General features: G+C 72.6%; 50 protein-coding genes (2 of these 50 running past the window's edge). 25 read left to right on the forward strand and 25 right to left on the reverse strand.

All coding sequences use genetic code 11. The features are described 5' to 3' along the window. Together ACFWWU_RS26090 and ACFWWU_RS26095 are read left to right on the forward strand one after the other, a co-directional pair. On the forward strand, positions 1–500 hold the 3' portion of the coding sequence (locus ACFWWU_RS26090) for a cytochrome P450 (RefSeq protein ID WP_384148276.1). 664 nt of this gene lie to the left of the window's left edge; only the last 500 of its 1,164 coding nucleotides appear in the window; its start codon lies off the left edge, out of view; the stop codon is at positions 498–500. 96 nt (positions 501–596) lie between these two features. Further along, a complete protein-coding gene (locus tag ACFWWU_RS26095; protein WP_384148278.1) occupies positions 597–1,082 on the forward strand; it encodes a hypothetical protein in 486 nt (161 codons plus the stop codon). 31 nt (positions 1,083–1,113) lie between these two features. Here ACFWWU_RS26095 and treY read toward each other — a convergent pair whose 3' ends face one another. After that, on the reverse strand, positions 1,114–3,459 hold the full coding sequence (gene treY / locus ACFWWU_RS26100; RefSeq protein ID WP_384148280.1) for a malto-oligosyltrehalose synthase: 2,346 nt from the start codon (positions 3,457–3,459) through the stop codon (positions 1,114–1,116). Between the two features lie 90 nt (positions 3,460–3,549). Here treY and ACFWWU_RS26105 point away from each other — a divergent pair, with 90 nt between their 5' ends. Continuing rightward, the gene (locus ACFWWU_RS26105) at positions 3,550–4,767 is read left to right on the forward strand and encodes an MFS transporter (RefSeq protein ID WP_384148398.1); all 1,218 of its coding nucleotides are present in this window, start codon (positions 3,550–3,552) and stop codon (positions 4,765–4,767) included. Here the strand turns inward: ACFWWU_RS26105 and glgX are convergent. After that, positions 4,736–6,856: a glycogen debranching protein GlgX gene (gene glgX / locus ACFWWU_RS26110; RefSeq protein ID WP_384148282.1), complete on the reverse strand. Its 2,121-nt coding sequence runs from the start codon at positions 6,854–6,856 to the stop codon at positions 4,736–4,738. The two genes, ACFWWU_RS26105 and glgX, sit on opposite strands and share 32 nt — an antisense overlap. Positions 6,857–6,993: 137 nt before the next feature. Between glgX and ACFWWU_RS26115 the strand changes: the two genes are divergently transcribed. From ACFWWU_RS26115 to ACFWWU_RS26130, 4 genes are all read left to right on the forward strand, one after another. Then, positions 6,994–7,872: a Tat pathway signal sequence domain protein gene (locus ACFWWU_RS26115; protein WP_384148284.1), complete on the forward strand. Its 879-nt coding sequence runs from the start codon at positions 6,994–6,996 to the stop codon at positions 7,870–7,872. Between the two features lie 59 nt (positions 7,873–7,931). Beyond that, positions 7,932–9,263 (forward strand): copper amine oxidase, encoded by a 1,332-nt coding sequence (locus ACFWWU_RS26120; RefSeq protein ID WP_384148286.1) that lies wholly within the window; start codon positions 7,932–7,934, stop codon positions 9,261–9,263. Between the two features lie 110 nt (positions 9,264–9,373). Then, on the forward strand, positions 9,374–10,675 hold the full coding sequence (locus tag ACFWWU_RS26125) for an SAV2148 family HEPN domain-containing protein (RefSeq protein ID WP_384148288.1): 1,302 nt from the start codon (positions 9,374–9,376) through the stop codon (positions 10,673–10,675). Between the two features lie 77 nt (positions 10,676–10,752). After that, positions 10,753–11,478, forward strand: a complete 726-nt coding sequence (locus ACFWWU_RS26130) for a 3'-5' exonuclease (RefSeq protein ID WP_384148290.1) — start codon at positions 10,753–10,755, stop codon at positions 11,476–11,478. A gap of 40 nt (positions 11,479–11,518) precedes the next feature. Here the strand turns inward: ACFWWU_RS26130 and ACFWWU_RS26135 are convergent, their stop codons facing one another. Both ACFWWU_RS26135 and ACFWWU_RS26140 read right to left on the reverse strand, forming a co-directional pair. Continuing rightward, positions 11,519–12,349, reverse strand: coding sequence for an alpha/beta fold hydrolase (locus tag ACFWWU_RS26135; RefSeq protein ID WP_384148292.1), 831 nt, complete (start codon positions 12,347–12,349; stop codon positions 11,519–11,521). 56 nt (positions 12,350–12,405) lie between these two features. Next, the gene (locus ACFWWU_RS26140) at positions 12,406–13,263 is read right to left on the reverse strand and encodes a phosphotransferase enzyme family protein (RefSeq protein ID WP_384148294.1); all 858 of its coding nucleotides are present in this window, start codon (positions 13,261–13,263) and stop codon (positions 12,406–12,408) included. A gap of 171 nt (positions 13,264–13,434) precedes the next feature. Here ACFWWU_RS26140 and ACFWWU_RS26145 point away from each other — a divergent pair, with 171 nt between their 5' ends. From ACFWWU_RS26145 to ACFWWU_RS26165, 5 genes are all read left to right on the forward strand, one after another. Then, positions 13,435–14,379 (forward strand): carbohydrate ABC transporter permease, encoded by a 945-nt coding sequence (locus tag ACFWWU_RS26145; protein WP_384148296.1) that lies wholly within the window; start codon positions 13,435–13,437, stop codon positions 14,377–14,379. Continuing rightward, positions 14,376–15,215, forward strand: a complete 840-nt coding sequence (locus ACFWWU_RS26150) for a carbohydrate ABC transporter permease (RefSeq protein WP_384148298.1) — start codon at positions 14,376–14,378, stop codon at positions 15,213–15,215. Before ACFWWU_RS26145 ends, ACFWWU_RS26150 begins: the two co-directional genes overlap by 4 nt. After that, a complete protein-coding gene (locus ACFWWU_RS26155) occupies positions 15,215–16,510 on the forward strand; it encodes an ABC transporter substrate-binding protein (RefSeq protein WP_384148300.1) in 1,296 nt (431 codons plus the stop codon). Before ACFWWU_RS26150 ends, ACFWWU_RS26155 begins: the two co-directional genes overlap by 1 nt. A 140-nt stretch (positions 16,511–16,650) precedes the next feature. Further along, complete coding sequence (locus ACFWWU_RS26160) at positions 16,651–17,205, forward strand: DUF1697 domain-containing protein (protein ID WP_384148302.1); 555 nt, start codon at positions 16,651–16,653, stop codon at positions 17,203–17,205. Positions 17,206–17,279: 74 nt separating this feature from the next. Next, complete coding sequence (locus ACFWWU_RS26165) at positions 17,280–17,912, forward strand: DsbA family protein (protein WP_384148304.1); 633 nt, start codon at positions 17,280–17,282, stop codon at positions 17,910–17,912. Positions 17,913–17,948: 36 nt separating this feature from the next. On the opposite strand, the gene ACFWWU_RS26170 is transcribed toward ACFWWU_RS26165, so the two are convergent. The 14 genes from ACFWWU_RS26170 to ACFWWU_RS26235 all read right to left on the reverse strand — a co-directional run bounded on the left by ACFWWU_RS26170 (position 17,949) and on the right by ACFWWU_RS26235 (position 31,753). Then, positions 17,949–18,707: a sirohydrochlorin chelatase gene (locus ACFWWU_RS26170; protein WP_384148306.1), complete on the reverse strand. Its 759-nt coding sequence runs from the start codon at positions 18,705–18,707 to the stop codon at positions 17,949–17,951. A gap of 8 nt (positions 18,708–18,715) precedes the next feature. Beyond that, entirely contained in the window at positions 18,716–19,618 is a 903-nt protein-coding gene (locus ACFWWU_RS26175) for an ABC transporter permease (protein WP_384148308.1), read from the reverse strand. Beyond that, complete coding sequence (locus ACFWWU_RS26180) at positions 19,605–20,399, reverse strand: ABC transporter ATP-binding protein (protein WP_384148310.1); 795 nt, start codon at positions 20,397–20,399, stop codon at positions 19,605–19,607. The genes ACFWWU_RS26175 and ACFWWU_RS26180 overlap by 14 nt, the downstream gene beginning before the upstream one ends. A gap of 58 nt (positions 20,400–20,457) precedes the next feature. Continuing rightward, positions 20,458–21,567, reverse strand: a complete 1,110-nt coding sequence (locus tag ACFWWU_RS26185; RefSeq protein ID WP_384148312.1) for an aliphatic sulfonate ABC transporter substrate-binding protein — start codon at positions 21,565–21,567, stop codon at positions 20,458–20,460. Between the two features lie 204 nt (positions 21,568–21,771). Beyond that, complete coding sequence (locus ACFWWU_RS26190; protein WP_384148314.1) at positions 21,772–23,139, reverse strand: sulfate adenylyltransferase subunit 1; 1,368 nt, start codon at positions 23,137–23,139, stop codon at positions 21,772–21,774. A gap of 2 nt (positions 23,140–23,141) precedes the next feature. Next, positions 23,142–24,077 (reverse strand): sulfate adenylyltransferase subunit CysD, encoded by a 936-nt coding sequence (cysD, locus tag ACFWWU_RS26195; RefSeq protein WP_384148316.1) that lies wholly within the window; start codon positions 24,075–24,077, stop codon positions 23,142–23,144. After that, positions 24,074–24,652, reverse strand: coding sequence for an adenylyl-sulfate kinase (gene cysC / locus ACFWWU_RS26200; protein WP_024757674.1), 579 nt, complete (start codon positions 24,650–24,652; stop codon positions 24,074–24,076). The genes cysD and cysC overlap by 4 nt, the downstream gene beginning before the upstream one ends. Further along, positions 24,652–25,368, reverse strand: a complete 717-nt coding sequence (locus ACFWWU_RS26205) for a phosphoadenylyl-sulfate reductase (protein ID WP_384148319.1) — start codon at positions 25,366–25,368, stop codon at positions 24,652–24,654. Before ACFWWU_RS26205 ends, cysC begins: the two co-directional genes overlap by 1 nt. Further along, positions 25,365–25,544 (reverse strand): hypothetical protein, encoded by a 180-nt coding sequence (locus ACFWWU_RS26210; RefSeq protein WP_384148321.1) that lies wholly within the window; start codon positions 25,542–25,544, stop codon positions 25,365–25,367. Before ACFWWU_RS26210 ends, ACFWWU_RS26205 begins: the two co-directional genes overlap by 4 nt. Further along, positions 25,541–27,238 (reverse strand): nitrite/sulfite reductase, encoded by a 1,698-nt coding sequence (locus tag ACFWWU_RS26215; RefSeq protein WP_384148323.1) that lies wholly within the window; start codon positions 27,236–27,238, stop codon positions 25,541–25,543. Before ACFWWU_RS26215 ends, ACFWWU_RS26210 begins: the two co-directional genes overlap by 4 nt. 126 nt (positions 27,239–27,364) lie before the next feature. Then, the gene (locus tag ACFWWU_RS26220; RefSeq protein ID WP_384148400.1) at positions 27,365–27,448 is read right to left on the reverse strand and encodes a putative leader peptide; all 84 of its coding nucleotides are present in this window, start codon (positions 27,446–27,448) and stop codon (positions 27,365–27,367) included. Positions 27,449–27,591: 143 nt separating this feature from the next. Further along, on the reverse strand, positions 27,592–28,161 hold the full coding sequence (locus ACFWWU_RS26225) for a GNAT family N-acetyltransferase (RefSeq protein ID WP_384148325.1): 570 nt from the start codon (positions 28,159–28,161) through the stop codon (positions 27,592–27,594). 223 nt (positions 28,162–28,384) lie between these two features. Continuing rightward, entirely contained in the window at positions 28,385–29,686 is a 1,302-nt protein-coding gene (locus tag ACFWWU_RS26230) for a GAF domain-containing protein (protein WP_384148327.1), read from the reverse strand. Between the two features lie 378 nt (positions 29,687–30,064). Then, positions 30,065–31,753: an acyl-CoA dehydrogenase family protein gene (locus tag ACFWWU_RS26235; RefSeq protein WP_384148329.1), complete on the reverse strand. Its 1,689-nt coding sequence runs from the start codon at positions 31,751–31,753 to the stop codon at positions 30,065–30,067. 17 nt (positions 31,754–31,770) lie between these two features. Between ACFWWU_RS26235 and ACFWWU_RS26240 the strand changes: the two genes are divergently transcribed. Further along, positions 31,771–32,895: a YihY/virulence factor BrkB family protein gene (locus ACFWWU_RS26240; protein WP_384148331.1), complete on the forward strand. Its 1,125-nt coding sequence runs from the start codon at positions 31,771–31,773 to the stop codon at positions 32,893–32,895. 32 nt (positions 32,896–32,927) lie between these two features. Further along, complete coding sequence (locus ACFWWU_RS26245; protein ID WP_384148333.1) at positions 32,928–33,674, forward strand: helix-turn-helix domain-containing protein; 747 nt, start codon at positions 32,928–32,930, stop codon at positions 33,672–33,674. Here ACFWWU_RS26245 and ACFWWU_RS26250 read toward each other — a convergent pair. Beyond that, positions 33,602–34,024 carry a VOC family protein gene (locus ACFWWU_RS26250; protein WP_384148335.1) on the reverse strand — a complete coding sequence of 141 codons (423 nt, stop codon included), beginning with the start codon at positions 34,022–34,024 and terminating at the stop codon, positions 33,602–33,604. The genes ACFWWU_RS26245 and ACFWWU_RS26250 overlap by 73 nt on opposite strands. A gap of 320 nt (positions 34,025–34,344) precedes the next feature. Between ACFWWU_RS26250 and rsgA the strand changes: the two genes are divergently transcribed. Next, complete coding sequence (rsgA, locus tag ACFWWU_RS26255) at positions 34,345–35,454, forward strand: ribosome small subunit-dependent GTPase A (protein WP_384148337.1); 1,110 nt, start codon at positions 34,345–34,347, stop codon at positions 35,452–35,454. A gap of 105 nt (positions 35,455–35,559) precedes the next feature. Continuing rightward, positions 35,560–36,903: a DNA-3-methyladenine glycosylase 2 family protein gene (locus ACFWWU_RS26260; RefSeq protein ID WP_384148339.1), complete on the forward strand. Its 1,344-nt coding sequence runs from the start codon at positions 35,560–35,562 to the stop codon at positions 36,901–36,903. A 20-nt stretch (positions 36,904–36,923) separates the two neighbouring features. Here ACFWWU_RS26260 and ACFWWU_RS26265 read toward each other — a convergent pair whose 3' ends face one another. Beyond that, complete coding sequence (locus tag ACFWWU_RS26265; RefSeq protein ID WP_384148341.1) at positions 36,924–37,406, reverse strand: DUF456 domain-containing protein; 483 nt, start codon at positions 37,404–37,406, stop codon at positions 36,924–36,926. A gap of 79 nt (positions 37,407–37,485) precedes the next feature. Continuing rightward, positions 37,486–38,469 (reverse strand): helix-turn-helix domain-containing protein, encoded by a 984-nt coding sequence (locus tag ACFWWU_RS26270; RefSeq protein WP_384148343.1) that lies wholly within the window; start codon positions 38,467–38,469, stop codon positions 37,486–37,488. Between the two features lie 232 nt (positions 38,470–38,701). Between ACFWWU_RS26270 and ACFWWU_RS26275 the strand changes: the two genes are divergently transcribed. From ACFWWU_RS26275 to ACFWWU_RS26290, 4 genes are all read left to right on the forward strand, one after another. Continuing rightward, complete coding sequence (locus ACFWWU_RS26275) at positions 38,702–42,463, forward strand: S8 family serine peptidase (protein ID WP_384148346.1); 3,762 nt, start codon at positions 38,702–38,704, stop codon at positions 42,461–42,463. A 122-nt stretch (positions 42,464–42,585) separates the two neighbouring features. Next, entirely contained in the window at positions 42,586–44,073 is a 1,488-nt protein-coding gene (locus tag ACFWWU_RS26280) for a protein phosphatase 2C domain-containing protein (protein ID WP_384148348.1), read from the forward strand. Between the two features lie 27 nt (positions 44,074–44,100). Beyond that, positions 44,101–45,843, forward strand: coding sequence for a pyruvate dehydrogenase (locus ACFWWU_RS26285; protein WP_384148350.1), 1,743 nt, complete (start codon positions 44,101–44,103; stop codon positions 45,841–45,843). Positions 45,844–45,926: 83 nt separating this feature from the next. Further along, positions 45,927–46,331, forward strand: a complete 405-nt coding sequence (locus ACFWWU_RS26290) for an ATP-binding protein (protein WP_384148402.1) — start codon at positions 45,927–45,929, stop codon at positions 46,329–46,331. A 34-nt stretch (positions 46,332–46,365) separates the two neighbouring features. Here ACFWWU_RS26290 and ACFWWU_RS26295 read toward each other — a convergent pair whose 3' ends face one another. Beyond that, positions 46,366–47,481, reverse strand: coding sequence for a DUF2637 domain-containing protein (locus tag ACFWWU_RS26295; protein ID WP_384148352.1), 1,116 nt, complete (start codon positions 47,479–47,481; stop codon positions 46,366–46,368). Positions 47,482–47,685: 204 nt separating this feature from the next. Continuing rightward, positions 47,686–48,561, reverse strand: a complete 876-nt coding sequence (locus ACFWWU_RS26300; protein WP_384148354.1) for a (2Fe-2S)-binding protein — start codon at positions 48,559–48,561, stop codon at positions 47,686–47,688. Between the two features lie 204 nt (positions 48,562–48,765). Between ACFWWU_RS26300 and ACFWWU_RS26305 the strand changes: the two genes are divergently transcribed. Next, positions 48,766–49,542, forward strand: a complete 777-nt coding sequence (locus tag ACFWWU_RS26305; RefSeq protein WP_384148355.1) for a GntR family transcriptional regulator — start codon at positions 48,766–48,768, stop codon at positions 49,540–49,542. An 86-nt stretch (positions 49,543–49,628) separates the two neighbouring features. Further along, positions 49,629–51,293: a hypothetical protein gene (locus tag ACFWWU_RS26310; protein WP_384148357.1), complete on the forward strand. Its 1,665-nt coding sequence runs from the start codon at positions 49,629–49,631 to the stop codon at positions 51,291–51,293. A 210-nt stretch (positions 51,294–51,503) separates the two neighbouring features. Here the strand turns inward: ACFWWU_RS26310 and ACFWWU_RS26315 are convergent, their stop codons facing one another. After that, positions 51,504–52,292, reverse strand: coding sequence for a hypothetical protein (locus tag ACFWWU_RS26315; RefSeq protein WP_384148359.1), 789 nt, complete (start codon positions 52,290–52,292; stop codon positions 51,504–51,506). Between the two features lie 311 nt (positions 52,293–52,603). Beyond that, on the reverse strand, positions 52,604–54,301 hold the full coding sequence (locus ACFWWU_RS26320) for a PucR family transcriptional regulator (protein WP_384148361.1): 1,698 nt from the start codon (positions 54,299–54,301) through the stop codon (positions 52,604–52,606). Positions 54,302–54,604: 303 nt separating this feature from the next. Between ACFWWU_RS26320 and ACFWWU_RS26325 the strand changes: the two genes are divergently transcribed. The 3 genes in view from ACFWWU_RS26325 to ACFWWU_RS26335 are tightly spaced (at most 2 nt apart) and all read left to right on the forward strand, a layout consistent with a single transcriptional unit that may run on beyond the window. Next, positions 54,605–55,495, forward strand: coding sequence for a xanthine dehydrogenase family protein subunit M (locus ACFWWU_RS26325; RefSeq protein ID WP_150264953.1), 891 nt, complete (start codon positions 54,605–54,607; stop codon positions 55,493–55,495). A gap of 2 nt (positions 55,496–55,497) precedes the next feature. Beyond that, positions 55,498–56,106: a (2Fe-2S)-binding protein gene (locus ACFWWU_RS26330; protein WP_384148363.1), complete on the forward strand. Its 609-nt coding sequence runs from the start codon at positions 55,498–55,500 to the stop codon at positions 56,104–56,106. Positions 56,107–56,108: 2 nt separating this feature from the next. After that, positions 56,109–56,346 carry the 5' end (the start) of a xanthine dehydrogenase family protein molybdopterin-binding subunit gene (locus ACFWWU_RS26335; protein ID WP_384148364.1) on the forward strand. Its footprint extends 2,162 nt past the window's final position, so the window shows 238 of its 2,400 coding nt (coding positions 1–238); it begins with the start codon at positions 56,109–56,111; its stop codon lies off the right edge, out of view.

Here is a 56,346-nt window from a genome sequence, read left to right on the forward strand (position 1 = left end):
CCGGCGAATGCGGCGGCCAGATCGCCGTACGGGAGAAGGCCCTCGCCTCCTTCCTCGGCAACGTCCTCGCCGACCCCGACCAGGTCGCCGCCCTCCGCGACGCCCCCACCGGGCTCACCGCCCGGGCCTGGGCCGAGTCGCTGCGCCGTGACCCGCCCGTGCAGATCGCCGTGCGCCGTACCCGCGCCGAGGTCCGGGTCAGCGGCGGCCTCATCCCGGCGGGCGCGTCCGTCGCCCTGCTCGTCGGCTCCGCCGGCCGGGACCCGGAGCGCTTCCGCGAGCCCGAGCGCTTCGACCCGTTCCGCGACGACCCGGGCCAGCTCACGTACGGCAGCGGCTTCTGCCCCGCCGTCCTGCTCGCCCGCCTGGAGGCCGAATACGCGCTGCGCGCACTCTTCACGGCGATGCCCCGGCTGCGCCTCGCCGACGGCTTCCGCCCCGCCGCCACCGGCCTCATCACCCGGGCCCCGCGCAGCCTGATCGTCCGCCCGGGCGGCTGATCCGGGGCAGGAACGGGGGGCCCGCCACCGCTGCTAGGGTGACGTGCGCTCGTCAAGGAGCGCCTCTTTCTTGCCACTTTCAACGGGGATTGAAACATGAAGATGCGTCATGTCCGCGCAATCGCTGTCGCCGCCGTCGCGGTCGTCGCCCTGACCGGTGCCCGCGGCTCGGGCGGAGGCGGCTGCGACAACAACAGCAGCAGCGGCAGCTCCGGATCCAGCAACCACAACGACAGCTCCTCCGGCAGCACCTCCGGCGGCTCCCTGCCCGGCGGCTCCAGCAGCGCCGACAAGGCGATCCGCGACGTGACCATCGACGAGTGCGCGTACGACCAGGCCACCAAGAAGCTCGTCGCCCGGATCACCGTGAAGAACGACGGCTCGATGGACTACGACTACAACGTCACCATGAAGTTCAAGGGCGCCGCGGGCGGCAGCGTCACCCCGGCGACCGCGATCAAGACCGGTATCGCGGTCGCGGCGGGCGCCTCCGAGAGCGCCGAGGTGACCACCCCGTACTTCGGAACCGGCGACGGCTCCGAGTACACCGAGTGCGAGGTCACGCGAGTCTCCCGCTTCTGATCGGCCGGGCGCTCCCGGGGCCCGGGAGCGCTCAGTCGTCCAGCCGGGCGAGCAGCGCCACAGGCCGGTCCGCGAAGAGCTCCGCGAGCTTGAGCTCCGTCGCCGGGCCGCCGGTGAACTCCCTTACTCCGTCCAGGACATCGGTCCAGTGGCCGTCCGGAAGCACCAGCTCGGTGTCCTGCCAGCCGCCCGCCTCCCAGAGACGCAGCGAGAGCCGGGTCACGGCGGTGATCACCTCACCGGAGCGGGCGAAGGCCAGGCAGTGCGCGGCGGCCGGGCCTTCGGCCGTCAGCGGGAGGTACGTACCCGTGGCGCCGAAGGCCTCCGGGCGCTCCCGCCGCAGCCGCAGCGCCGCCCGGACCAGGGCCGTCCTGTCGTCGTCCGGGCCGATCGCGAACGGGGCCCGGTTGTCCGGGTCGACGAGCGCCCGGTACTCCCGCTCCGTGTTCTGGTACAGCTCCGGCACCCCCGGCATCGTCAGCTGGACGAGCGCCGCGCCGAGCGCGTGGGCCCGGATGTGCGGCTCGAGCGCGAAGGCCGCCTCCGAAGCCGACCGCAGCGGGATCCGGCCGGGCCCCGCCGCCGTGAACTCGGTCACCGCCCGCTCGTACGCCGTGTCCGGCTCGGTCCAGCTGGTCCGAAGGCCCGCCTCCCGTACGGACTTGAGGACCGCGGGCCCGAGCCGGTCCGCGTCCGGCGCGCCGAAGCCGAAGGCCGTCTGCCAGGCCGTCCACGCGAGGTGCGGATCGGGCGCGGGCACCCCCGCGACCTCGGTCAGGAGCGCCGCCCACACCTCCGGGCACTGGGCGAGCACCGCGATCGCGGCCCGCACGTCCGCGCTGCGCTTGGTGTCGTGCGTGGACAGCACGGTCCCGGTGGCCGGCCAGTCCCGGGCGATCCGCAGGCAGTACGCGTGGAACTCGTCGGCCGACACCGCCGGACGCCCCGCGTCGCCGCCCACCTCGTTCGCCGAGAGCAGCGGCGTGTACCGGTAGAAGGCCGTGTCTTCCACGGACTTGGCCCGCAGCGCCGACGAGGTCTGCGAGAACCGGGCCCGGAACGCCCGGTGTTCCGGACCGTCCCCCCGCGAGCCGAGCGCCAACTCCCGTACGAGATCGACGGCCGAGGCCTCCTCCGGCACGGCGAACGCGGCCTCCGCGCCCCGCGCCGCCGCCGGGGTCAGCACCTCCTCGCCGCCCGTCCGGTAGGCGCGGTACACCGGCACCCGGACGAGCAGCTCCCGGATCGCGGTCCGCAGGGCCCAGGGCGCGTGGTCCCGCAGGGCCGGGTCGGCCGCGCAGATCCGCTCCGCGAGCCGGGTCAGCGCGGCCGTCTCGGCGGCGAGGTCGTGCGTCACCACCTCATAGGCCGCGCGCCGCGCGGTCGCCTCCCAGTGGCCGCCCCGGTCCCCGGCGCACCGGGTGAACTCCCGGTACACATCGGCCAGTTCGTCGGACCCCACCGGATCCGTGAGGACCCCCTCGATCTGCCGCAGCGCGTCATAGCCGGTGGTGCCCGCGACGGGCCAGGCGGCGGGCAGGGTCTCCGCTCCCGTGAGGATCTTCTCCACCACCGTCCAGCAGCGCCCGCCGGTCGCCGCCGCCAGGTCCTCCAAGTACCCCTGCGGGTCCGCGAGCCCGTCCGGATGGTCGATGCGCAACCCCTCGACCACCCCGTCCGCCACCAGTTCCACGATCTTCGCGTGGGTCGCCGCGAACACCCCGGGGTCCTCCACCCGCACCCCGATGAGTTCCGAAATGGTGAAGAAGCGGCGGTAGTTGAGCTCGGTGCGGGCCAGCCTCCACCAGGCGAGCCGGTACCACTGGGCGTCGAGCAGCTCGTCGAGCGGCAGCCCCTCCGTACCGGCCCGCAGCGGGAACTCCTGGCCGTCGAGGTGCAGCGCCCCGCCCGAGACCCGCAGCCGGTCCCGTACCTCGGGAAGCCGCGCGGGCAGCACCGGCAGCAGCAGCCGGCCGTCCCCGGCGCGCCAGTCGACGTCGAACCAGCGGGCGTACGGCGAGTCCGGTCCCTCGCGGAGCACCGACCGCAGCGCGTGGTTGTGCCGGGGGGAGGCCGCCATGTGATTGGGGACCAGGTCCACGACCAGGCCGAGACCGTGGGCCCGTGCGGTCGCCGCCAGGGCCCGCAGCCCCTCCTCGCCCCCCAGCTCGGCCCGTACGGACCGGTGGTCGGTGACGTCGTAGCCGTGGGCAGAGCCGGGCACCGCCTCCAGGACGGGGGAGAGGTGGAGGTGCGAGACCCCGAGCCCGGCGAGGTACGGCACGGCCCGCTCGGCGGCGGCGAACGGGAAATCCGGCTGGAGCTGGAGCCGGTAGGTGGCGGTGGGGAGGGCGGAAAGGGTCGGGAGGGAGGTCATGCGAACGTACGTACCCCGCGAGAGGGCTTCTGTGTCATCGCCCCATGCACCCGTTCGTGTGCATCGCGTTACGTTCGCGTGATGCTCCGGATGTATCGCGACACGTTCTCACTGCTCGGGCCGGTCCTGCCGGTCGTCTCCTTCCTCGGCCGGCTGCCCACCGCCATGTGTCAGCTCGGCAGCCTGCTCCTGGTCGCCGAGGCCAGCGGTTCGCTCGCCACGGCCGGCCTCGCGGGCGGCGCGCTCGCGGCCGGGCAGACCGTCGCCGGACCGGTCATCGGCCGCCTCGCCGACCGGCACGGCCAGCGCGGCGTCGTCCTCGCCGCCTCCTTCGCCAACGCGGTCGCCGTCACCGCCCTCGTCCTCGCCGCCCTCGCCCACACGGCCACCGGCTGGCTGATGCTGCTCGGCGCGCTCGCCGGTGCCACCGTCCCCCAGATCGGGCCGCTCGCCCGGACCCGCTCGGTGGCCCTCGCCCGCCGCTCCGGCGCGGACGACCGGCTCGTCGGAGCGGTGCTCTCCTTCGAGGGCACCCTCGACGAGGTGTCCTTCGTCCTCGGCCCGGCCTTCGTCGGCCTCGCCGCCGCCCTCGCCCACCCCGCCGCCGCGCTCCTCGTGGCCGCGCTCCTGCTCGCCGTCTGCGGCTCCGCCTTCGCCCTGCACCCCACAGCCCGTACGACCATGGGTAAAGCCACCCGTTCGGACGCGGCCGAGCGGGGGCGGCTGCCCCGGTCCGCGTACGCGCTGCGCGGCACGATGGTCCTCCAGGGCGCGATGTTCGGGGCCTCCCAGGCCGGGATCACCGCGCTCACCGAGGAGCTCGGCGCGCCCGCCCAGGCGGGGCTCGTCTACGCGGCGATGGGCGTGATGAGCGCCGCCGTCGGCCTCTCCCTCGCCGCCGTGCCCGCCCGCGTCGGGCTCACCACCCGCTGGCGCGCCGCCACGGCGGGGCTCGTCGTCCTCTCCGTGCCGCTGCTCTTCGTCGGCTCCCTCGGCGCGCTGTACGCGGTCGTGGTCGTCCTCGGCGCCGCCTACGCCCCGCACCTGATCACGGTCTTCGGGCTCACCGAACGGACCGTGCCGGCCGCCCGGCTCGCCGAGTCCATGGCCTTCCTCACCAGCGGGATCGTCGGCGGCCAGGCCCTCGCCCTCGCCGTCTCGGGGCGCCTCGCCGAGGGCCACGGCGCCCCCGCCGCCTTCGCGGTGGCGGTGGGGGCGGCCGTGGCCTGCGCGCTGCTGTCCTGGACGGTGCGGGTGTCGACTCCCGTACGGGAGTTCAGGCCGGCCGTCGGAGCACGGTCAGACTGAGCGGCGCGAGCGTCACCCGCTCGCCCCCCGCCAGCTCCGGCCCCTCCTGCGGCGGCATGCCCTCGGGGTCGGAGGTGTCCACGACCATGCGCCAGTACCGGCCGTGGCTGTCCGGCACCACGAACTCCAGCTCCTTCGCCGAGGCGTTGAACATCAGCAGGAAGGAGTCGTCCGCGATCCGCTCGCCCTGCGTCCCCGGCTCCGAGATGGCGTTGCCGTTGAGGAAGACCGTCAACGCCTGGGCGTGCGCGGCCTGCCAGTCCCTGGACGTCATCTCCTCGCCCTCGGGGGTGAACCAGGCGATGTCGGTGAGCTCGTCGTGGGTGCCCTCCACCGGCCGCCCGTGGAAGAAGCGCCGCCGACGGAAGACCGGATGCTCCCGCCGCAGCCGCACCATCGACCGGGTGAAGCGCAGGAGCGTGGCCTCCGCCTCGCTGTTCGCCTTCGGCCACCGCACCCAGGACACCTCGTTGTCCTGGCAGTACGCGTTGTTGTTGCCGCCCTGCGTCCGACCGAACTCGTCGCCGTGGCTCAGCATCGGCACGCCCTGCGAAAGCATCAGCGTGGCGAGGAAGTTGCGCATCTGGCGGGCGCGCAGCTCGGTGACCCCGACGTCCTCCGTGTCGCCCTCCTCGCCGCAGTTCCACGAGCGGTTGTAGTTCTCGCCGTCCCGATTGCCCTCGCCGTTGGCCTCGTTGCGCTTCTCGTTGTACGAGACGAGGTCGCGCAGGGTGAAACCGTCGTGGCAGGTCACGAAGTTGACCGAGGCGAGCGGGCGGCGCCCGTCGTCCTGGTAGAGGTCGGACGAGCCCGTCAGCCGGGAGGCGAACTCGGCGAGCGTACGGGGCTCGCCCCGCCACAGGTCCCGCACACAGTCCCGGTACTTGCCGTTCCACTCGGTCCACAGCGGCGGGAAGTTGCCCACCTGGTATCCGCCCTCGCCCACGTCCCAGGGCTCGGCGATCAGCTTCACCTGGCTCACCACCGGGTCCTGCTGCACGAGGTCGAAGAACGAGGACAGCCGGTCCACCTCGTGGAACTGCCGGGCCAGGGTGGCCGCCAGGTCGAAGCGGAAACCGTCCACGTGCATCTCGGTCACCCAGTACCGCAGGCTGTCCATGATCATCTGGAGGACGTGCGGGGAGCGCATGAGCAGCGAGTTCCCGGTGCCCGTCGTGTCCGTGTAGTACCGGGGGTCGTTCGAGAGCCGGTAGTACGAGGGGTTGTCCAGGCCCCGGAAGGACAGCGTCGGGCCCAGGTGGTTGCCCTCGGCGGTGTGGTTGTAGACCACGTCGAGGATGACCTCGATGCCCGCCTGGTGCAGCGCCCGGACCGCCGACTTGAACTCCAGGACCTGCTGGCCCCGGTCGCCCCAGGACGCGTAGGCGTTGTGCGGGGCGAAGAAGCCGATCGTGTTGTAGCCCCAGTAGTTCGACAGACCCGCGTCCACCAGCCGGTGGTCGTTCACGAACTGGTGAACGGGCATCAGTTCCAGCGCGGTGACGCCGAGTTTCTTCAGATGACCGATCACCGCCGGGTGCGCGAGCCCCGCGTACGTACCGCGCAGCTCCTCCGGGAGGTCCGGGTGGAGCATCGTCAGGCCCTTCACATGGGCCTCGTAGATCACGGTGTGGTGGTACTCGGTGCGCGGGCGCCGGTCGTCGCCCCAGTCGAAGTACGGATTGACCACGACCGAGGTCATCGTGTCCGGGGCGGAGTCGAGGTCGTTGCGCGCGTCCGGCCGCCCGAACGGGTAGCCGTACACCGCCTCGCCCCACTTGACCTGCCCGGACACCGCCCGCGCGTAGGGATCGAGGAGCAGCTTGGCGGCGTTGCAGCGGAGCCCGCGCTCGGGGGCGTACGGGCCGTGGACCCGGAAGCCGTACCGCTGACCGGGCATCACGCCCGGCAGGTAGGCGTGCCGGACGAAGGCGTCCGTCTCGCGCAGCTCCACCGCCGTCTCCGAGCCGTCGTCGTGGAGCAGACACAGCTCGATCCTGTGGGCGGCCTCCGAGAAGACCGCGAAGTTGGTTCCCGCTCCGTCATAGGTGGCGCCCAGGGGATACGCCTGTCCCGGCCAGACTTGCATGGATACGACTCTTCCTCTTCTGTCCGGGTCTAGGGGTGTTCTTCGGCCAGATCCTGCCCGAAAGAGGGGCAACCTCCTAGGACTTCGCTCCGTCCTACCGGGTGACCGCACATCAAGAGGGGGAAAGAGGGGGAAGTGTGTACGAAATAGCGCGCCGCCACCTGGGGAAGGTGGTGGCCGGAGCGGCCATGGCGGTGACGGGAACCGCCGTCGCGGTCGCGATCAGCCTCCCGGGGGTCTCAGCGGCGGAGGAAGGTGCGCCCAGGCCGGTGGGTGGTGCCACGCTCGGCGGTACGGCCGGTGTGGGTGGAGGAAGTGGGGACGCGGACGGCGCCGGCGCGGCGGAGTCCGGCGCCGGGGCGCAGGCGCAGGGCCAGGGGCAGGGTGCCGCGGCGGCGCCGCCGCCGGCGACCGTGGCCCCGGCCGCGGCCGAGGGGGAGAAGGGCATCGGCTCCGACCCGCTCACCGACGACGAGCTCGCGAGGGCCGAGACGCTGGCGCTGACCCCGCCGGCCGCCGCCGCCCAGGAGAACGTCGAGGGCGGACGGGGCCCGCAGCACCTGGGCACCCTGCTCGCCGACCCGCTGCCCGGGGACGGCACGCGCCGCGCGGAGGTCCGGTTCTACGACTACGCGAAGGACGAGCTCGTCACCCGCACCGTCAACCTCGGCACGGGCAAGGTCGAGAGGTCCGCGGCGCAGCGCGGGGTGCAGCCCTCCGCCCACCCCGAGGAGCTGCGCGAGGCCCTGGAGCTGATCCTCGCGAGCCCGCTCGGCAAGGGCGTCAAGGAGGACTACGAGGACGCCACGGGCAAGCAGCTCACCTCCACCGAGCAGCTGTGGTTCAACGGCGACGTCTACCGCCCCTACCGCGAGGCGAACGTGCCCGCGCAGCTCGCCGACTGCGGCGAGCACCGGTGCGTCCGCCTCGTCACCAAGGTCCTCAACGGGGCCTGGATCAACACCCGGAACCTCATCGTCGACCTCTCCGCGAGGACCGTCACGCGCGTCGGCTGACCATCGCCGCGCCCGGTTCCCGCGTTCCCAGACATCTCCGTACGAGGGAGTACGTTCCCATGTCCACCCAGCGCACCACGCGCACCCGCCGGAGGGGCGCCGTCCTGACCGCGGCCGTCCTGCTCGGCACCGCCACGGCCGCCGCGGGACCCGCGACCGCCGCGCCCCGCCCGCCGTCCCCGCCGCTGCCGACGGCCGCACCGCGCCCGCCGGTCCAGCCCGTCTGCTCGGCCGCGTACCGCATCACGCAGAAGCTCGAAGGCGGCGCCGTCTGGAGCATGTGCTGGCGTTACCACAACGACGCCGGACTCACCCTCGACCGCGTCACCTACCAGCCGCCCGGCGGCGCGCCCATCAAGGTCCTCACCAGCGCCCGGCTCGCCCAGATCCACGTGCCGTACGACGACGGCGCCGCCGAGTACGACGACCTCACCGGCGCCGGCTTCGGCGGGGGGCTGCAGAACCTCAAGCCCGCCGAGTGCCCCGGCGGCACCATCTCCACCGTCAAGGTGCCCGAGGTCGGCCAGGTCAAGGGCCTGTGCACCACGACCAGGGCGCGCGGCCACGCGTACCGCATGGCCGCCGACGGCGCCGGCGGCCAGGTGTACCAGGTGCAGGGCAAGGACCTGCTCGTCTACACCGTGAACAAGGTCGGCTGGTACGAGTACATCTCCGAGTGGCGCTTCTCCGCCGACGGCACCATCGGCGCCAACGTCGGGGCCACCGGAAGCCTTTCGCCGGTCGACTACAACGCCACCGACGGCCGCGGCTGGCCCATAGGCAAGGGCGCCCGCGCCTACGCCACCAGCCACGCCCACAACGTCTTCTGGAAGCTCGACTTCGGCCTCGACGGCTCCACCAAGGACCGGATCGAGCAGTTCGACTCCACCGTCACCGCGCCGCCCGCCAACGGCGGCGGACCGACCGTGAAGACGAAGCGCACCGTCGTCACCAAGGAGCTCGCCGGCGACGCGAAGAACATGCGCTGGTGGCGGGTGGTCAGCGGCACCGGCAAGAACGCCGACGGCCACGCCCGCTCGTACGAGATCGTGCCCGGCCACACCGACACCCACGCCGGCCGCGGCTTCACCAAGCACGACGTGTACTTCACCCAGTCCCGGGCCTGCGAGCAGTTCGCGAGCAACAACATCGGGAACTGCGGGACCAACGCCGGGGACAGCGTGGACAAATGGGTCAACGGTGAGACTCTGACCAAACCGTCCGTGTGGGTCAACATCGGGTTCCACCACGTCGCCCGGGACGAGGACCAGCAGCCGATGCCGGTCCACTGGCAGGGCTTCCAGCTCGCGCCCAGGGACGTAACCGCTATGAATCCGCTCACTCCGTCCGATCTTGCCTCCCAGAACGGGCAGCCCGATCTGGGGAGTTGAGCAAGCAGCCTGGCGATCCTGCTGCACCGCCTCCCGCTCGCGGAGTACCCTTCCTTGATCGTTGTCGGATGGGTCGAAACGGGCTTCCAGGAGCAGAAGGCGGTGCGCGGGTGAGCTCGGGAGGTCTGGAGCTGCCCCCAGGTGACGCGGGTCACGAGGGGGGCCCGGCCGACCCCGCCGAGGTGCCGCCCGGGACGACCGTCCCCGGCGCGGTGGTCCCGCCGGGCACGGTCGTCCCGCCCGGGACGGTCTCCGTCGCCCGGCCGGTGGAGATCGGGGCGGAACTCGACTGGGGCGCCGAGGCCTGGGGCGAGGTGCGCACCCGCGCGCAGCGCGCCGGACGCGCCTACATCTGGCTGAACCTGGTCGAACAGCGGCTGCGGGCCGTGGTCGCGGCCGTCCTCCGGCCCGTGTACGAACCCGTGCACGGCGAGGAGTGGGTCGTGGCCGCGGCCGGTCCCGCCGGCCAGGAGTGGGTGCAGCGGGCCGTCGCCGTGCGCGAGGTCTCGCGGCGCAAGGGCTATCTGCTCGACCCGGCCGACGACAACGTGCTGAGCTTCCTCACGCTGCCGCAGCTGCGCGAGCTGCTGGTGCAGCACTGGCCCTGCTTCGAGCCCTACTTCGACGACCGGCGCGACGTCGAACTCGCCCTGGACGAGCTGGAGGTCACGCGCAATGTCGTCTCCCGCAACCGGGCGCTCTCGCTGACCGTGCTCGCGCAGTCCGAGCGGGCGTCGGCGCGGCTCCTGGAGATCCTCGGCAGCGGGGCCGGGGTGCCGTCCGCCGATCGGCTGCCCGTGGACGCGGTCGAGGACCTCGTCGGCGACCGGTACGCGGACGTGGTCTCCGTCCATCCCGACCGGGTCCGCCTCCAGCGGCAGCTGCCCGCCGAGGACCTCTTCGGCGGGGCCCGCCGTCTCGACGCCACCGGCATAGGTCTCAATCTGCTCGTGCAGAACTTCTCCGGGCGCCGCATGGTCCGGCTCGCCGAGTCCGGCTGCCGGACGCGGCTGCTCTTCCTCAACCCGGCGAGCAGCGCCGTCAAGCGGCGCGAGCGGGAACTCGGCCTCAAGAAGGGCGAGCTGAGCCGCTCGGTCGAGATGAACATCCTGCACATGCGCCGGGTGCGGTCGAAGCTGCGCGACCCGGGCGCCTTCCAGATCCACGTCTTCGACGAGACGCCCCGCTTCACCGCGTACCTGGTGGACGGCGACGGCCCGGACGGGGTGGGCGTCGTGCAGTCCTATCTGCGCAAGGCCCGCGGCATGGAGGCGCCGGTCCTCGTCCTGCGCGGCGGCGGCCGGAGCGTGGTGCGCCACGGTCAGCAGAGCGGCGACGGCGAACACGGACTTTTCGAGACATACCGGGAGGAGTTCGAGTCCGTGTGGCTCGACTCCCGGCCGGTCTCCTGACCACCGCCCAGAGGCGTTGTCAGTGGTGCGTGCGAGGGTGGTCACCACCACGGGGGAGATCACGTAAGGAGGACCCGATGGCCTGGCACGGCGACACGCTGGTCGGCTTCGACCTGGAGACGACCGGCACCGATCCGCTGGAGGCCCGTATCGTCACGGCCTCGATCATCGAGGTCGACGGCGGGGGACACGTCGTACGACGGGGGGACTGGCTCGCCGACCCGGGCATCCGCATCCCGGAGCAGGCTTCCGCGATCCACGGCATCAGCACCGAGCGCGCGGCGGCCGAGGGCCGGCCGGTGCGCGAGGTCGCCGAAGAGATCGCGAAGACCCTCGCCGCGTACTGGGAGGACGGTGTCCCGATCGTGGCGTACAACGCCTCCTTCGACCTGACGCTGCTCTCCGCCGAGCTGCGCCGCCACGGACTGCCCTCGCTGAGCGAGCGGCTCGGCGGCGTCGACATCGGCCCGGTCGTCGACCCGTACACGATCGACCGGGCCGTCGACCGCTACCGGCGCGGCAAGCGGACCCTGGAGGCGGTCTGCGGGGAGTACGGCGTCGTCCTCGAAGCCGCCCACCAGGCCGCGGCCGACGCACTCGCCGCCGTCCGCGTCGCCGTCGCGATAGCCGAGCGGCACCGCCAGGTCGCCGAGCTGGACCCGGCCGAGCTCCACCAGCGCCAGATCGCCTGGTACCGCGTCTGGGCCGAGGACTTCCAGGCCTTCCTGCGCCGCAAGGGCGAATCGGAAGCGGTCATCGAGTCCACCTGGCCCCTGCGCCCGGCGGTCATGGCGGCGACTTAGCCGCCCTCAGGCACCCTTGGGTGCCCTGAGGGGCCGTGCCTCAGGAGTTCTCCTTGAAGAAGGAGAGCAGCAGCTCGTTGACCTTCTCCGGACGGTCCAGCTGGAGCCAGTGCCCCGCCTCCTCGACGCGCTCGTAGCGCCACGGCCCGGCGACGAACTCGCTCGTGCCCGACATCGAGCGCTCGGTGAGGAAGCGGTCGCCCTTCGACCAGACGCCCATCACCGGGATCGACTCCGCCAGCGGCGGCAGCGCGAAGTCGGGGCCGAACTGGACCTCGGGCGGCAGGCCCGCGCGGTAGATGTTCAGCGCGGCCGTCAGCGCGCCCGGCGCGCGCAGCGGTTCGAGGACGGCCTCCGCGTCCGGGTGCTCCCCGAGCATCTCCCGGAAGTTGGCGAAGTCGTCCCGCGCGAGCCAGTCCTCGGCCACCCCGGCCAACTGGAACAGCACCATGTACCAGGACAGCTGCCGCTGCTCCCAGCCCGCCGCCCGGATCGCACCCACGTGCCCCACCGACAGCAGGCTCAGGCTCCGCACCCGGTCCGGCGCGACCTGCGCGAGTACCTGGGCGATGCCCGAACCCCAGTCGTGGCCGACCAGATGGACCCGGTCGAGCTCAAGACGGGCGAGCAGTTCGACGAGATCGCGGACGTGCTTGCCCGGGTGGTACGCCTCCGGGCCGCCCTCCGGCCGGTCCGAGGCACCGAAGCCCCGCAGGGTGGGCGCGACACAGGAGAAACCGGCCGCGGTCAGCGCCGGGACCTGATGGCGCCAGAGGTCATGGCTGTCGGGGAAGCCGTGCAGCAGGAGGACGGCTGGGCCCTCGCCGCTCACCTGGACGTCGAGCGTCACCTCGGACAGTTCCACGCGCATCGCAACACCCCGTTCGACAGAGGGATCCGGGCCGGTCGCCCGGCCCGGACATGATGTCAGAACGGGTACCAGCGGACCTCGGGGTCGGCGTCCCGCAGCGAGCGCACCCGCCGCTCGAATTCGGCCAGTGCCTTCGGGTTCGTCGGCGCGTGCTGGGCCACCCACGCGCAGCTCGCGGTCTCCCGCGCGCCCCGCAGCACGGCACACCCCTCCCACTCCCGGACGTCCCAGCCGTACGCCTCGGTGAAGGCGTCGTAGGCCGCCGGGTCCAGGCCGTAGCGGTCCCGGGAGAGGGCGAGCACCACGAGGTCGTGCTCGCGCAGGTCGGAGGAGAACGTCTCCAGGTCCATCAGGACCGGGCCGTCCGGGCCGACGAGCACGTTCCGGGGGAGGGCGTCGCCGTGGATCGGGCCCGGCGTCAGACGCGGGGCGAGCGCGGCGGCCGCCGGGGCGAAGGCGTCGCGCCGCTCCCGGAGGAAGGCCGCGTCCGCCGGGTCGATCGCCTCGCCCGCGAGCCGCAGCCACCGCTCGACGCCGCCGAGCAGCTCACGCCGGGGAAGCGCGAACCCCCGCGGCTCGGGCAGGGCGTGCACGACCCGCAGCAGCGGGGCCAGATCACGCGGCTCGGCGGGCCGGACCGGATCGGGCAGCCGGTGCCAGAAGGAGACCGGGTGCCCGTCGACGAGCCGCGGCTTCTCCTCGGCGGCCCGCGGAGCCGGGACCCCCGCCTCGACGAGCCAGGCGGACAGCGCCACCTCCCGCTCGGCCCGCTCGAACAGCTCGGCGTCCCTGCCGACCTTCACCGCCAGGTCACCCACGGCGAAGACCGCGTTCTCCCCGAGTGCCAGCAGTCGCGCCTCCGCGACCGGCAGCCCCGCCGCGGCCAGGATCTCCCGCGCCCGCGCCTCGTCCATCGACCTCTCCCTACCTGTGCGTTTGAGCCAAAGTCTCGCATCCGGCCGAGCCCGGCCCGATCCCCACGCCACCCCCAAGTCGCCGCGCAGGCCGCCTTGACGGCCTCACGATCCGTCAGCACCATGACGGGGTTCCCACCGGCGCGGCACCGGCAGACGGGGGTCGGATCGATGAGCTCGGCGACCGCGACGAAGCGGCCGGGCGGGACGCGGACACCGCGGACCGTCCGCCCGGCACGCCCCCGGGGGCCCGACTTCGGCGCCTGGTTCCTGGTGCTCCCGGCGCTCCTGCCGATCCTCGTCCTCAGCGTCGGCCCGCTGCTCTACGGCATCGCGCTCGCCTTCACCGACGCCCAGTCCGGCCGCACCCAGGCCACCCGCTGGGTCGGCACCCTCAACTTCCAGGACCTGCTCCACGACACCCTCTTCTGGGACTCCTTCCGCATCGGCCTGGTCTGGGCCGTCGGCGTCACCGTCCCCCAGTTCCTCCTTGCCCTCGGCCTCGCCCTCCTCCTCGACCAGAAGCTCCGCTTCCGCTGGCTGGCAAGGGCGCTCGCGATCGTCCCCTGGGCGATGCCCGAGGTCGTCGTCGGCATCATGTGGCGGCTCGTCTACAATCCCGACGCGGGCATCCTCAACGAGACCCTCCGCGACCTCGGCCTCGGCCAGGGCCACGACTGGCTCTCCGGACTCGCCACCGCGCTCCCCGCCGTGATCGTCGTCGGCGTCTGGGCCGGCATGCCGCAGACCACCGTCGCCCTCCTCGCCGGACTCCAGAACACCCCGCGCGAACTCCACGAGGCCGCCGCCCTCGACGGCGCCGGCGCCTGGCGCCGCTTCCGCACCGTCACCTGGCCCGCGCTGAGACCCGTGGCCCTCGCCATCACCGCGCTCAACCTCATCTGGAACTTCAACTCCTTCGCCCTGGTCTACGTCCTGACCAGCGGCGGACCGGGCGGCCGGACCCGGCTCCCCATGCTCTTCGCCTACGAGGAGGCCTTCCGCTACGGCCAGTTCGGCTACGCCGCCGCGATGGGCTGCGTGATGGTCGCCGCCGTCTCGGTGCTGATCGCCCTCTCCCTCGTACGCCGGCTGAAAGGGGCCCAGGACCGGTGAGCGCCCTCCGGACGAGCAGACCCGCGCGGATCGGCCAGTACCTCGCCCTCCTCGCCTACCTGGTCTTCCTCGCCTTCCCCTTCCTCTGGCTGATCTCCACCGCCTTCAAGCCCGCCCCCGAACTGGCCTCGCTCCACCCCACCTGGATCCCGGAGGAGCCGACCCTCGCCAACTTCCGGCAGGCCTTCGCCGAGCAGCCCCTGCTCAGGGCGGCCGGGAACAGCCTGGTCGCCGCGCTCGCCGCGGCCCTGATCGCGGTCGTCGTCGCCACCCCGCTCGCCTACGTGACCGCCCGCCAAAAGGGCCGGCTCGCCACGGCGGCCACCGGCTGGGTCGTGATCAGCCAGGCCTTCCCCTTCGTCCTGGTGATCATCCCGCTCTTCCTGATCCTCAAGAACCTGCACCTCGTCAACAGCGTCCCCGGCCTCGTCATGGTCTACGTGGTGTGGTCGCTGCCCTTCGCCCTCTGGATGCTCATGGGGTACGTGAAGGCCGTCCCGGCCGAACTGGAGGAGGCCGCGGCCGTCGACGGCGCCGGCCGGCTCCGTACCCTCGTCTCCGTCACCGCCCCGCTGCTCGTCCCCGGCATCGTCGCCACCGCCCTCTTCGCCTTCGTCACCGCCTGGAACGAGTTCTTCTTCGCGCTCGTCCTGCTCAAGACCCCCGAGAAGCAGACCCTGCCCGTCGTCCTCACCCACTTCCTCGGGGCCGAGGGCGTCGCCGACCTCGGCCCCCTGGCCGCCGCGGCCTTCCTCGCCACCCTGCCCTCCCTGGTCGTCTTCGCCGTCCTCCAACGCCGGATCGCCGGCGGCATGCTGGCCGGGGCGGTGAAGTGATGAGACGACGGCTCCTCACCCTCACCGCCGCGCTCGCGCTGCTCCTCACCGGCTGCGCCGCCGGCGACGAGCGCCCCGACGACGGCGTCGTACGGCTCCGCTTCCAGTCCCTCGCCTGGCAGAAGGAGTCCGTCGACGCCAACAAGCAGCTCGTCGCGGAGTGGAACGCCGCCCACCCCGACGTCCAGGTCGACTACGTCCAGGGCAGCTGGGACTCCGTCCACGACCAGCTCCTCACCTCCCTCGAGGGCGGCGAGGCGCCCGACATCATCCACGACGCCTCCGACGACCTGGCCGACTTCGCCTACGGCGGCGACCTCGCCGATCTGCGCCCGCTGCTGCCCGAGCGGCTGCGCGCCGACATCCCCGCCCGCAGCTGGCGGACCACCACCTTCGGCGACGGCGTCTACGGCGTCCCCTTCCTCCAGGAACCCCGCGTGATCATCGCCAACCGGAAGATCCTGGAGTCCTCCGGCGTCCGCGTCCCCACCCCCGAGAAGCCCTGGACCTGGACCGAGTTCCGGCAGATCGCCCGGGACCTCACCACCTTCATGGGACCCGACCGGTACGCGGTCGCCTGGCCGCTCAAGGAGCCCGTCTCCGTCAGCCTCAACCTCGGCGTCTCGGCCGGCGGGGGCCTCTTCCACCGGGGCGCGGACAGCCGGATCACCGTCGACTTCACCGACGCGGACGCCGTCGTCACCGGCACCATCCACGACCAGGTCGTCGTCGACCGCACCGCCCCGCGCACCACGCTCGGCAGCGGCGGCTCCGACACCCTGCCCGGCTTCTTCGCCGGCAAGTACGCCATGGTCCCGCTGGGCTTCGCCTACCGGCAGCAGATCGCCCAGCAGGCGCCCAAGGGCTTCGAGTGGACGGTGCTGCCCGCCCCCGCCGGGAGCGAGGGGCTCGCCCAGGGCGTCTCCCCGCAGACCCTGTCGATCGCCGAGGACAGCCCGTACAAGAAGGAGGCGATGGCCTTCCTCGACTTCTTCCTGCGGCCGGAGAACATGGTGCGGCTCGCCCGCGGCGACTGGATGCTGCCCACCGGCACGGCCGCGCTCGCCGACCCCTCCCTGCACACAGCCCGGGACGGCTGGGCGACCGGCGCCGAGGTCGCCGAACGGCTGCGGCCCGCCCCCGCGCAGTCCGTGCGCGGATATCCGGAATGGAAGGACAAGGTGGCGACCCCTGCCTTCCAGGAGTACTACAGCGGGGCCATCGACGCCGCCGAGCTGCGCAGACGGCTGGTGGACGACGGCAACCGGGTCCTCGCCCGCTATTACCGCAAATGATGGATTCGTCATTACGAAACCTTGTTGAATAAGTCACAGATGGGTGAAGGGTCTTCTCCCGGATCACTCCCATCGGAGAGTGTTCGAACCGGCCACCGTGCCGCCCCCCACGAGGCGCGGTGGCCGCCTAAGGTGAAGCCATGGCGACGACGTACGCGGCCCTGCTGCGCGGCATCAACGTGAGCGGACACCGCAAGGTCCCCATGGCGGAGCTCCGTTCCGTCCTCGAAGGCCTCGGCCACCGGAACGTCCGCACGTACCTCCAGAGCGGGAACGCCGTCTTCACCACGGACTCGCCCGCCTCCGAGGGCGACCTCACCACCGAGCTGGAGGACGCGATCGAGCGCCGCTTCGGCTTCCGCGTCGACTGCCTCGTCCGCGACGGCGAGTACCTCGCGGCCGTCGCCGAGGCCTGCCCCTTCCCGGCCGCCGAGCTGGAGGGCAAACAGCTCCACGCCATCTACTACTCGGGCCCCGCCGAGCCCGGCCGCTTCGCCGCGATCGACCGGGCGACGTACCTGCCGGAGGACTTCGCCCTCGGCGACCGCGTGCTCTACCTCTACGTCCCCGAGGGCCTCGGCAGGTCCCGGCTGGGCGACGTGGTCACCCGCCCGGCCGTGGTCAAGGGGCTCGTGGCCACGGCCCGGAACTGGAACACGGTGGTCAAGCTCGTCGAGATGACCCACGAGGACTGAGAGCCAGGTGGCCCACTCCACCCACCGTGGATTGGCCCAGGGCGACGGGCCACCCGCTGGCTAGATTCAGTCGCATGACGAGCACCGCGACCGCGACCGAGCCCCGCACCACCGTCGACGTCTACTTCGACCCCGCCTGCCCCTTCGCCTGGATCACCTCCCGCTGGATGCTCGAGGTCGAACGCCACCGGCCCATCGACCTCCGCTTCAAGGTCATGAGCCTGTACTTCCACAACGAGGGCAACACCCTGCCCGACTGGTACCGCGAGCTCGTCGACGCCTCGATCGGCCCGGTGCGCGTGGCGGCCGCCGCCGCCGAGCAGCACGGCGAGGAGATCCTGCGCCCGCTCTACACCGCGTACGGGACCCGCATCCACGAGAAGAAGCAGAAGGACTTCGGCACGGTGGTCGCCGAATCCCTCACCGAACTCGGCCTCCCCGCCGCACTCGCCGAGGCCGCCCACGACCCGGCATACGACGAGGCCGTCCGCCGCAGTCACGACGCGGGCAAGGACCCCGCCGCCGAGGCGTACGTCGGTACGCCGACGATCCACGTCGACGGCACGGTCTGGTTCGGCCCGGTCCTCCGCGCGATCCCGCGCGGCGAGAAGGCCGCCGAACTCTTCGACCACTTCCGCGCCCTGGCCGCCCACCCCGACCTCTTCGAGCTGAAGAGGACCCGCACGGGCGGTCTCGACTTCGATTAGACGGCTTCGACAGACGGCTCCGACAGGCGGCTCCGACTAGACGGCGGCCGCGGCCACACGCTCCGAGGCGCGCACCGCGCCGTCGTAGCGCTCCACGAGGAGCGCGGCCAGTTCGGGGGAGGGGCCGAGGACGTCCGCCAGGACGTCCGCTCCGGCCGCGCCGCCGGCGATCCGGTCCGGGAGCCTGCCCGGGGCGATCACGTACGGGGCGACGGCCACCCGCCGGACGCCCGGGTCGGTACGGAGGGCCCGGACGGCCTCCTCGGTACGGGGGAAGCCCCCGGCATGCACAGCGGAGGCGAACGCGGGCCGCACGGAGCACCAACCGGTGCGCCGCAGCTCCCGCGCCGTTTCTGCGATCACCGCGATCGCCTCCGGGTCCGTGGAGCCCGCCGAGGCCAGGACGACCCCGGTCGCGCTCCTGTCGCCGGGCGTGAGCCCGGCCTCGTACAGCCGCCGTTCCACCGTCGCGATCAGCAGCGGCGAGGGTCCGAGGACCTCCGCCTGCCGGATCCGCAGGCGTCGGGGCGCCTGCCGCAGGACGGCGGGGATGTCGGCCTTCGCGTGGAAGGCCCGGGTGAGCAGCAGCGGCAGCGCCACCACGTCCCGTACCCCGTCGGCGGCGAGCCGGTCGAGGACCCCCGTCACCGACGGCAGGTTGAAGTCCAGGAACGCCGTCTCCACGCGCAGCCCCGGCCGCAGCGCGCCGGCCCGGCGCACGAGCGCCTGGACGGTCGCCGCGTGCCGCGGGTCGCGGCTGCCGTGGGCGATGACGAGGAGGACCGGCCTGTTCATGGTGCGGCTCAGCCCTTCGTGAGCAGTCCGCGGCGGCGCAGCACCGCACGCTCCAGCGGGCTGAAGATCAGCAGGTCGATGGCGATGCCGACGACCAGGATCAGGATGATCGCCAGGAAGATGCCCGCCATGTCGATGTTGTTGCGGCCGTTCTCCAGGAGCTGGCCGAGGCCGAGCCCGAGCTCGGGGGAGGAGGCGATGATCTCGGCGGCCATCAGCGAGCGCCACGAGAACGCCCAGCCCTGCTTGAGCCCGGCGAGGTAGCCCGGCAGCGCGGCCGGCATCACGATGAACCAGGCGCCCTTGAGCCCCGTCGCACCGAGCGTCTTGCCGGCGCGCAGGTACAGCGGCGGGACCTGGTCGACGCCCGCGACGAGGCCGTTGGCGATCGACGGGACGGCGCCGAGCAGGATGACCGCGAACATCATGCTGTCGTTCAGGCCGAGCCAGAGCACGGCCGGGGCCACCCAGGCCACCGAGGGCAGCGACTGGAGCCCGGAGAGGATCGGGCCGATCGCCGCGCGCACGAACCTCACCCGGGAGACCAGCAGACCGAGCGGGGTGCCGATGGCGAGCGCCATGAGGAAGCCGAGCAGGGCCCGGGACACGCTGGTCCACAGGACGTCGAGGAGCGTGCCCTCCAGCCACATGGTGGTCAGGCTGTCCCACACCGCGGACGGGGCGGGGAGCTTGTACTCGTCGGTGACCTTCCCCCAGACCAGCAGCTGCCACACGACCAGGATCAGCGCGACGGCGAGGAACGGCGGGAACACCTTCTTGAGCAGGACCTCACGGACCGGGGTCCGCCGGATCTGCACGCTGTCCAGGGCGTCCAGACCGGCTTCCAGACCGGCGAGGTCGTCGGCCTTCTGTGCCTTCGGCGTCTTTGGAGTGGTGTCAGTGCTGGCCATGACGGCGGATCTCCCCACGCAGGTGCTCGGTGATCTCGAGGGACAGCTCCGCGACGTCGGAGTCCTCGATGCGGCGCGGCTGAGGGATGTCGATCGTCCACTCGTGGGCGATCCGGCCCGGTCGGGACGAGAGGAGGACGACGCGCTCGGCCAGCCGCACGGCCTCGCGGACGTTGTGGGTGACGAAGAGCACCGACACCTTCGTCTCCCGCCAGATCCGGGTCAGCTCGTCGTGCAGCACGTCCCGGGTGATGGCGTCGAGCGCGGCGAACGGCTCGTCCATGAGGAGCAGGTCGCTGTCCTGGGCGAGCGCGCGCGCCAGCGCGACCCGCTGGCGCATGCCGCCGGACAGCTCGTGGACCCGCTTGCCGTACGAGCCGCGGAGCCGGACGAGGTCGAGCAGCCGCTCGGCCTCCGGGCGCCGTTCGGCCTTGGCCACCCCGCGCAGCCGCAGGGCCAGTTCGATGTTCTTGCCCGCGGTGAGCCACGGGAAGAGGGCGTGCTCCTGGAACATCAGGGCCGGCCGGCCGCCGGGGGTCTCGATGGACCCCGCGGACGGCCGGTCGAGCCCGGCGACCAGGTTGAGCAGCGTGGACTTGCCGCAGCCCGAGGCGCCCAGGAGGGTGACGAACTCGCCGGGGGCGACGTCGAGCGAGATGTCGTCGAGGACGAGCTGTCCGCCGGCGGGGCCGCCGAAGGACTTGGAGACATGCTCGATACGGGCGGCATGGGTCACCGCCGCACGGTCCTCGGCCTTGGCGAGCGTCGCGGTCGTGGCCATGGTCGTCACCTCCTGGTGAAGCTGAACTCGGGCTGCTGCACTGGTGTCTGACGTCTGGTTACTTGACGCCGAGACCGGCGTCGGCGACCTCGGGCTGACCCGCGGCCTTCAGGACCTTGTTGAGCGGCTTCAGGTCGTAGATGCCGACGAGCTCGGGCTTCTCCAGGAGACCGGCCTTCACCGCGTGGTCGGCCTGGGACTGGAGCGTGGCCGCCAGCGGGTCGTTGGTGAACTGGATGGACGGCCACGCGGAGTCGATGACCTTCGCGCCCAGCGCCTTGCCCGAGAGGTCCTTCAGCTTGGCGTTGGCCGAGGCCTTCGCCTTGTCCGGGTTGGCGTTGATCCAGTCGTTGGTCTTCACCGCGCCGCGCAGGAAGGCCTCGACGACGTCCGGGTGGGCCTTGAGGAACTTCTGCGACACGATGATGTTCGTGATGACGAACTTCTTGTCCGGCCACAGGTCGGACTCGTCGAGCAGGACCTTCGCCCCGTCGCTGACCAGCTTCGACGCGGTCGGCTCCGGCACCCAGGCGCCGTCGATGGCGCCGGAGGCGTAGGCGTTCGGGGTCACCTTGTTGTCCGTGCGGACCACCGAGACGTCGCCCTTGCCGCTCTGGGCGTCGACCTTCCAGCCCTTCTCGGAGATCCAGTTGAGGAAGGCCACGTCCTGCGTGTTGCCGAGCTGCGGCGTGGCGATCTTCTTGCCCTTGAGGTCGTCCAGGGTCTTGATCTTCGCCGGGTTCACCACGAGCTTCACGCCGCCGGAGGCCGAACCGCCGATGATGCGGAGGTTGGACCCCTTGGTCTTGACGTAGCCGTTGATGGACGGCGAGGGGCCGATGAAGCCGATGTCGATCGAGTCGGCGTTCAGCGCCTCGATCTCGGACGGGCCGGCGTTGAAGGTGGTGGGCACCAGCTTCGTGCCGCCCAACTCCTTCTGGAGGATGCCCTCCTGGTCACCGACGAGCGCGGTGGCGTGCGTGAGGTTGGGGAAGTACCCGAGCCGTACGGTGTCGGCGGAGAGCTTCGCGCCCTCGGCGGCCACCTTCTTCTCGTCGGTCTTGGCCTCGGAGCCGTAGCCGCAGGAGGCGAGCGCGCCGATCAGCAGCGGCAGGACGGTGGCGGCGGTGAGGCTGCGGCGCAGGGTGGTACGGGTGGTGGCAGGCACGGGAAGTGGTCCCCTCGATTCAACTTCTGCGAAGTCTGCGTCTATGTCGTTCGGGGTGGAGAAGGTGGAGCCGCGTCGCACCGCTCGCGCGGTGCGTGGAGGTCGGCGCGCAACATCGCGCGACGCCTCCCTGGCCCGTGCCGAGGGTGCCGCCGCCCACGCGACCACCCTCCTTGGCGAAGGTGGCGTAGATGTCCTGGAACATCAGAAGTCCCACCCCTCCTCGTCCTCGACGACCGCGACGGCCTTGGTGGTGGCGAAGGACTCGCCCGCCATGCCCGCCGCGAGCGTGGTGCCGTCCGCCGGGTCGATCAGCAGGAAGGAACCGGTACGGCGCGAGTCCGCGTACGCGTCGAGCGCGAGCGGCTCGGCGGTGCGCACGACGACCCGGCCGATGTCGTTGGCGACCAGCTGCCCGGGGTTCGGGTGCTGGGAGAGATCGTCCAGGGTCAGCCGCGAGGGGATCTCCTTGACGATCGCCTTGACCGTGCGGGTCGTGTGCTTGAGCAGCACCCGCTGGCCCACGGCGAGCGGCTGGTCGGCCACGTGGCAGACCGTCGCCTCGATCTCCTGGCTGGTCGCCGGGGCGTCACCGACCGGCGCGAGCAGGTCGCCGCGCGAGATGTCGATGTCGTCGGCGAGCCGGATCGTGACGGACTGCGGGGCCCAGGCGATGTCCACGGCCGTGTTCGATCCGAGACCGGTGCCGAGCGCGTCGATCCCGCTGATCGTGGACGTCTTCCCCGACGGCAGGACGGTGATCCGCTCGCCGACGCGGAAGGCGCCGGCCGCGATCTGACCGGCGTAACCCCGGTAGTCCGGGTGCTCGGCGGTCTGCGGGCGGATCACGTACTGGACCGGGAAGCGCGCGTGGCAGCCCGTCAGGTCGTGGCTGACCGGGACGGTCTCCAGGTGCTCCAGGACCGTCGGGCCGCCGTACCAGTCCATGTTCGCGGACGGCTCCACGACGTTGTCGCCGGCGAGCGCCGAGATCGGGATCGCGGTGATCTCCGGGACGCCGAGCTCGGAGGCGTACGTCGTGAACTCCTCGGCGATCGCGGCGAAGACGGGCTCCTGGTAGTCGACCAGGTCCATCTTGTTCACGGCCAGGACCACGTGCGGGACGCGGAGCAGCGCGGCGACGGCGGCGTGCCGGCGGGTCTGCTCGACCACGCCGTTGCGGGCGTCGACCAGGACGACGGCCAGCTCGGCGGTGGAGGCGCCGGTGACCATGTTCCGGGTGTACTGCACGTGGCCGGGGGTGTCGGCGAGGATGAAGCGGCGGCGGGCGGTGGCGAAGTAGCGGTAGGCCACGTCGATGGTGATGCCCTGCTCGCGCTCGGCCCGCAGACCGTCGGTGAGGAGCGCCAGGTCGGGCGCCTCCTGACCGCGCTTGAGGGACGCGGCCTCGACGGCCTCCAGCTGGTCGGTGAGGACCGACTTGGAGTCGTGCAGCAGGCGGCCCACCAGGGTCGACTTGCCGTCGTCGACGGAGCCGGCGGTGGCGAAGCGCAGCAGGGTGGTCGCCGAGACGTCGGCGAACTCGGCGAACTGCTCGGTCGTGCTCGTCATGGCTAGAAGTACCCTTCGCGCTTGCGGTCTTCCATCGCGGCTTCGGACATCTTGTCGTCGGCGCGGGTCGCGCCCCGCTCGGTGAGGCGGGAGGCGGCGATCTCGGCGATGACGGCGTCGAGCGTGGTGGCGTCGGAGTCGACGGCACCCGTGCAGGACATGTCACCGACGGTGCGGTAGCGGATGAGCCGCGTCTCGACCGTCTCGGTGTCCTTCGGACCGCCCCACTCGCCGGCGGTCAGCCACATGCCGCTGCGCGCGAAGACCTCGCGCTCGTGCGCGAAGTAGATCTCGGGCAGCTCGATGCCCTCGCGGGCGATGTACTGCCACACGTCCAGCTCGGTCCAGTTGGAGAGCGGGAAGACGCGGACGTGCTCGCCGGGCGCGTGGCGGCCGTTGTAGAGCTGCCACAGCTCGGGGCGCTGGCGGCGCGGGTCCCACTGGGAGAACTCGTCGCGCAGCGAGAACACCCGCTCCTTGGCGCGGGCCTTCTCCTCGTCGCGGCGGCCGCCGCCGAAGACCGCGTCGAAGCGGTGCCGCTGGATCGCCTCGGTCAGCGGGACCGTCTGCAGGGGGTTGCGGGTGCCGTCCGGGCGCTCGCGCAGCTTGCCCGCGTCGATGTACTCCTGCACGGAGGCGACGTGCAGCCGCAGCCCGTGCTCGGCGACGACGCGGTCGCGGTACTCGAGGACCTCGGGGAAGTTGTGCCCCGTGTCGACGTGCAGCAGCGTGAAGGGGACCGGCGCCGGGGCGAAGGCCTTCAGCGCCAGGTGCAGCATGACGATGGAGTCCTTGCCGCCGGAGAAGAGGATCACCGGCCGCTCGAACTCGCCCGCCACCTCGCGGAAGATGTGGACGGCCTCCGACTCCAGGGAGTCGAGGTGCGACAGCGCGAACGGGCTGCCGGTCGCCTCGTGGACGTTGACGACGGTGGTCACAGCAGACCCCTCTCGGTGAGCAGCGCGTGGAGCTGCGCCGCGGACTCCTGCACGGTCTGGTTCTGGGACTCGATCCGGAGATCGGGCGTCTCGGGGGCCTCGTACGGGTCGTCGACGCCGGTCAGGCCGCTGATCTCGCCGGCGGCCTGCTTGGCGTAGAGGCCCTTGACGTCGCGGACCGAGCAGACCTCGACGGGGGTGGCCACGTGCACCTCGACGAAGGCGGTGCCTTCGGCCGCGTGGCGCTTGCGGACCGCCTCGCGGCTGTCGGCGTACGGGGCGATGACCGGCACCAGGACCTGCACGCCGTGCGAGGCGAGCAGTTCGGCGACGAAGCCGATGCGCTGCACGTTGGTGTGCCGGTCCTCGCGGGTGAAGCCGAGGCCCGCGGAGAGGAACTCGCGGATCTCGTCGCCGTCGAGGATCTCGACGCGGTGGCCTTCCTCGCGAAGGCGGCCGGCCAGCTCGTACGCGATGGTGGTCTTTCCGGCGCTCGGCAGGCCGGTGAGCCAGATGGTGGCACCGGTCACGTGATTCTCCTGGGAGGTGTGGGAGGTCTGAGGGGTGGGGGTCATCAGCCGTGCAGCCCGCACTCGGTCTTGGCGCGGCCCGCCCAGCGTCCGGCGCGGGCGTCCTCGCCCTCCAGGACGCGGCGGGTGCAGGGCGCGCAGCCGACGGAGGCGTAACCGTCCATCAGGAGCGGGTTGGTGAGGACACCGTGCTCCATGACGTACGCGTCGACGTCGTCCTGCGTCCAGCGGGCGATGGGGGAGACCTTGACCTTGCCCCGCTTCTCGTCCCAGCCGACGACCGGGGTGTTCGCCCGGGTCGGGGACTCGTCGCGGCGCAGGCCGGTGGCCCACGCGCTGTACGCGGTCAGGCCCTCCTCCAGCGGCTTGAGCTTGCGCAGCGCGCAGCACAGGTCGGGGTCGCGGTCGTGCAGCTTCGCGCCGTACTCGGCGTCCTGCTCGGCCACGGTCTGACGAGGAGTCAGGGTGATGACGTCGACGTCCATGACGGCGTCGACGGCGTCCCGCGTACCGATGGTCTCCTCGAAGTGGTAGCCCGTGTCGAGGAAGACGACGTCCACGCCGGGCCGGACCCGCGAGGCGAGGTGCGCGACGACCGCGTCCTCCATGGAGGAGGTGACGCAGAACCGCGCGCCGAAGGTGTCCACGGCCCACCGAAGGATCTCCAGCGGCGAGGCGTCCTCCAGGTCGCGGCCGGCCTGCTCGGCGAGTGCCTTGAGGTCGGCCGCGGTGGCGTCCTGCTCGATCTGGGTGGCCGTCATATCTCTTCCCTTCCAGCGGTGTTGCCCGAAGCGCCCGGGGCGAGCAGCCCCAGGAACTTCAACTGGAAGGCTCGGCTGCACGTGGCGCATTCCCAGGCGCCGTGACCCTGCTCGTTCGGACGCAGGTCCTCGTCCCCGCAGTAGGGGCAGTGGAACGGTGCGGCGCGCTCGCTCACGACAGCGACTCCTCGGAGGCGCGGGCCGTCCAGGTCGCGAAGCGCTCGCCGTCCTCGCGCTCCGCCTGGAAGCGCTTGAGGACCCGCTCCACGTAGTCGGGGAGCTCGGTGGCGGTGACCTTGAGGCCGCGGACCTTGCGGCCGAAGCCGGCCTCCAGGCCGAGCGCGCCGCCCAGGTGCACCTGGTAGCCCTCGACGCGGTTGCCGTCGTCGTCCAGGACCAGCTGGCCCTTGAGGCCGATGTCCGCGACCTGGATGCGGGCGCAGGCGTTCGGGCAGCCGTTGATGTTGATGGTCAGCGGCTCGTCGAAGTCCGGGACCCGGCGCTCCAGTTCGTCGATGAGCGAGGCGCCGCGGCCCTTCGTCTCGACGATCGCGAGCTTGCAGAACTCGATGCCGGTGCAGGCCATCGTGCCGCGCCGGAACGGCGAGGGGGTGACCCGCAGGTCGAGCGACTCCAGCGCGGAGACGATCCCGTCGACCTGCGCCTCGTCGACGTCCAGGACGAGCATCTTCTGCTCGGCGGTGGTGCGGACCCGGCCCGAGCCGTGCGCCTCGGCGATCTCGGCGATCTTCGTCAGGGTGGCGCCGTCGACCCGGCCGACGCGCGGCGCGAAACCGACGTAGAACCGGCCGTCGTTCTGCCGGTGCACGCCGACGTGGTCGCGCCACTGGCCGGCGGGCTGCTCGGGGGCGGGGCCGTCGACGAGCTTGCGCTTCAGGTACTCGTCCTCCAGGACCTGGCGGAACTTCTCCGGGCCCCAGTCGGCGACGAGGAACTTCAGCCGGGCGCGGTTGCGCAGCCGGCGGTAGCCGTAGTCGCGGAAGATCGAGATGACGCCCTCGTACACGTCCGGGACCTCGTCGAGCGAGACCCAGGTGCCGAGCCGGACGCCGAGCTTCGGGTTGGTGGAGAGACCGCCGCCGACCCACACGTCGAAGCCGGGGCCGTGCTCCGGGTGACGCACGCCGACGAACGCGATGTCGTTGATCTCGTGCGCCACGTCGAGCAGCGGCGAGCCGGAGATCGCGGACTTGAACTTGCGGGGCAGGTTGGAGAAGTCCTTGTTGCCCACGATCCGCCGGTAGATCTCGTCGATGGCGGGCGTGCCGTCGATGATCTCGTCCTCGGCGATCCCGGCCACCGGCGAGCCGAGGACGACACGCGGGGTGTCGCCGCAGGCCTCGGTGGTCGACAGGCCGACCGCCTCCAGGCGGTTCCAGATCTCGGGAACGTCCTCGATGCGGATCCAGTGGTACTGGACGTTCTGCCGGTCGGTGATGTCGGCCGTGCCGCGCGCGAACTCCTCGGAGATCTCGCCGATCACCCGGAGCTGCTGCGTGGTCAGCCGGCCGCCGTCGATGCGGACCCGGAGCATGAAGTACTCGTCGTCCAGCTCCTCCGGCTCCAGAACACCCGTCTTGGTACCGTCCAGACCCTGCTTGCGCTGGGTGTAGAGGCCCCACCAGCGCATGCGTCCGCGCAGGTCGTTGGGGTCGATGGAGTCGAAACCGCGCTTCGAGTACACCGTCTCAATGCGTGTCCGCACATTGAGACCGTCGTCGTCCTTCTTGAACTGCTCATTGCCGTTCAGCGGGGTGAAGTGCCCCACGGCCCACTGACCCTCGCCACGGTGGCGCCCGGTCTTGCGTCGGGCGGCGGCGGGTGTGGGGTTTTCCGGGGTGGCGGCCATGGCGTCTTGTCCTTCGGGACTGCGAGAGGGCGGCTCCGACCTGCACACTCGCGCTGAGGTCAGAGGGTGGCGCGTCAGTGCGCAGCAGGGTCGGGCAGAGGAGATATCGCGGCGGTGCTGGTGGTCTCAGCGCGCCGGACAGATGGCGCTGGACATGCGGCCGAGGTCGACGTGCCGCCGACTCACCAAGGCAGTTCCAGTTCCAAACATGACGGAAGCGTGTCACGGGACTTTGGACCCAGTCCAGCATCGTCCGCAATGTGGACATTGGTGTCTCGATGTGCGAGACGCTGTGGTGCAGGTCACGAAAAAGGGGCCCTCTCGGGGCCCCTTCTCCGTGGTCGGTGCGTGCCTCAGGCGTGCGCGCCGGGCCACGAGCGGACGGTCTCCGGCTCCTCGACCTCCTCGACCTTCGTGTCGAAGAGCCGGAAGCCGCGCCGCTCGTAGTTGGCCATCGCGTGCGGGCCGTCCAGCGAGCAGGTGTGCAGCCACACGCGCTTCGTGGCCTCGCGCTCGGGCCACCGCTCGGCCAGGTCCCAGGCGCGCCGCACTCCCTCGGAGAGGAGGTGACCGCCGATCCGGCGCCCCCGGAAGGCGGGGATCAGGCCGAAGTAGACGATCTCCACGACACCGTCGGGCTGGGGGTCGAGCTCCACGTACCCGGCGGGCGTCCCGCGGTCGTACGCCACCCAGATCTCGGCCCCCGGCTTCTCGACGATCTCCTGCCACTGCTTGTACGTGAGCGCCAGGCGGTCGTTCCAGTGGATGTCGCCACCGACCGCCGTGTAGAGGAAGCGGCTGTACTCCGCCGAGGGCACCTCGGCCCGGGCGATCGTGACGTCGTCGCCCTCCGGGACGTGGGCGGGGCGGAGGTCGGACGGCGAGGTCTGTTCGAGGGACCAGGTGGTGAGGGTGATGTGCATGGGGCCATCGCATCACGAGCCCCTGTGGGGAGGCGACCGGGGTCGCCGCTCTTCGCGCTCCGCTGTCAGGGGTCAGGGGTCAGGGGTCAGGGGTCAGGGGTCAGGGGTCCGGGGTCGGAGGTCGGGGCCAGGTTCAGGGATCAGGCCAGGATCAGGGATCAGGTCACGTGTCAGCTGTCCGGTGGCCCCCGGTGGGCAGGGTGTCCAAGGAGTGGGACGCGCCCTACGCGTCCCTGACCGGGCGCGCCGCCCTCACCGCCGGGGCCGTCGAGTGCGGCAGCAGGTCCGCCGGGCGCTCCGGGCGGAGGATCTCGACCGCGACCTCCTCCCGGAAGCGGTACGGGCGGTGTGCCAGGACCCCCGCCAGGTTCCGGCGTACCCGGGACATCTCCGCCCGTACGGTCACCGTCCTCGTACGGTCCCCGAAGACGTCGTCCGCCAGCTCCGCCGCCGTCCGTCCGTCGCGGTGCAGCGCCAGGACATAGAGGAGCTCCGCGTGCCGGGGGCTGAGCTCCTGCTGCCAGCTGCCCGCCTCGCCCGAGACGGCCACCGTCCAGCGGCGCGGTCTGCTCAGGTCGAGGACCACCCGGCTCGCCGCTGCCGCGCCGGGCCCCACCGGCCGGGTCTCCTCCTCGACCCGCAGCAGCCAGCCGCCGGGCAGCGGTTCCACCGCGCACACGCCGAGCGAGGGCAGCCACACCCGGCCCGCGCGGAAGGACTTGGGGAGGGGGATCCGGTCCACCGGTGCGAGACCGGTCACCGCGGCGGTCCAGCCGTGGACGTCGACGGCCACGGCCCGCCCTCCCACCCGGCACAGGATCGGCGCGGCCACCGCCCGCAACCGCTCCACCGACCCCCGGTGCCGCTCCCGCATCTCCGCCTCGGCGAGCAGGGCGACCGAGGCGACCAGCGCCAGCATCGCCGGATGGAAGCTGGACGCCGGCCCGCTCACGTCCAGGATCCCCAGGAGCCGCTGATCGCGCGGATCGTGCACGGGCGCGGCGGCGCAGGTCCAGTTGTGCAGCGACTGCACGTAATGCTCGGCGGAGTGCACCTGAACGGCCCGGCCCATGGCGAGCGCCGTGCCGACCGCGTTCGTCCCGGTCGCGTGCTCGGTCCAGGCCGCGCCTTCCTCCAGGCAGATGCCGTTCGCCCGGCGCAGCACCGAGGAGTTCCCCTGACGCCACAGCACGCGGCCGCTCTCGTCGGTGACCACCATGATCTGGAGAGAGGTGTCGGCGATGCCGGCGAGGCCGCCGCTGAGCGTCTGCATCACCTCGGACAGGAGCGTGCTCCTGCGCCGCTGCTCCAGTTCGTCCCGCTGGAGCAGCACGCTGCTCGTGCCCTGGTCGGGGTCGAGCCCCAGCCGGGCCATCCGCTGCCAGGACGCGTCGATCACCGCGCGGGGCGCGATCGGAGGCGTACGGCCCGCCAGGGTCGCGTCACGGACCCGGTGCAGCAGCCGGGCGGCCTGGGCGGCGTCCATGGCGGCAAGCCGCTTCATGTCGAGCTGCGTGTTCTTCATCGGTCTCTCCCAGCCACCCGTGGTGCTGTATCGGTTCTGCAAGGGCAGATGTCCGGAGTGTCGCTGCCCATCGTGCCGTTCGGGGCCGTCCGGCGCGGCCGGGTTCGGGTAATCCTGCAACCCTTTGCAACTCTGGCGACCGACCGGGCCCGTGCGTGAGGGTGGTGTGAGCGGTGGGTGGTGCCGTGTCGGCGCAGCACCACCCCCGCTCTCCGCGCGTGCCGACCCTCGCGGGTCCACCCCTGGTACGCGCGGCTCAACACTCCGGCCGACGCGAGCCGTACGACATGTCGGACCGTGACCACACCGGCCGCGCGCGGCTCGTACGGCGTCTCGCGCCCCGTGACCACACCGGCCCCGCGCGCACCGCACGCCGCCTCAGACCGCCACCCGCGCCCGCTCCACCACCGCCCGCAGGTCCAGCGTGTGCGCCAGCGTCCCGAACGTCGACCCCCCGTCCCCGCCGAGCCGCGACGCGCAGAACGCGTCCGCCACCTCCGGCGGCGCCCACCGCACCAGCAGCGCGCCCTGGAGCACCAGCGCCATCCGCTCCACGAGCCGCCGCGCCCGCGCCTCGACGCCCTCCAGATCGGCCAGTTCGACCAGCAGGTCCCGGATCGCCCGGTCGAGCCGGTGGTCCGCGCCCCGCGCCGCCCCCACCTCCCGCAGGAAGGCGTCGAACGACCCGGGCCCGGTCCGCAGCGCCCGCAGCACGTCGAGCGCCTGGACGTTCCCCGAGCCCTCCCAGACCGAGTTGAGCGGCGACTCGCGGAGCAGCCGCGGCAGCCCCGACTCCTCCACGTACCCGTTGCCGCCCAGGCACTCCAGGGCCTCCGCCACCACCGGCGTACACCGCTTCGTCACCCAGTACTTCGCCACCGGCACGGTGATACGGAGCAAAGCCCGCTCACGCTCGGCGTGGTCACTGCCGTCGGTTTCGCCGGCGCGGTCGGTTGCGGCGGTGCCTTCGGCTGCGTCGTACGCCGCCGCGAGGCGCATCGCGAGCACCGTCGCAGCCTCCGACTCCAGGGCCAGATCGGCGAGCACGTTCCGCATGAGCGGCTTCTCGATCAGCACCCCGCCGAAGGCCTCGCGGTACGCGCAGTGGTGCACGGCCTGCGCCACCGCCTGCCGCATCAGCGCCGCCGAGCCGAGCACGCAGTCGAGCCGCGTCGCCGCCACCATGCCGATGACCGTCCGGACCCCGCGCCCCTCCTCGCCGATCCGGCGCGCCCAGGTCGTCCCGTCGAACTCCACCTCGGCGGAGGCGTTCGAGCGGTTGCCCAGCTTGTCCTTCAGCCGCTGGATCGCGAACGCGTTGCGCGAGCCGTCCGGGAGGACCCGCGGCAGCAGGAAACAGGTCAGTCCCGCCGGAGCCTGCGCCAGGACCAGGAAGGCGTCCGACATCGGCGCCGAACAGAACCACTTGTGCCCCGTCAGGACGTACTCCCCGTCGGCCGCCAGCGGACGCGCCTCCGTCGTGTTCCCCCGTACGTCGCTGCCGCCCTGCTTCTCCGTCAGCGCCATCCCGAGCAGCGCCCCCGTCTTCTCGGCGAGGGGACTCAGCTCCCGCTCGTACACGTGCGAGGTGGCAGCCGGCTCCCACACCGCCGCGAGCTCCGGCTCGGCGCGCAGCGCCGGCACCGACGCGTGCGTCATCGACAGCGGACAGACGTGCCCCGCCTCCGCCTGCGACACGACCAGGAGCCCGGCGGCGCGCCGCACATGACCACCCGGGCGGCCCCACGCGTCCGTGAGACCTGCCCCCACCGACTTGCCGAGCAGCCGGTGCCAGGCCGGATGGAAGTCGACCTCGTCGATCCGGTTGCCGTACCGGTCGTGGGTCCGCAGCCGAGGCGGGTACGTGTTCGCGAGCTCGCCCCACTCCCTGACCTGCTCCGACCCCATTGCCTGGCCCAGCACGGTCAGGTCCTCGCGGGCCTCCGTCAGAACCTCGGGCGCGACGTGCCGTTCGACGGCCTCCGTCAGCGTCCGGTCGCACGTGAAGACGTCGTATCCCACCAGGGGCGGAGGCTGGTTGGTCACGGTGTGGGTGCTCGCTGCCATGCCGCTACGGTAAGCAGGTGCAGGCAGCAAGCGAAACACCCGATCGGCCCGAGCGGCGGCCCTGGAGCAAGCTCCACCGAGCGCGCGTCCTCTACCGCAACGTCTCCAAGCGGAAGATGGTCTGGCTCCTCCTCAAGGACACCGTCAATTCGGGCATCGAGTACCGGATCCTCGGCCTCGCCGCCGAGGCCGCGTTCTTCACGCTGCTGTCGCTGCCGCCCCTGCTCCTCGGCCTGATCGCCCTCCTCGGCTACGCCGACGACTGGACCAACACGGACACCGTCGCGAGCATCGAGGAGAACATCCTCCGTGCCGCCGGAACGGTCCTCTCCGACCGCGGCGTCCACGACATCGCCAAACCGCTCCTCGACGACGTCACGCAGGGAAAACGGCCCGAACTCGTCTCCCTCGGCTTCGCCATCGCCCTCTGGTCCGGCTCGCGCGCGGTGAACGTCTTCATCGACACCATCACCGTCATGTACGGGCTCGACGGCCACCGAGGCATCGTCAAGACCCGGCTCCTGGCCTTCCTGCTCTACATCGTGGCCCTGATCATCGGCGCCGTCGTCCTGCCGCTCGCGGTCGTCGGACCCGACCGCGTCGTCGAACTGGTGCCCTGGGGGACGGAAGTCGTCGCCGTCCTGTACTGGCCGGCCGTCATCCTGCTCTCCATCGCCTTCCTCACGACGCTCTACCACGTGTCCGTACCCGTCAGATCGCCGTGGATCGAGGACATCCCCGGCGCCCTCGTCGCGCTCGGCATGTGGGTCCTCGGCAGCTTCGTGCTGCGGATCTACCTCACCAGCCAGGTCGAGGGACCGACCATCTACGGCTCCCTCGCCGCGCCCATCGCCGTCCTCCTCTGGATCGGCATCTCCGCCTTCGCGGTCCTCGTCGGCGCCGCCGTGAACGCCGCCATCGACCGCGTCTGGCCCTCCGTCGCCACCGCGGCGGCCCGCGAGGCCAACGAGCGGGCCCGCGCCGTCCAGGCCGCCGAGCTGGTCGCCCGCGTCCGCGCCGAGGCGGAGGACGTCGACGAGGACGACCCGGACATGCCCTCCGAGTTCCCGGAGCGCTGGTCCAAGTTCCTGCCCCCGGACGACGTGAAGTCGCGCATCCACTCGGGCTGGGAGAAGGAATGAGACGGCCCGCCGTCCCGGCGTAGGCTCGAAGGATGTACGAGGAGCGCCCGGCCGTGCTCGACGGAGCCGTCCTGTGGACGAGGACCCTGCCGCGGTCCTCTCGTCCCGTACGTCCCGTCCTGCCCGACGGCTGCATGGACCTGATCTGGGCCGACGGCCGGCTCCTCGTCGCCGGGCCTGACACGCACGCGTACGTACCGGGGGAGCCCGCCACGCGGTACGCGGGCATCCGCTTCGCCCCCGGAGAAGCGCCGGCGATCCTCGGCGTACCGGCCCGTGAACTGCGCGACCGGCGGGTCGCCCTCGGCGCGCTCTGGGGCGAGGCCGAGGCGCGGCGGCTCGGCGAACGGATCACGGAGGCCCCCGACCCGGCCGCGGCCCTGGAGGCCCTGGCCCTGCGCAGGGCGGCCGACGCCCCCGCCCCCGACCCACTGCTGCGGGCCGTCGTCGCCCGCCTGGACGCGGGCCGCCCGGTCGCCGAGACCGCCGACGCGGTCGGACTCGGCGCCCGGCAGCTGCACCGCCGCTCCCTGGACGCCTTCGGCTACGGGCCCAAGACGCTCGCCCGGATCCTGCGCCTCCAGCGCGCCCTGGCCCTGGTCAGGGCCGGGCTGCCGTACGCCGAGGCCGCCCTCCGCGCGGGCTGCGCCGACCAGGCCCATCTCGCGCGCGAGACCAGGGCCCTGGCCGCCACGACCCTGAGTGCCTACGAGGCGGCCGTCGGCGCGTCCGCGAACAGCGACACGCCGTTGCCGTCCGGATCGAGGACCACCGCGTAGCGCTGGCCCCAGACGGCGTCCCAGGGCTTCAGATGCCCGCCGTGGCCCGCGCCCACGAGCTCCTCGTACACCGCGTCCACGTCCTCGGGCGTACGGCACCGGAAGGCGAGCTCGATCCGGTTCCCGCCCTCGGGGCGCCGCCAGGAGGGATCGAAGGAGCGCACGGTCTCCTCCGTGTCCCAGGCGATGCGCAGCCCGCCGGGCAGGGCGGCCTCCACGTGCGGGGCGGTCTCCGCCCCGGCCGGGACGTCCAGGCCGAGACGGCGGTAGAAGGCGAGCGAGGCGGCCATGTCCGAGACCACCACGCCGACGAGGTCCAGGTGGGGTGTGATGCGGGGTGCTGTGTCCATACCCCGCACGCTAGGGGCCGCCGGAGGGCCCGGTCTTGAACGAAACGGACGAGTGCCCCGGCCACGAGCCGCCCCGGATTCCGGCAACGCTTAAATCGGTGGACCGAGCCGCTTGGCCGGGCTAGGGTTCTGCTCGTTCCACGGAACAGGGTCTGTTCGTAGAGAAGAAGCAGGAGGTGAGGACATTGATGACTGTCACGGTGACGGGCACTGCCCGCATTCAGGAGTTCATCGTTCCCACCCCTGTGGTCTCCGGCTGACACCCACTCGACTTCCGCGCGCAGAGCGCGCCGCCGGGGCCACCCTTCGAAGGGTTCCCCTTGTTCAACGCTTCTCTCCACCCGTCTTCCCTCTCCTCCCTCACCGCCTACGGCTGGGACGAGCACTGGGAGGCGGAGTTCGCTCCGTACGCCCGGCAGGGACTCCTCCCCGGCCGGGTCATCCGGGTCGACCGCGGGCAGTGCGACATCGCCACTCCCGAGGGGATCGTGCGCGCCGACACGGCGTTCGTGACCCCGCACGACCCGCTCCGGGTCGTCTGCACCGGTGACTGGGCCGCCGTCGACCCCGAGGGCGCCAGCGACCCCCGCTACGTACGGACGCTGCTGCCGCGCCGTACGGCCTTCGCGCGCTCCACCTCCTCCCAGCGGTCCGAGGGCCAGATCCTCGCGGCCAACGTCGACCACGCGGTCATCACCGTCTCGCTCGCCGTCGAGCTGGACCTCGGCCGGATCGAACGCTTCCTCGCCCTGGCGTGGGAGTCCGGCGCGCAGCCCACCGTCGTCCTCACCAAGGCGGACCTGGTGCCCGATCCCCTCGGGCTGTCCTACCTCGTCGAGGACGTGGAGACCGTCGCGCCCGGCGTGCGGGTCGTGCCCCTCAGCTCCGCCACGGGGGAGGGTCTCGACGTGCTCTCCGCGGTGGTCGCGGGCGGGACGACCGTGCTGCTCGGCGTCTCCGGCGCCGGCAAGTCGACCCTCGCCAACGCGCTCGTCGGCACGGACGTGATGACCGTCCAGGCCGCCCGGGACGTCGACGGCAAGGGCCGCCACACCACGACCACCCGCAACCTCTTCGTCCTGCCGGGCGGGGGCGTCCTCATCGACACCCCGGGGCTGCGCGGGGTCGGGCTCTGGGACGCCGAGACCGGCGTCGGCCAGGTCTTCGCCGAGATCGAGGAGCTGTCGGCGCAGTGCCGCTTCCACGACTGCGCCCACGAGTCGGAGCCCGGCTGCGCGGTGGCGGCGGCGATCGAGGACGGCTCACTGCCCGTGCGCCGATTGGAGAGCTACCGCAAGCTGCTCCGCGAGAACCAGCGGATCGTGGCCAAGACCGACGCCCGGGTGCGCACCGAGATCCTCAAGGACTGGAAGCGCAAGGGCGCGGAGGGACGCGCGGCCATGGAGGCCAAGCGCGGGCGCGTCCGGTAGGGGCTGTCTTGGCGTCGTGTCGCGGTCCGGGACGCGCTCCCGGACCGCAGCGTCGTGTCCGAAATCCGCGAGTCGGGTGTCGTCGTGTCCCGCACACTGGGAGGCATGAGGGACGACGACACCCGCTACGAGGCGGTCAGCAGCAGGGACGCCCGGTTCGACGGAGAGTTCTTCTTCGCCGTCCGCACCACCGGCATCTACTGCCGGCCCAGCTGCCCGGCCGTCACCCCGAAGCGGCGCAACGTCTCGTTCTTCCCCACGGCCGCCGCGGCCCAGGGCCACGGCTTCCGCGCCTGCCGCCGCTGCCGGCCGGACGCCGTGCCCGGCTCCGCCGCGTGGAACGTACGGGCCGATGTCGTCGGCCGCGCCATGCGCATGATCGGCGACGGGGTCGTCGACCGCGAGGGCGTGCCCGGCCTCGCCGGACGCCTCGGCTACAGCACCCGGCAGGTGCAGCGCCAGCTCACCGCCGAGCTCGGCGCCGGACCCGTCGCCCTCGCCCGCGCCCAGCGGGCGCACACCGCGCGCCTCCTGCTCCAGACGACCGGCCTGCCCGTCACCGAGATCGCCTTCGCGGCCGGCTTCGCCAGCGTCCGCCAGTTCAACGAGACCATCCGCGCCGTCTACGCCCGCACCCCCACCGCCCTGCGAGAAGAGGCGGGCAGCGGCGCGGGAAGCCGTACCGCGCTCGCCGCCGGGGTCCCGCTGCGGCTCGCCCACCGGGGGCCGTACGCCGCCGGGGAGGTCTTCGACCTGCTCGCGGCCGAGGCCGTGCCCCGCGTCGAGGAGGTCGTCGGCGCCCCCGGCACCCGCACCTACCGGCGCACGCTCCGCCTCCCGTACGGCACCGGCGTCGTCTCCGTCGACGAGCGGTCCGCCGGGCGCTGGCTCGACGCCCGCATCCACCTCACCGAGCTGCGTGACCTGACGACCGCCGTGCACCGGCTGCGCCGCCTCTTCGACCTCGACGCCGACCCGTACGCGGTCGCCGAGCGCCTCGGCGCCGCCCCCGGGCTCGCCGCCGAGGTGACGGCCCGCCCCGGCGTACGCTCCCCGGGGACCGCCGAGCCGGAGGAGTACGCGCTGCGGACCCTCCTCGGACCCGAGGAGTCGGCCCGGCTCGTCCCAGCGCACGGCACGCCCCTGGCCACCGCCTGCGGCGGCCTCACCCACCTCTTCCCGGCCCCGGCCGACCTGACCGGCCACCCCGTCGCGGGACCGCTGGCCCGCGCGCTCGCCGACGGAGCCGTACGCCTCGACCCGGGCGCCGACCGCGACGAGGCCGAGCGGGCACTGCTCACCGTCCCCGGCGTGACTCCCGAGGCCGCCGCCCTCATCCGGATGCGGGCCCTCGGCGACCCGGACGTCCTCCCCGGGGGCGCCCCGGACGCAGCGGAGTGGCGTCCCTGGCGCTCGTACGCGGCGCGCTACCTCGCGACCGCACCGTAGGAGACCTCACCGGGCACGGCTCAGCCCCAGAGCACCGCACCCGCCCACGCCCCCACGATCAGCAGGCACGAGAAGAGCTCGACGAGGACGCTCGTGCCGGCCGCCCGCATGACCGTCCGGGTCGCCGCCCTGGCTTGGCCGTGGCCGCCGAGGCGGAGCCGTTCCGCGACGTAGATCCCGCCGACGAAGCCGGGGATCGCGCCGAGCACCGGGACCAGGACGAAACCCAGGAGCGCGCCCAGGCCCGCGTACAGGATCATCCGCCGGCTGATGCCGACGCCCCGGAACCGGCGTTGCGGGAGCTGCCAGACGATCACCTGCGTGAGGAGCAGCAGACCGGTCGAGGAGGCCAGCAGGATCCAGGCGAGGTCCGTCCGCTCGTGCAGGGACCACCAGAGCATCGCGGCCCACACCAGCCACGTTCCCGGCACGCCGGGGGTCAGCACCCCGAACAGACCGAGCAGCATCACCGTCGCGACCATCAGGAGCTGCCACACACCCACGCTGCCCAGCGTCCCCCAGAAAGCGAGTCCACGCAGGTCGCACGTGGCATATGGGGAGCGAGCGCGCGTCCGGCAGCGGTCAGCCGCGGGCCACCCAGCCCTTCTCGTACGCGTGCCAGCCGAGCTGGAGCCGGGTCGTCACCCCGGTCAGCTCCATCAGGCCCTTGACCCGTCGCTGTACGGTCCGCAGCCCCAGGTCCAGCTGCTTGGCCACGCTCGCGTCCGTCATTCCGGCGAGCAGCAGTGACAGGATCTCCAGGTCCATCACGTCCGGGCCGGGGGCCTCGTCCTCGGTGACCTGCGCGCCCGCCCCCAGCCGCAGCGGCAGCGCCTCCCGCCACACCGACTCGAAGAGCCCCATCAGCGATTCGAGGAGCCCGCTCGCGTGCACGACGATCGCCGCAGGTTCCGCGCCCCGCCCGGTCAGCGGCACCATGGCCAGGGACCGGTCGGCGACCACCAGCTTGGTGGGGACCCGGTCGGCCACCCGGATCAGTTCCTCGCGGCCGAGCGCCGCTGACAGTTCGAGCAGCCCGGTCGGGAGGGTGAGCACCTCGCGTTCGAGCACCACCCGGTAGCGCACCCCCCGCCCGGCGGCCTGCTCCTCCGCGTCGTTCTCCATCCCGGAGACCGCGATCGGCTTTCCCGTCACCAGGGCGCAGACCTCCTCCTGCGCGCCCAGCTGGAGCTGGAGGAAGCGGTGGGTGACCGCGCTCGCGCCGGTCACCACCTCCACCAGGTCGTGGACGGCGGACTCCGCCGCCTCCGCCCGGTACTCCTCGGCGAGCAGCGCCGCCGCCAGCTCCGCCTGCTCCAGCTCGTGGCGCTGCTGGGTCAGCAGCGCGCCGAGCGCCACCCCGGGCGGCGCCGCCACCCACCGTCCGGTCCTGGCCGAGGACTGCGCGGCGAGCCCCTGGGATTCCAGCCGGCGCAGCGCCCGCTCGGTGTCCTGCTCGGGCAGGGCGAGCCGGTGCGCGAGATCGGTGACCTCGGCCGCGCCCAGCGCGACCAGCGCGCGGTAAGCGGACTCCTGGCGTTCGTCGAGCCCTATCGCTCCCAGCATGGTTGCCCCACCCCTCGCCGTACGTCCGATGGGCGCCCCGGATCTTCCCGGGACCTTCACCGGAGGCATTCGTTCCGTTGGTGACCTGGCGGGAAACGGCCACGGCGTATTCCCGCCGTGCTCATCATCCCTGTACCGCCCTCACCTCTGCCAATGTGGCGCCACCGCAGCACCAACAGCCTCCGGAGACGGGTGCTTTATGCCTTTTTTCCGGAATCAGATGGGGAGAGCGATGCGCCCGATTTCGCGTACGGCCCTGGGGGCGGCGACCGCCGTCGTCCTGGCCGTCACCGCGGTCGCGCCGTCCATGGCGAATGAGCCGCAGGACGACACGGCCGGCAAGCGACCGCTGGTCGGCAGCGAGGCCTCGGCCCGCGCCGGCGACCGGACGGCCACGGTGACCCTGGTCACCGGCGACCGCGTCCTGGTCACCCACGACGCCGAAGGAAACCCGGCGGCCACGGCGCTGCCCCGCGAGGACGGCACCGTCCCCCTCGTCCAGACCCGCCGCTCGGGCCACGACCTGTACGTCTACCCCGAGGACGCCACCGACGCGCTCGCCGCCGGCCGCGTCGACGAGGAGCTCTTCAACGTCACCGGGCTCGTCCGCCAGGGCTACGACGACGCCGCCACCACGACGCTGCCCCTCATCGCGGTCTACGGCTCCGACCTCGCCCGCTCGGTCCCCGCCACCCCGCGCGGCGCACAGCGCGGCCAGGTCCTCAAGACCGTCGACGGCGTCGCGCTCAAGGCCGACAAGAAGCGGGCAGCGACCTTCTGGGCCGACGTGAACACCCCGAAGGCCCGCTCCGCCGCCGGCATCGAGAAGCTCTGGCTCGACCGAAAGGTTCAGGCCACCCTGGAGCAGTCGACGAAGCAGGTCCACGCCCCCGAGGCCTGGACCGCCGGCTACGACGGCACCGGCACCAAGGTCGCCGTCCTCGACACCGGTGCCGACACCGAGCACCCCGACCTCAAGGGCCGCGTCACCGCCTCGGAGAACTTCACCGACTCCGCGACCGCCGGCGACCGCCAGGGCCACGGCACCCACACCATCTCCACCGTCGGCGGCTCCGGCGCCGCGAGTGACGGCAAGAAGAAGGGCGTCGCCCCCGGCGCGGAGCTCCTCAACGGCAAGGTCCTCAACGACTCCGGCTCCGGCGCCGCGTCGTGGATCATCGCCGGTATGGAGTGGGCCGTCGCGCAGGGCGCCGACGTCGTCTCCATGAGCCTCGGCAGCTCCGTCCCCACCGACTGCACCGACCCGATGAGCGTCGCCGCCGAGGAACTCTCCCAGAACAAGGGCGCGTTGTTCGTCATCGCCGCCGGAAACGCGGGGCCGACCCTCAACACGGTCTCCTCGCCCGGCTGCGCGCCCAGCGTCCTCACCGTAGGCGCCACCGACCGCGACGACTCCACCGCGTACTTCTCCAGCCGCGGCCCGACGCTCGTCAACCACACCCTCAAGCCCGAGATAGCCGCCCCCGGCGTCGAGATCTCGGCCGCCGCGGCAGGCGGCCGGGGCGTGTACGCCTACCAGTCCATGTCCGGTACGTCGATGGCCACCCCGCACGTCGCGGGCGCCGCCGCCATCGTCAAGCAGCGCCACCCCGACTGGACCGCCCAGCAGATCAAGGCCGCCCTCGTCTCCTCCGCCGAGAGCGACCTCCCCGGCGACGTCCGCGAGGTCGGCGGCGGCCGCCTCGACGTCAAGGCCGCCATCGACCAGACCGTCCTCGGCGCCTCCACCGTCCAGGGCGGCACGTTCAACTGGCCGCAGGACGCCGGCGACCGCACCACGGCATCCGTCCCCTACACCAACGCCTCCGACGCCCCGGTCACCCTGAACCTGGCCGTCGAGAAGGTCACCGGCAACGACGGTTCACGCGTACGGAGTTCGGTCGCCCGCCTCGGCAAGCGCACCGTCACCGTCCCGGCCGGCGCCACCGTCCAGGTCCCGCTGGAGCTCGACCCCACCGCCCGCCTGGAGCGCGCCCAGTACGGCGACGTCACCGGCCGCGTCCTCGCCACCGGCAACGGCGGCGTCCACGTCTCCACCCCCTTCTCGCTCTACGTCGAGCCCGAAACGGTCACCCTCCGCGTCAAGCTGATCGACCGTCAGGGCAAGCCGGCGAACGGCGCCTCCTCCCTCGACGTCATCGGCACCGACGACGCCAGCGGTGAGCGCCGCTTCAACGACGGCGCCGCGGACCAGATCTACCGCCTGCGCCCCGGCAGCTACTTCCTCTCCTCCTTCGTCACCACCCCCGACGCCGGAGAGGGCGCCACGCTGAACGACTCGCTCAGCTACCTCGGCCGCCCGCAGCTGGAGCTGAAGAAGGACACCACCGTCGTCCTCGACGCCCGCAAGGCCCACAAGCTGTCGGTCAAGACCGACCAGGCCTCCGAACTCCGGGGCGCCACCCTCGCGTTCTCCCGCACCTGGGACGACTTCTGGCTGCACGCCGGCACCGCCGCCGGGCCCCGCACCATCCGCGGCTACTACGCCTCGGTCGAAGGCGCCGCCGACGACGGCGACTTCGAGTTCGGCAGCTACTGGCGCGCCGCCGCCCCGCAGATCACCTCGCTCCGTACGGGCGACGGCCTGACCCTGCACCCGCTCACCGGCACCCTCGGCTCCGACAACCTCGACGGCACCGGCTCCGCCCGGCTCGTCGACGCGGGCGCCGGCACCCCGGACGAACTGAAGGCCGCCGGAGTCCAGGGCCGCATCGCCCTCGTCCGACTGCCCGACGCCTCCACCGCCGCGGGCACCCTCGCCCGTGACGCCAAGGCCGCCGGCGCCGTCGCCGTGATCGTCTACCACTCGACGCCCGAACGCTGGTACCCCGGAGGCTCGTTCACCGGCCTCGGCCTGCCCGTCCTCTCCGTCCCGTCCGGCGAGGCGTCGGCCCTCCGCGGCAAGCTGGCGGCCGGTGAGGTCACGCTCGACTGGAAGGCCACCGCGAGGAGCCCGTACTCCTACAACCTGGCCTTCCCCGAGTCCGGCTCCGTCCGCGACGAGAAGACCTACCGCGTCCAGGACTCCCGCCTCGGCCGCAAGGACGCCCGCTACGGCTCGGCCGGAATCGCCGCCGACTTCATGTACTTCACGGACGCGTACCGCCCGAACGGCACCCGCGTCTCCTTCGGCTCCCTGGAGAGCGTCCCGGCGCCCGGCAGCCGCACCGAGTACTACACGGGCGGCGACACCGCCTGGGCCGAGATGGTCGGCAGCAGCTTCCCGTTCGGCGAGCTGATGATCGGCACCGCCCACACCTACAAGTCCGGCGAGAAGCGCACCGAGAACTGGTACGACGGCGTCATCGCCCCCACCGCCCCTCGCGACGCCACCGGCAAGCCGGTCCTCGCCGCCGAGCGCCAGGGCAACTACATCGGCTTCTCCGCCGCCATGTGGGGCGACAGCACCCACCACGCCGAGGCCGGTTCCTTCGGTGACATCGGCAACCTGAGCCTCAGCCGCGACGGTGAGCTCCTCGGGCAGAACGGCTGGCCGTCCGGTGCCTTCGAGGTGCCGGCCGAAGCCGGGACGTACACGCTCGAACAGAACACCATGAAGATCGGCAGCAAGGTGTGGGCCCGCTCCACCTCCGTCAACTCGGTATGGAAATTCACCTCCAAGCTTGACGAGAGCGTCTATTCTCAGGGCATCCCGATTCTCTTCCCCCGGTACGACCTTCCGGAGGACGGACTCAAGACCCTCGCCGCGACCGACGGCCAGCAGATCGGCCTCACCGCGACGGGTCACGCGGGCTACACCCCCGCAGCGCTCACCTCGGCCAAGCTCTCGTACTCCTATGACGGAGGCACGACCTGGACCGAAGCGCGGGTCTCTCAGCAGGGCGGCGACTGGACCGCGACCGTGAACCACACGGGCGCGACCGGCAAGCCCGTCACCCTGAAGACCGAACTGACGGACGCCAACGGCAACTCCGTCACCCAGACCGTGGTCCGCGCTTACGACGTGCGCTGATCACGACGATCCGCCGGGCGTCCTTCCCGTGGGGGGTGGGGCCGCCCGGCGGATCACTCATTCGAAGCAACGGTTTTCCTGATGTCCGTTTTCGGGCGCCGTGCGCGGTGGACAATAGGGGCATGACTCAGCAGGGGGACAACTGGTGGGACAAGCTCTACGACGAGTCGGCGCCGGACACGGCCCCGGCGGTCTCGGGTGACACACTCGACGACCACTTCGCGACCGCGCCCCGCGCGTCCACGGGCCCGCCGGGCCCGGCCCCGGACCTGAAGCCGGACCCGGACCCGGCCCCGGACCTCAAGCAGGACCTGAACCAGCCCGAACCCGAGCAGGCCGCGATGCCCGCTCCGGATCCCCGGCCAGCGCCGCCGCCCGTCCTGTCCGACCGGGCGCCCTGGGAAGCGCCCGAAGCGGGACCGCGCTCCTTCCCGGCACCCCCGCCGCCGCCCCCGGTCACCCCGCCGGTCGCCCCGCCGGTCGAGACACCCACCGTCCAGGTGCCGGTGCCTCCGGCCGACGGAGATCCCGGCGTCGACGCGGACGCCGACCTCACCGTCCAGGCGCCCGTGCCCCGCCCCCGGGCCGCCGGGTTCGTCGGCAGCAGACCGCCGACGTACGAGTCCGAACCCACCGCCCTGCCCGTCGCCCGCCCCGGCGAGCTCGCCGAACTGGTCGCCGACACCGTCCTCGACGGCGCCCGCTACGGCACCTGCACCCTGCGGGCCGCGTCCGTACGCGGCGACTCCGCCCGCTACCGCGGCGAACCCCGCAGAGACGCCCTGCTCACCGCCCGCTTCGGCCACGACGAGGCCGCGCTCGTCCTCGTCGCCGTCGCCGCCGGCTCCCGCGCCGCCGAGGACGCCCACCTCGCCGCCGCCGACGCCTGCCAGTGGATCGCGGAAGCCGTCGGCCGCAGCCACGCCCGCCTCTCGGAGGACATCAGGACCGGCCGCCGCGGCGACCTCAAGTCCGGACTGCACCGGCTCACCGACCGTACGTACGGCAAGCTGCGCGCCCGCGCCGCAGACCGGGGCCTCGCCTCCGACGAGTACACCGCGACCCTCCGCTGCCTCCTCGTCCCCGCCGACCCCGACTGCCGTACGCGGGTCTTCTTCGGGATCGGCGGCGGCGGCCTGTTCCGGCTCCGCGACGGCTCCTGGCAGGACATCGAACCGCTCCTGCCCGAACCGGCCGCCGTCACCGGTGCCCCCGTCGTCGGCTTCGGCTCACCGCCCGCACCCGACGGCCGCCCCGAGGCCGAGGCCGAGACCGGCATCGAGGCCGGGGCCGAGGCCGAGGAGGGCGACCGGCTCACCATGAACCTCGGCGTCACGACCGCGCCGGGCCCGCTCATCGAGGAGCCCGTGCCGCCGCCCGCCGAACCGTTCCGCTTCCGGGCCTCCGTCGCCCGCCCCGGGGACACCCTGCTCCTCGCCTCGCCCGGACTCGCCGAGCCGATGCGCGGCGAACCCGCCCTCGCCCGCGAGCTCGCCGCCCGCTGGGCCGACCAGGAACCGCCCGGTCTCGCCGCCTTCCTCGCCGACACCCAGCTGAGGGTGACGGGTTACGCCGACGACCGTACGGGGGTGGCCGTCTGGGAGGCGTAACGCGCCGGGTCATGTGTTGATGGAGCCATGGCCAAACAGAACGTCGCAGAACAGTTCGTCGACATCCTCGTGCGCGCGGGCGTGAAGCGTCTGTACGGCGTCGTCGGGGACAGCCTGAACCCGGTCGTCGACGCCATCCGCCGCACCCCCGCGCTCGACTGGATCCAGGTGCGGCACGAGGAGGTGGCCGCCTTCGCCGCCGGTGCCGAGGCCCAGATCACCGGCAGCCTCGCCGCCTGCGCCGGCTCCTGCGGCCCCGGCAATCTGCACCTCATCAACGGCCTGTACGACGCCCACCGTTCCATGGCCCCGGTCCTGGCCCTCGCCTCGCACATCCCGTCCAGCGAGATCGGCCTCGGCTACTTCCAGGAGACCCACCCCGACCAGCTCTTCCGCGAGTGCAGCCACTACAGCGAGCTCATCTCCAACCCGAAGCAGATGCCCCGGCTGCTCCAGACGGCGATCCAGCACGCCGTCGGCCGCAGCGGCGTCAGCGTGGTCTCGCTGCCCGGCGACATCGCCTCCCTGCCCGCCCCCGACAAGGCGGTGGAGACCGCGCTCGTCACCTCCCGCCCCACCGTCCGTCCGGGTGACGAGGAGATCGACGCGCTCGTCCGGATGATCGACGCGGCCGACCGGGTGACGCTCTTCTGCGGCAGCGGCACGGCCGGCGCGCACGCCGAGGTCATGCAGTTCGCCGAGCGGATCAAGTCACCCGTCGGCCATGCCCTGCGCGGCAAGGAATGGATTCAGTACGACAATCCGTTCGATGTCGGCATGAGCGGTCTGCTCGGCTACGGCGCCGCCTACGAGGCCACCCACGACTGCGACCTGCTGATCCTGCTCGGCACGGACTTCCCGTACAACGCCTTCCTGCCCGACGACGTGAAGATCGTCCAGGTGGACGTCCGGCCCGAGCACCTCGGCCGACGCTCCCGGCTCGACCTCGCCGTCTGGGGAGACGTCCGCGAGACCCTGCGCTGTGTCGTCCCGCGCGTCCGGGCCAAGACCGACCGCCGCTTCCTCGACAAGATGCTCAAGAAGCACGCCGACGCACTCGAAGGCGTCGTGAAGGCCTACACCCGCAAGGTCGAGAAGCACGTCCCGATCCACCCCGAGTACGTCGCCTCCGTCATCGACGAACTGGCCGACGGCGACGCCGTGTTCACCGTCGACACCGGCATGTGCAACGTCTGGGCGGCCCGCTACCTCTCGCCGAACGGACGGCGCAGGATCATCGGCTCGTTCAGCCACGGCTCGATGGCGAACGCGCTGCCGCAGGCCATCGGCGCGCAGTTCACCGACCGCAACCGACAGGTCGTGTCGCTCTCCGGCGACGGCGGATTCTCCATGCTCATGGGCGACTTCCTCACCCTCGTGCAGTACGACCTGCCGGTGAAGGTCGTCGTCTTCAACAACTCCTCGCTCTCCATGGTCGAGTTGGAGATGCTGGTGGCGGGACTCCCCTCGTACGGGACGACGAACAAGAACCCCGACTTCGCGGCCATCGCGCGCGCCGCCGGGGCCTACGGCGTCCGCGTCGAGAAGCCCAAGCAGCTCGCGAGCGCCCTCAAGGACGCCTTCAAGCACAAGGGCCCGGCCCTCGTGGACGTCGTCACCGACCCCAACGCCCTCTCGATCCCGCCCAGGATCAGCAGCGACATGGTCACCGGCTTCGCGCTCTCCGCCAGCAAGATCGTCCTCGACGGCGGAGTGGGCCGCATGCTCCAGATGGCCCGATCCAACCTGCGCAACGTCCCCCGGCCCTGAGTCCCCCGGCTCTGAGGGAATGCGGGCGCCCCCGCGGGGCATGCATCCCCGTGAGCCTGTTCGACGACGTGTGGGTGGGGGATATGGCCGGGGAGGCGCGACAGCCGACTCAACTGCTCAGGAAAGTGGGAGGCGCGGATCTCACCGCGGTGCCGGAGGTGCGGCATGCCTTGCGGGAACTGCTGCGGAAATGGGGCGGACCGGGCGCGTCCGACGTGGCCGAACTGCTCACCAGCGAACTGGTGACCAATGCCCTGGTCCACACCGAGCACGGGGCCGTCGTGACCGCGACGGTCGTCCCCGAGCAACTGAGGGTCGAGGTCCGCGACTTCGTCCCCGGGCTCGCACCGCCGCACGTACCGCCCGCCGACGACGGTACGCACGGCAGAGGGCTCATCCTCGTCCAGGCACTGGCCGACTCCTGGGGGGTCGAGGAGATCGGGGCGGGGAAGGTGGTCTGGTTCGAACTGAACGGCGGGGCCGCCTGAGAGGCGGCCCCGCCGGATTTCGTACGTCCCTTATTCAGCCGAACTGCTGCTCCAGGTCCTTGAGCTTGCGCTCCAGGGAGTCGAGCCGGGGCAGCGTCTGGGTGTCGTCCTCAGCGGTGAGGTCCACCGTGCGGGACTCGGCGCCCCTCACGGCTTGCAGGGAGGGCCGGGGTCGAAGCGGCAGCTGTCCGGGATCCGCTATGGCGGGCTCCGCGACGGCGGCCTGCACGGCTGGCGTCGCGGAGCCGGAGCCCGTACCCGATCCGGCACCCGGGCCAGAGCCCGTACCGGCGTTCCCCGCGGCGCCCAGTGCCGCCATCTCGACCTGTCGGTCGGTGCCGCCGCCGCGGCCGAGCCCGAAGGCGCGGTGCTGGCGGTTGATGGCCTTGAGCCGCGCCCGGTCGAGCTTGACCTGGTCGCGCCGGCGGAGCCGGTTCTGCTCCTTCTCCCGCCGGTCCTCGCGCACCTCGTCGACCGCCTCGTCCAGCGTCCGTACGTTCTCCAGGAGCATCAGCGACCAGGCCGCGAAGGTCTCCCGGGGCGCCCGGAGCCACCGTACGATCCGGATCTGCGGCAGCGGGCGGGGCACCAGGCCCTGCTCGCGGAGCGCGGCCCGGCGGGTCTGTTTCAGCGCCCGGTCGAAGAGGACCGCCGCCGAGAGGGACATGCCCGCGAAGAACTGCGGTGCCCCGTCGTGGCCCAGGCCGCGCGGGGCGTGCACCCAGTTGAACCAGGCGGCCGCGCCGGCGAACAGCCAGACCAGGAGCCGCGAGCCGAGCGCCGCGTCGCCGTGGCTGGCCTCGCGGACCGCGAGGACCGAGCAGAACATGGCGGCGCCGTCGAGGCCGAAGGGGACGAGGTACTCCCAGCCTCCGGTGAGGTTGAGGTTCTGCCGGCCGAAGCCGACGAGTCCGTGGAAGGAGAGGGCCGCCGCGACCGCGGCGCAGCAGAAGAGCAGGACGTAGGAAGCCGTTCCGTACACCGCCTCCTTGCGTCTGCGGCGCTCCTCGTTGCGTTCCCAGGAGTCCTCGGCCGCGGCCTGGTCACCGGCGCGCTTCCCGCGCGCGAGCACCGCCACCGCCGTCAGGACCCCGGCCACCATCACGCCGCCCGGAAGCAGCCAGTCCAGCGATATGTCGGTCAGTCTCATGCGGTGTCCCTTGCATCGCAGTAGGGCGTTTGGCGGCCCATACTGGCCGACCCCGCGAGGCGCTCAAGCGGTTTCGGGGCAAGAGCACGCCATCGGGGTCCCAGGGCATACGAATAGGTGCGATCTGGTCGAACACCCGTGCAAGGGGAGGGAGTCGAGTTCGATTGACGCCACCCGTTCGGGTGGCGTAATCACTCGGGAGCCTCAGGCGGTCGCGGCCAGGCGGCGGGCGCGCTCGGTGTCGCAGGTGCGCGGGCAGGTGAGGCAGGTGTCCTCGGGGCGCAGCGTGTAGAAGAAGCAGCAGGTCGCCCGGTCGCGGGTGGCGCGCGGGGCGCCGTCCGGTCCCTCGGTGCCGGCGAGCTCGCGGAAGCCGGCCGACCCGGCGTACGGCCTGTGCTGCTTGCGGGTGGCGGTGGTGCCCGGCAGGAGGAGTTCGAGCTCGGCCATCGCCCGCTCCTCCTCGCCGAGCAGGGCGCCGACGTACCAGAGGCCCTCGACGATCTCGTCCGTGGCCATTCCCCACAGGGCCCGGCGGCCGCGCTTCATCCGGGGGCCGAAACCGCCCAGGATCGCCTCGAAGTGCTCGGCGAGCGAGGCGCGCACCTCGGTCCGCAGCGCCTCCTCGTCGGCGACGACGCGTGCGCCGGGCAGGGCCGCGGCGGGGTCGCCGGGGAGGCAGGCGAACTCCTCGACGCGGACGGACATGCGGCCGAGCGCACGCTGGAACGACACGTTCGCGGCGGGCAGCCGCGGCACCCTCCGGTGCAGGAACCAGGGGACGGTGACGAGGAGACAGGCGGGCCAGGCGTAGCGGTGCAGTCCGAAGCTCGCGACGACGTCGGGGCGGGCCTGGGTGCCGTAGTCGCGCAGCACCTGCGCGTTGTCCCAGGCGAGGAAGGCGTCGAGGGCGGAGCCGCCGGCCGCGAGCTCGTCGGCGCCGACCCAGCCGACGCCGCGCGGCAGCCGTTCGTCCGGGGCCGATTCCTCTATCCGCAGGCCGGAGAAGACCTCGGCGAGCCGGGCGTACGAGGCCGCGACGGGCGAGGTCAGGGGTGCGGGCAACAGAGCGGGGACGGTCATGCGGACCACCGAATCGCGATCGTTAGCAGGTAAGCCTTACCTTACCCGAATCGCGATCGGCTCTCACCACCGCACGGACCGCGCCCACCCCCGGGTCCCGCGGGTCGACCCCCCGTGCCCCAAATGTCGGTCCGTTCGCCTATGGTGCACAGGGGACCCGGGTAACGCGAGCCGGGCCCCGCACGAGGCCGCAGGAGGACCCGGGTGGAGCAGGGCGCAGCGCGCGAGCGGGCGACGGAGAGGCCGTACCCGCCCTTCGGCGACGCCGTACGCGTACCGGAACAGGCCCGTGGCGAGCACACGCACGGCGAACCGGCGGCGCGTCGTCCCGCGGCGGTCCCCGCCCCCGCCCCGCGCGTCGTCCAGCGGCACTCCGTCCGCGACCAGATCCTCGAAGCGCTCCGCACCGCCCTCGTCGGCGGCGAGCTCGTCCCCGGCGAGGTGTACTCCGGCCCCGCCCTCGCCGAGCGGTTCGGCGTCTCGGCCACCCCCGTCCGCGAGGCCATGCAGCGGCTCGCCGTCGAAGGGGCCGTCGAGGTCGTCCCGAACCGCGGCTTCCGCGTCACCGAGCGCACCCCGCGCGAGCTCGCCGAGCTCGCCGAGGTCCGCGCGCTCATCGAGGTCCCCGTCATGCTGCGGCTCGCCCGCACGGTCCCGGCCGCCCGCTGGGCAGACCTCCGCCCGCTCGCCGAGGCGACCGGGGCCGCCGCCGCGCGGGGCGACCGCGCCCACTACGCGGAGACCGACCGCGCCTTCCACCGGGCGGTCCTCTCCCTCGCCGGGAACGAGCAGCTGCTCGCCGTCGCCGACGACCTCCACCGGCGCTCCCAGTGGCCGCTGATCAGCGCCCCCGCCCTCCGCCACGGCGAGCTCGTCGCCGACGCCGCCGAGCACACGGCCCTGCTCGACGCCCTGATCGCCCAGGACCTGGTGGTCGTCCAGTCGCTCGTACGGGAGCACTTCGCCGGATCCGAGTACTGATCCACGACACACCCCCCGGAGGGTGTCCGGAGCATTAAGGTCGTTGACGTCAGACCGCCCGCACCGCGTCGTCCGTGAGGTGTCCCATGCCGTCCGCGACCCCGCCCCCGGCACGGGAGGGAGGCCGAGCCGTCACCGGTACGGAAGCCGAGGCCGCGGCCCTGCTCGGCTGGCTCACCGACCCGGAGGCGCCCCGGCTCTGCCTCGTCACCGGCGCCCCCGGCAGCGGCAAGACGGCCCTCCTCGACTGGCTCGCCGCGCACGGCCCGCGCGCGGGCGGCCGCCGCCGCACGCCCCGGGTGCTCGTCCCGCTCGCCGGGCAGAGCGCGCTCGGCGCGACCTGGACGATCGCCGACCTGCTCGGCGTGGTGGCCAGGTCGCCGGACGAACTCGTCCGCGCCCTCGCCACCAGCGAGGCGCGGCCCTCGGGCCGGGCCGTCCTCCTCCTCACGGACCTCCACGCCGCCGCCGAGCCCGCCGCGCTCACGGAACTCATCGGCGAACTCGCCGGGGTGGGCAGGGTCCGGCTCGTCGTCGAGGCCCGGACCGGCAGCCCGGCGCCCGGGACCCTGCGCGCCGCGCGCCGGGCGACGGTCGTGGACCTGGACGCGGACGGCGAGCCGGCCCCCGCCGACGGCGCCCCCGCGGCGCCCCCGCGCCCGCTGCCGGACCTCTCCGACCCGCTCGCCGTCTGCGCCGCCGACCCGCTCCTCGTCACCACCGCGTACGTCACCGGAACCGGTGAAGGCCCCGGAGAGGCGGGCGTTGACGACCACGGGGGGCTCAGGACCGCCTGGCTGCGGGCCGGGCAGTCGCTCTGCCGCGCGCAAGCGCCCGCGGAACGGGCGCTGGTGCTCCTCGCCGCGCTCGGCGACGGTGCCGACCCCCGGCTGCGGCCCGCGCTGGCCGAGCTCGCCGAAGGGGCGCCCTGGCGGCTCCGCTGGGCCCGCAACCGCGGCGACCTGACACCGCCCTGGCCGGGGCCCGTCACCGTACTCGGCGCGGCGGGCGGCCCGTTGGAGGGCACCCTGCTCGTCGGCGACCGCACCGGCACCGTACGCCTGCTCCACGAGGCCGACGCGAGCTCCGCCGGGCGGCTCCCGCACACCGTCCCCGGCCGGGTCACGGCTCTCGCGCCCGCCCCGGACGGCACGGTGCTGCTCCTGGACGACCAGGGCCGGCTGCACTCCGTCCGGGGGACGGTGCCCAGGGCCCCGTATCTGGAGCGCCTCACCGAGGCCGTCTCGAAGACCCTGGCCCGCCACCCCGGCACGGCCCTCGCGGCGATCGCGGGCTCGGTCGTGGTGGGGGACCGGCTCGGCTCCGTGCACGCCTTCGGCCTCACCGGCCTGCACCAGGCCGCCTCGCACAGCGGCCGGGTCACGGCGGTCGCCGCCGTGGAGTCCGAGACGCCGTTCGTGTGTTCCGGCGGAGCCGACGGGACGGTACGGCTCTGGACCCCGGGCCGCGACCCGCGCCCCGAACCCCTCGCGGAGCGCCGCTCCCCGGTGGTCTCCCTGCACGCGGCGGAGACCTCGCACGGCCCCCTGGTCGCCGCGGCCTGGGCCGACGGCCTCGTCGAACTCCACCGTCCCGAGGGCGGCGCGACGCTCTCCTTCCGCCCGGGCCCCCCGGTCCGCGCGGTCGCGGTCACCGGCGCGGGCGCGCTGCTCGTCGGCACCGACGAAAGCCTGGTGTGCCTCGTACCCGTGGCGAAGGAGAGGCGCTTCCCGCCCTCGCCCGAACGGTGACCTCGGCGCGACGGAACGGAGGGGTGGCCACGCGCCCCGCCCGCCGGGCATCGGCGTGTGGCCCTGGGCGTGGTCCCCGATCCGGGTCGCCGACCGGGACCCGGCGGAACCCGATCGCTTCCGCATCCTCCACACCGGCCGAGAGACCGGTGTGGAGGCGCATCGCACGACAACCGGGGGAACGTCACTTTGGAGTTCCCGTCGGCGATTTCAGGTCGCCGTCCGGGGTGTCAGCTGAGCCGAGAGCCAGGTCGGTACGCCGCCGAGGAGGCGGAAGAGGCGCCTTGCCTCCGCGCGCAGCCGGCCCGCCTCCGGTTCCGTCTCCGTGTCGGCGAGGGCGGTGAGGGCCGGGGCCGTGCCGACCAGATAGCCCAACTCCTCGCGGATCCGCAGAGATTCGGCGAAGCCGTGCCGGGCCTCCGCCAACTCGCCCTCCCGCAGGGCCAGTCCGGCGAGATGACGCCAGGTGGAGGAGAGCAGCAGCGAGTCCCCCTGGTCCGTCGCTCCCGCGTGCGCCCTGCGGTACGCGGCGCGGGCCGCCTGCGGGGAGTCGCCGAGGTTCTGGGCGATGAGCCCGCGCCGGAAGTCCAGCAGGGGCCTGCCCCCGGCCGAGGGCCCGATCAGGGCCGCCGCCCGGCCCAGGGCCATCCGCGCCTCGTCGGCCCGGTCGCGTACCCCGAGGAGCGTGGACGCGTAGGCGAGATAGCCGCGTTCACAGGCGGCGGCCCCGCGCTCCTCGTCGGTACGGGCGATCGCCTCGGCCGCCCGGAGGGCCTCCTCGGCGTCGGCCCAGCCCTGTTCGGTGTAGAGACACCGCTCGATCAGCAGGGCCGCCCGTTCGAGCGCGGCGGCCGGTTCGGTCGCGTACGGGGCGAGCAGTGCTGCCGCGTCCGTCCAGCAACCTCGGGAGCGGAGCCGCCATATGGCGGTCTCCATGGGAGTCTCCTTGCCGTAGGCGAGGGACGGGTCTTCGCCACCCCTTGATTCGGAACCAGACATGGCGGTATCCGCCACATTGCCCTCCCCGAGCGCGCCATTGAGCTGTTGAGTAGACCCGCATCTCAGCACGAAGGGCAGCACCTGGCCAAGGGGTCAGGTGAAAGAATTCACAAGAGTGCGGCGCGGGCGGACGCCGTCGTCCGGACGGCGCCCGACAGCCCGTCAGATCGCTGTCGGGCCCGGGATCAGGCCCTGGCGCGGCCCGTCCGTCACCCCCGCCGACGGGCCGCCACCAGCCCGGATGTCACTCCTGCGGACTCCTCCGAAAGAGTGAATCCGCAGGACGCGGGTGCCCGTGGATCAGCCGTCGATCAGCTCATCCGGAGGGCGAGGAAGAAGTCGAGCTTGTCCTCCAGACGGGAGAGGTCGCGGCCCGTGAGCTGCTCGATCCGGCCCACCCGGTAGCGCAGCGTGTTCACGTGCAGGTGCAGCCGAGTGGCGCAGCGCGTCCAGGAGCCGTCGCAGTCGAGGAACGCCTCCAGGGTCGGGATGAGCTCCGCACGGTGGCGCCGGTCGTAGTCGCGCAGCGGGTCGAGCAGCCGGGCCGTGAACGCGCGGCGGACGTCGTCCGGCACGAACGGCAGCAGCAGGACGTGCGAGGCCAGCTCGTGGTGGCCCGCGGCGCAGACCCGGCCCGGACGGGCCGCGGCGACCCGGCGGGCGTGCCTGGCCTCCTCCAGGGCCCCTCGCAGGCCCTCCGCCGACTGCACGGCCGCGCTGACGCCGAGCGTCAGCCGCCCGTCGTCGGCGAGGCCGGAGGAGAGCGGGGCGCGTACGGCGGCGAGCAGCGCGTCCGCGTGCAGCCCGAGCGCGGTCGCCGCGCCCTCGTCCTCGCTGTCCGGCAGCGGCGCGGCGGCCAGCGGGACCAGCGCGATCGCCTCGTCGCCGCTGTGCGCGACGGCGATCCGGTCCGCGGACTCGGCGCCGACGGTCGCGGGGTCGACGAGGATCTCCTCCAGGAGCGCCTGGGCGACCGGGCCGCCGTCCACGGCGTTGCCCTGGCCGGCCTCCTGCTCCCAGTCGACACGGGCGACGACGACCTGCCAGTGCGGGGCCGTGCCGAGCCCGGGCAGCAGCACCGGGGCCGCGACCCGCAGGCGGGCCGCGATCTCGGCGGGCGCGGCGCCCGTCTGCACCAGCTCCAGGACCTCCTGGGCGAGCCGGCGCCGTACCGTACGGGCCGCGTCGCGCCGGTCCCGCTCGACGGCGATCAGCTGGGTAACGCCCTGGAGCAGGTCCAGCCGGGCGGCGGGCCAGTCCCCGGCGTCCGCCTCGACGGCGAGCAGCCAGTCCGACAGGACCGTCTCGCGCACGTCACGGGAGGCGGGGGCAGGGCCCCTGCCGGTGTTGCGGATCGGGAACAGCGAGTACGTCGTTCCGGCGACGCCCAGCCGGTGCGGGCCGCGCCGGCCGGTCCTGGTCGCCGCCAGGTGCTCGCCCGCCAGGGTCGCCGCGAGGCCGCTGTCGAGGGGCTCGCCCGCGCCCGCGATCTGGCGGCCGGTGGGGGACAGGACCCAGGCCCGGAGGTCCAGGTCGGAGCCGAGCAGGTCGAGGACGAGCTCGGGGCCGCCACCCGCCGGACCCGAGGTCATGAGCCGCCGGTGCCGGTCGACGACGGCCGCCAGGTCGCCCGCCCGCTCGCCGGAGACCTGTCGAACAACATGCTCGGTGATCGTCGCGAACGCAACGGTCTCGTTCACCGCGAAGAGCGGCAGCCGATGGCGCAAACACGCCTGTACGAGATCGTCGGGGATGTCGCCGAGCTCCGCCTCGCCCGCCGCGAGGGCAGCCACCCCGGCCGAGGCCAGGATCCGGACGAAGGGCTCGGCGTCGGCCGCGTCCCGCAGCCAGGCGAGGCCGGTGAGCACCAGCTCGCCGCCCGACAGGTACCGGCTGGGATCCTTGAGGTCCGTCGTCATCACGCCGCGGACGGTGCGGTCCAGCTCGTCCTCGCCGCCGAGCAGGCGCAGCCCCAGCGCGTCGTTCTCCAGCAGTGCGCGCAGCCGCATCGTGTCGCCGCCGTTCCTTCGATTGAGTGGTCGTGGGTGTCGCGTTGTCGACGGTGGCGTGGTGCCACCGTTTCCAGGGGAAAACGGAGAGGTTGCTGTTCCCCGCCTTTCGTTCGAATCTACAAGACGACAACAGGCACCAGCCAACTCCTTCATGTTTTCGGTGACTGCACCCGGGCGAAGGTGGCCTTGTGTACTAGGCCACACACCGCGTTAACAGCACATGAATAAGAAGTCGAGGGCCGGCCGTCCCCCCGGGCCCATGCGATCCCCGATCACTAGAAGCACTAGAAGAGAGCCACCATGGACTTCCTTCGCCCCGCCAGCTGGGAGGAGGCGCTCGCCGCCAAGGCCGAGCACCCCACGGCCGTGCCCATTGCGGGTGGCACCGACATCATGGTCGAGATCAACTTCGACCACCGGCGCCCCGAGTACCTCCTGGACCTGAACCGTATCGAGCTGCTGCGCGAGTGGGAGGTCGGGGAGGAGAACGTCCGCCTGGGCGCGTCCGTTCCGTACACCCAGATCATGGAGAACCTGCGGACCGAGCTTCCGGGTCTGGCACTCGCCTCGCACACGGTCGCCTCCCCGCAGATCCGCAACCGCGGCGGCGTCGGGGGCAACCTCGGCACCGCCTCGCCCGCCGGTGACGCCCACCCCGCCCTGCTCGCCGCGGGTGCCGAGGTCGAGGTCGAGTCGGTCCGCGGCAGCCGGTTCATCCCGATCGACGAGTTCTACACGGGCGTGAAGCGCAACGCGCTCCAGCCCGACGAGCTCATCAAGACCGTCCACGTCAAGAAGGCGGACGGCCCCCAGCAGTACTCCAAGGTCGGCACCCGCAACGCGATGGTCATCGCGGTCTGCGCCTTCGGCCTGGCCCTGCACCCGGAGACCCGGACGGTGCGTACCGGCATCGGCTCCGCCGCGCCGACCCCGATCCGCGCCAAGGAGGCCGAGGCCTTCCTGAACGCGGCTCTGGAGGAGGGCGGCTTCTGGGACAACGGCAAGATCATCACCCCGTCGATCGCGAAGCAGTTCGCCGACCTCTGCTCGGGCGCCGCCAACCCGATCGACGATGTCCGAGGCACCGCCAAGTACCGCCGTCACGCCGTCGGCATCATGGCCCGCCGCCAGCTCGGCTGGACCTGGGAGCAGTACCGCGGAACCGGCCGCACGCTTGAGGGAGCTGCATAACCATGCGCGTCAATTTCACGGTCAACGGCCGTCCCCAGGAAGCCGACGACGTCTGGGAGGGTGAGTCCCTCCTCTACGTCCTGCGTGAGCGGATGGGCCTCCCCGGCTCCAAGAACGCCTGCGAGCAGGGCGAGTGCGGTTCCTGCACCGTCCGCCTCGACGGCGTGCCGGTCTGTTCCTGCCTCGTCGCCGCCGGCCAGGTCGAGGGCCGCGACGTCGTCACCGTCGAAGGCCTCGCCGAGTTCGCCAAGGACCGCGCGGAAGCCCGTAGGGAGGAAGGTGCTTGCGCCACCGGCGCCTGTGGCACCTCGCTCGACGCCGCCAAGCGGTGGGAGTCGAAGCCCGGTCAGGACTCGCAGACCGGTGAGGGTGTCGAACTCTCCCCGATCCAGCAGGCGTTCATCGACGCCGGCGCCGTCCAGTGCGGATTCTGCACCCCCGGTCTGCTGGTCGCGGCCGACGAGATGCTGGAGCGCAACCCGTCCCCGACGGACGCGGACATCCGCGAGGCGCTCTCCGGCAACCTGTGCCGCTGCACGGGATACGAGAAGATCCTCGACGCGGTCCGCCTCGCGGCCGCTCGCCAGGAGCGTCAGGAAGAGGCGGTCTGACGATGGCTCAGAACACACGCACCGTTCCGGTGGGCACGCCCACCGACGTCACGCAGAACCACGTCAAGGGCGGCATCGGCGAGTCCACGCTCCGCCCCGACGGCACCCTCAAGGTCACCGGCGAGTTCGCGTACTCCTCGGACATGTGGCACGAGGACATGCTGTGGGGCCAGATCCTGCGGTCCACCGTCGCGCACGCCGAGATCGTCTCCATCGACACCTCCGAGGCCCTCGTGATGG

Source organism: Streptomyces sp. NPDC058650, from assembly GCF_042717315.1.
Lineage (GTDB): Bacteria > Actinomycetota > Actinomycetes > Streptomycetales > Streptomycetaceae > Streptomyces.

Bases quoted from the DNA above. Each gene is read 5' to 3' on its own strand.
- ACFWWU_RS26320 (WP_384148361.1), bottom strand. From the start codon at position 54,301: ATGCGGCTGCGCGCACTGCTGGAGAACGACGCGCTGGGGCTGCGCCTG.
- ACFWWU_RS26220 (WP_384148400.1), bottom strand. From the start codon at position 27,448: ATGTTTGGAACTGGAACTGCCTTGGTGAGTCGGCGGCACGTCGACCTC.
- ACFWWU_RS26315 (WP_384148359.1), bottom strand. From the start codon at position 52,292: ATGTCTGGTTCCGAATCAAGGGGTGGCGAAGACCCGTCCCTCGCCTAC.
- ACFWWU_RS26280 (WP_384148348.1), top strand. From the start codon at position 42,586: ATGACTCAGCAGGGGGACAACTGGTGGGACAAGCTCTACGACGAGTCG.
- ACFWWU_RS26180 (WP_384148310.1), bottom strand. From the start codon at position 20,399: ATGGCCACGACCGCGACGCTCGCCAAGGCCGAGGACCGTGCGGCGGTG.
- ACFWWU_RS26140 (WP_384148294.1), bottom strand. From the start codon at position 13,263: ATGGACGAGGCGCGGGCGCGGGAGATCCTGGCCGCGGCGGGGCTGCCG.
- ACFWWU_RS26145 (WP_384148296.1), top strand. From the start codon at position 13,435: ATGAGCTCGGCGACCGCGACGAAGCGGCCGGGCGGGACGCGGACACCG.
- ACFWWU_RS26290 (WP_384148402.1), top strand. From the start codon at position 45,927: ATGGCCGGGGAGGCGCGACAGCCGACTCAACTGCTCAGGAAAGTGGGA.
- treY (WP_384148280.1), bottom strand. From the start codon at position 3,459: ATGACCTCCCTCCCGACCCTTTCCGCCCTCCCCACCGCCACCTACCGG.
- ACFWWU_RS26155 (WP_384148300.1), top strand. From the start codon at position 15,215: ATGAGACGACGGCTCCTCACCCTCACCGCCGCGCTCGCGCTGCTCCTC.
- ACFWWU_RS26175 (WP_384148308.1), bottom strand. From the start codon at position 19,618: ATGGCCAGCACTGACACCACTCCAAAGACGCCGAAGGCACAGAAGGCC.
- ACFWWU_RS26250 (WP_384148335.1), bottom strand. From the start codon at position 34,024: ATGGACACAGCACCCCGCATCACACCCCACCTGGACCTCGTCGGCGTG.
- ACFWWU_RS26260 (WP_384148339.1), top strand. From the start codon at position 35,560: ATGAGGGACGACGACACCCGCTACGAGGCGGTCAGCAGCAGGGACGCC.
- ACFWWU_RS26135 (WP_384148292.1), bottom strand. From the start codon at position 12,349: ATGCGCGTGGAACTGTCCGAGGTGACGCTCGACGTCCAGGTGAGCGGC.
- ACFWWU_RS26095 (WP_384148278.1), top strand. From the start codon at position 597: ATGAAGATGCGTCATGTCCGCGCAATCGCTGTCGCCGCCGTCGCGGTC.
- ACFWWU_RS26170 (WP_384148306.1), bottom strand. From the start codon at position 18,707: ATGAACAGGCCGGTCCTCCTCGTCATCGCCCACGGCAGCCGCGACCCG.
- ACFWWU_RS26165 (WP_384148304.1), top strand. From the start codon at position 17,280: ATGACGAGCACCGCGACCGCGACCGAGCCCCGCACCACCGTCGACGTC.
- ACFWWU_RS26130 (WP_384148290.1), top strand. From the start codon at position 10,753: ATGGCCTGGCACGGCGACACGCTGGTCGGCTTCGACCTGGAGACGACC.
- ACFWWU_RS26295 (WP_384148352.1), bottom strand. From the start codon at position 47,481: ATGAGACTGACCGACATATCGCTGGACTGGCTGCTTCCGGGCGGCGTG.
- ACFWWU_RS26120 (WP_384148286.1), top strand. From the start codon at position 7,932: ATGTCCACCCAGCGCACCACGCGCACCCGCCGGAGGGGCGCCGTCCTG.
- ACFWWU_RS26205 (WP_384148319.1), bottom strand. From the start codon at position 25,368: ATGACGGCCACCCAGATCGAGCAGGACGCCACCGCGGCCGACCTCAAG.
- ACFWWU_RS26235 (WP_384148329.1), bottom strand. From the start codon at position 31,753: ATGGCAGCGAGCACCCACACCGTGACCAACCAGCCTCCGCCCCTGGTG.
- ACFWWU_RS26105 (WP_384148398.1), top strand. From the start codon at position 3,550: ATGTATCGCGACACGTTCTCACTGCTCGGGCCGGTCCTGCCGGTCGTC.
- ACFWWU_RS26285 (WP_384148350.1), top strand. From the start codon at position 44,101: ATGGCCAAACAGAACGTCGCAGAACAGTTCGTCGACATCCTCGTGCGC.
- ACFWWU_RS26310 (WP_384148357.1), top strand. From the start codon at position 49,629: ATGCCGTCCGCGACCCCGCCCCCGGCACGGGAGGGAGGCCGAGCCGTC.
- ACFWWU_RS26270 (WP_384148343.1), bottom strand. From the start codon at position 38,469: ATGCTGGGAGCGATAGGGCTCGACGAACGCCAGGAGTCCGCTTACCGC.
- glgX (WP_384148282.1), bottom strand. From the start codon at position 6,856: ATGCAAGTCTGGCCGGGACAGGCGTATCCCCTGGGCGCCACCTATGAC.
- ACFWWU_RS26325 (WP_150264953.1), top strand. From the start codon at position 54,605: ATGGACTTCCTTCGCCCCGCCAGCTGGGAGGAGGCGCTCGCCGCCAAG.
- ACFWWU_RS26330 (WP_384148363.1), top strand. From the start codon at position 55,498: ATGCGCGTCAATTTCACGGTCAACGGCCGTCCCCAGGAAGCCGACGAC.
- ACFWWU_RS26190 (WP_384148314.1), bottom strand. From the start codon at position 23,139: ATGACGAGCACGACCGAGCAGTTCGCCGAGTTCGCCGACGTCTCGGCG.
- ACFWWU_RS26230 (WP_384148327.1), bottom strand. From the start codon at position 29,686: ATGAAGAACACGCAGCTCGACATGAAGCGGCTTGCCGCCATGGACGCC.
- ACFWWU_RS26300 (WP_384148354.1), bottom strand. From the start codon at position 48,561: ATGACCGTCCCCGCTCTGTTGCCCGCACCCCTGACCTCGCCCGTCGCG.
- ACFWWU_RS26225 (WP_384148325.1), bottom strand. From the start codon at position 28,161: ATGCACATCACCCTCACCACCTGGTCCCTCGAACAGACCTCGCCGTCC.
- cysC (WP_024757674.1), bottom strand. From the start codon at position 24,652: ATGACCCCCACCCCTCAGACCTCCCACACCTCCCAGGAGAATCACGTG.
- ACFWWU_RS26275 (WP_384148346.1), top strand. From the start codon at position 38,702: ATGCGCCCGATTTCGCGTACGGCCCTGGGGGCGGCGACCGCCGTCGTC.
- ACFWWU_RS26160 (WP_384148302.1), top strand. From the start codon at position 16,651: ATGGCGACGACGTACGCGGCCCTGCTGCGCGGCATCAACGTGAGCGGA.
- ACFWWU_RS26245 (WP_384148333.1), top strand. From the start codon at position 32,928: ATGTACGAGGAGCGCCCGGCCGTGCTCGACGGAGCCGTCCTGTGGACG.
- ACFWWU_RS26215 (WP_384148323.1), bottom strand. From the start codon at position 27,238: ATGGCCGCCACCCCGGAAAACCCCACACCCGCCGCCGCCCGACGCAAG.